Origin of the sequence: Marinobacter sp. M1C (assembly GCF_023314135.1) — a bacterium.
Taxonomy (GTDB): domain Bacteria; phylum Pseudomonadota; class Gammaproteobacteria; order Pseudomonadales; family Oleiphilaceae; genus Marinobacter.
On record NZ_CP092289.1, the window covers coordinates 3,910,839 to 3,967,448 of the forward strand.

Annotated in this window: 56 protein-coding genes and 4 pseudogenes (2 of these 60 running past the window's edge); 22 read left to right on the top strand and 38 right to left on the bottom strand. The window is 54.1% G+C overall.

Going from position 1 to position 56,610, the window contains the following annotated elements:
* On the bottom strand, positions 1 to 141 hold the 5' end (the start) of the coding sequence (locus MIH19_RS18415; protein WP_249006238.1) for an IS66 family insertion sequence element accessory protein TnpB. Its footprint begins 189 nt before the window's first position; only the first 141 of its 330 coding nucleotides appear in the window; the start codon lies at positions 139 to 141; its stop codon lies beyond the left edge, outside the window.
* 36 nt (positions 142 to 177) lie between these two features.
* Between MIH19_RS18415 and MIH19_RS18420 the strand changes: the two genes are divergently transcribed.
* The gene (locus tag MIH19_RS18420) at positions 178 to 525 is read left to right on the top strand and encodes a hypothetical protein (RefSeq protein WP_249018571.1); all 348 of its coding nucleotides are present in this window, start codon (positions 178 to 180) and stop codon (positions 523 to 525) included.
* A 147-nt stretch (positions 526 to 672) separates the two neighbouring features.
* Here MIH19_RS18420 and MIH19_RS18425 read toward each other — a convergent pair whose 3' ends face one another.
* The 14 genes and pseudogenes from MIH19_RS18425 to MIH19_RS18485 all read right to left on the bottom strand — a co-directional run bounded on the left by MIH19_RS18425 (position 673) and on the right by MIH19_RS18485 (position 9,875).
* Positions 673 to 936: a hypothetical protein gene (locus MIH19_RS18425; RefSeq protein ID WP_249006240.1), complete on the bottom strand. Its 264-nt coding sequence runs from the start codon at positions 934 to 936 to the stop codon at positions 673 to 675.
* A 3-nt stretch (positions 937 to 939) separates the two neighbouring features.
* Positions 940 to 1,299, bottom strand: coding sequence for a transposase (locus MIH19_RS18430; protein WP_249006241.1), 360 nt, complete (start codon positions 1,297 to 1,299; stop codon positions 940 to 942).
* Between the two features lie 196 nt (positions 1,300 to 1,495).
* Positions 1,496 to 2,682 (bottom strand): annotated as a pseudogene (locus MIH19_RS18435) (glycerate kinase).
* Positions 2,657 to 3,721 (bottom strand): LacI family DNA-binding transcriptional regulator, encoded by a 1,065-nt coding sequence (locus tag MIH19_RS18440; RefSeq protein WP_249018572.1) that lies wholly within the window; start codon positions 3,719 to 3,721, stop codon positions 2,657 to 2,659. Before MIH19_RS18440 ends, MIH19_RS18435 begins: the two are co-directional and overlap by 26 nt.
* 437 nt (positions 3,722 to 4,158) lie before the next feature.
* Positions 4,159 to 4,320, bottom strand: coding sequence for a hypothetical protein (locus tag MIH19_RS18445; protein WP_249006244.1), 162 nt, complete (start codon positions 4,318 to 4,320; stop codon positions 4,159 to 4,161).
* Between the two features lie 12 nt (positions 4,321 to 4,332).
* A pseudogene (locus MIH19_RS18450) lies at positions 4,333 to 5,266 on the bottom strand (3-keto-5-aminohexanoate cleavage protein).
* A 29-nt stretch (positions 5,267 to 5,295) separates the two neighbouring features.
* Positions 5,296 to 6,231 (bottom strand): 3-hydroxyacyl-CoA dehydrogenase, encoded by a 936-nt coding sequence (locus MIH19_RS18455; protein ID WP_249006246.1) that lies wholly within the window; start codon positions 6,229 to 6,231, stop codon positions 5,296 to 5,298.
* A 19-nt stretch (positions 6,232 to 6,250) separates the two neighbouring features.
* Positions 6,251 to 7,024, bottom strand: coding sequence for an SDR family oxidoreductase (locus MIH19_RS18460; RefSeq protein ID WP_249006247.1), 774 nt, complete (start codon positions 7,022 to 7,024; stop codon positions 6,251 to 6,253).
* 23 nt (positions 7,025 to 7,047) lie between these two features.
* Positions 7,048 to 7,488: a TRAP transporter large permease subunit gene (locus MIH19_RS22490; RefSeq protein ID WP_283164068.1), complete on the bottom strand. Its 441-nt coding sequence runs from the start codon at positions 7,486 to 7,488 to the stop codon at positions 7,048 to 7,050.
* A gap of 46 nt (positions 7,489 to 7,534) precedes the next feature.
* Entirely contained in the window at positions 7,535 to 8,317 is a 783-nt protein-coding gene (locus tag MIH19_RS22495) for a TRAP transporter large permease subunit (RefSeq protein ID WP_283164069.1), read from the bottom strand.
* A gap of 2 nt (positions 8,318 to 8,319) precedes the next feature.
* Positions 8,320 to 8,862 (bottom strand): TRAP transporter small permease, encoded by a 543-nt coding sequence (locus MIH19_RS18470; protein ID WP_249006249.1) that lies wholly within the window; start codon positions 8,860 to 8,862, stop codon positions 8,320 to 8,322.
* 29 nt (positions 8,863 to 8,891) lie between these two features.
* Positions 8,892 to 9,188: a hypothetical protein gene (locus MIH19_RS18475; RefSeq protein ID WP_249006250.1), complete on the bottom strand. Its 297-nt coding sequence runs from the start codon at positions 9,186 to 9,188 to the stop codon at positions 8,892 to 8,894.
* Positions 9,189 to 9,190: 2 nt separating this feature from the next.
* Entirely contained in the window at positions 9,191 to 9,616 is a 426-nt protein-coding gene (gene dctP, locus MIH19_RS18480; RefSeq protein ID WP_249018624.1) for a TRAP transporter substrate-binding protein DctP, read from the bottom strand.
* Positions 9,558 to 9,875, bottom strand: coding sequence for a hypothetical protein (locus MIH19_RS18485; protein WP_249018607.1), 318 nt, complete (start codon positions 9,873 to 9,875; stop codon positions 9,558 to 9,560). The genes dctP and MIH19_RS18485 overlap by 59 nt, the downstream gene beginning before the upstream one ends.
* Before the next feature lie 507 nt (positions 9,876 to 10,382).
* Between MIH19_RS18485 and MIH19_RS18490 the strand changes: the two are divergent.
* Together MIH19_RS18490 and MIH19_RS18495 are read left to right on the top strand one after the other, a co-directional pair.
* Positions 10,383 to 10,919: pseudogene (locus tag MIH19_RS18490) on the top strand (IS5 family transposase); the annotation flags it as partial.
* A 141-nt stretch (positions 10,920 to 11,060) separates the two neighbouring features.
* A pseudogene (locus MIH19_RS18495) lies at positions 11,061 to 13,920 on the top strand (Tn3 family transposase).
* Between the two features lie 396 nt (positions 13,921 to 14,316).
* Here the strand turns inward: MIH19_RS18495 and MIH19_RS18500 are convergent.
* The 9 genes from MIH19_RS18500 to MIH19_RS18540 all read right to left on the bottom strand — a co-directional run bounded on the left by MIH19_RS18500 (position 14,317) and on the right by MIH19_RS18540 (position 21,933).
* Entirely contained in the window at positions 14,317 to 14,778 is a 462-nt protein-coding gene (locus MIH19_RS18500; protein WP_249006253.1) for a GNAT family N-acetyltransferase, read from the bottom strand.
* Between the two features lie 29 nt (positions 14,779 to 14,807).
* The gene (locus MIH19_RS18505) at positions 14,808 to 15,572 is read right to left on the bottom strand and encodes a transporter substrate-binding domain-containing protein (RefSeq protein WP_249006254.1); all 765 of its coding nucleotides are present in this window, start codon (positions 15,570 to 15,572) and stop codon (positions 14,808 to 14,810) included.
* Between the two features lie 149 nt (positions 15,573 to 15,721).
* Positions 15,722 to 16,492: a transporter substrate-binding domain-containing protein gene (locus MIH19_RS18510; protein WP_249006255.1), complete on the bottom strand. Its 771-nt coding sequence runs from the start codon at positions 16,490 to 16,492 to the stop codon at positions 15,722 to 15,724.
* Between the two features lie 65 nt (positions 16,493 to 16,557).
* Positions 16,558 to 17,280, bottom strand: coding sequence for an amino acid ABC transporter ATP-binding protein (locus MIH19_RS18515; protein WP_249006256.1), 723 nt, complete (start codon positions 17,278 to 17,280; stop codon positions 16,558 to 16,560).
* Positions 17,277 to 17,930: an amino acid ABC transporter permease gene (locus MIH19_RS18520; RefSeq protein ID WP_249006257.1), complete on the bottom strand. Its 654-nt coding sequence runs from the start codon at positions 17,928 to 17,930 to the stop codon at positions 17,277 to 17,279. The genes MIH19_RS18515 and MIH19_RS18520 overlap by 4 nt, the downstream gene beginning before the upstream one ends.
* 75 nt (positions 17,931 to 18,005) lie before the next feature.
* On the bottom strand, positions 18,006 to 19,184 hold the full coding sequence (locus MIH19_RS18525; RefSeq protein ID WP_249006258.1) for an acetyl-CoA C-acyltransferase: 1,179 nt from the start codon (positions 19,182 to 19,184) through the stop codon (positions 18,006 to 18,008).
* A 24-nt stretch (positions 19,185 to 19,208) separates the two neighbouring features.
* Positions 19,209 to 19,862 (bottom strand): 3-oxoacid CoA-transferase subunit B, encoded by a 654-nt coding sequence (locus tag MIH19_RS18530; protein ID WP_249006259.1) that lies wholly within the window; start codon positions 19,860 to 19,862, stop codon positions 19,209 to 19,211.
* Positions 19,852 to 20,553: a CoA transferase subunit A gene (locus MIH19_RS18535; RefSeq protein ID WP_249006260.1), complete on the bottom strand. Its 702-nt coding sequence runs from the start codon at positions 20,551 to 20,553 to the stop codon at positions 19,852 to 19,854. Before MIH19_RS18535 ends, MIH19_RS18530 begins: the two co-directional genes overlap by 11 nt.
* 6 nt (positions 20,554 to 20,559) lie before the next feature.
* Positions 20,560 to 21,933, bottom strand: a complete 1,374-nt coding sequence (locus tag MIH19_RS18540; RefSeq protein ID WP_249006261.1) for an aminotransferase class III-fold pyridoxal phosphate-dependent enzyme — start codon at positions 21,931 to 21,933, stop codon at positions 20,560 to 20,562.
* Between the two features lie 104 nt (positions 21,934 to 22,037).
* Here MIH19_RS18540 and MIH19_RS18545 point away from each other — a divergent pair, with 104 nt between their 5' ends.
* The 6 genes from MIH19_RS18545 (at position 22,038) to MIH19_RS18570 (ending at position 27,681) form a co-directional block, all read left to right on the top strand.
* Positions 22,038 to 22,979 carry a LysR family transcriptional regulator gene (locus tag MIH19_RS18545; RefSeq protein WP_249006262.1) on the top strand — a complete coding sequence of 314 codons (942 nt, stop codon included), beginning with the start codon at positions 22,038 to 22,040 and terminating at the stop codon, positions 22,977 to 22,979.
* A 255-nt stretch (positions 22,980 to 23,234) separates the two neighbouring features.
* A complete protein-coding gene (locus MIH19_RS18550) occupies positions 23,235 to 24,323 on the top strand; it encodes an IS630 family transposase (protein WP_249006263.1) in 1,089 nt (362 codons plus the stop codon).
* A gap of 89 nt (positions 24,324 to 24,412) precedes the next feature.
* Positions 24,413 to 25,408 (top strand): IS5 family transposase, encoded by a 996-nt coding sequence (locus tag MIH19_RS18555; RefSeq protein ID WP_249006264.1) that lies wholly within the window; start codon positions 24,413 to 24,415, stop codon positions 25,406 to 25,408.
* A 133-nt stretch (positions 25,409 to 25,541) separates the two neighbouring features.
* A complete protein-coding gene (locus tag MIH19_RS18560) occupies positions 25,542 to 25,976 on the top strand; it encodes a restriction endonuclease subunit S (RefSeq protein WP_249006265.1) in 435 nt (144 codons plus the stop codon).
* A 217-nt stretch (positions 25,977 to 26,193) separates the two neighbouring features.
* Positions 26,194 to 26,478 carry a type II toxin-antitoxin system HigB family toxin gene (locus MIH19_RS18565; protein ID WP_249006266.1) on the top strand — a complete coding sequence of 95 codons (285 nt, stop codon included), beginning with the start codon at positions 26,194 to 26,196 and terminating at the stop codon, positions 26,476 to 26,478.
* Positions 26,479 to 26,490: 12 nt separating this feature from the next.
* Positions 26,491 to 27,681, top strand: a complete 1,191-nt coding sequence (locus MIH19_RS18570) for an ImmA/IrrE family metallo-endopeptidase (RefSeq protein ID WP_249006267.1) — start codon at positions 26,491 to 26,493, stop codon at positions 27,679 to 27,681.
* A 250-nt stretch (positions 27,682 to 27,931) separates the two neighbouring features.
* On the opposite strand, the gene MIH19_RS18575 is transcribed toward MIH19_RS18570, so the two are convergent.
* Positions 27,932 to 28,678, bottom strand: coding sequence for an HIRAN domain-containing protein (locus MIH19_RS18575; RefSeq protein ID WP_249006268.1), 747 nt, complete (start codon positions 28,676 to 28,678; stop codon positions 27,932 to 27,934).
* A 1-nt stretch (position 28,679) separates the two neighbouring features.
* Entirely contained in the window at positions 28,680 to 29,633 is a 954-nt protein-coding gene (locus tag MIH19_RS18580; protein WP_249006269.1) for a hypothetical protein, read from the bottom strand.
* 470 nt (positions 29,634 to 30,103) lie between these two features.
* Between MIH19_RS18580 and MIH19_RS18585 the strand changes: the two genes are divergently transcribed.
* From MIH19_RS18585 to MIH19_RS18605, 5 genes are all read left to right on the top strand, one after another.
* Complete coding sequence (locus MIH19_RS18585; RefSeq protein ID WP_249006270.1) at positions 30,104 to 31,111, top strand: virulence protein RhuM/Fic/DOC family protein; 1,008 nt, start codon at positions 30,104 to 30,106, stop codon at positions 31,109 to 31,111.
* Positions 31,112 to 31,172: 61 nt separating this feature from the next.
* Positions 31,173 to 31,385 (top strand): hypothetical protein, encoded by a 213-nt coding sequence (locus MIH19_RS18590; protein WP_249006271.1) that lies wholly within the window; start codon positions 31,173 to 31,175, stop codon positions 31,383 to 31,385.
* 53 nt (positions 31,386 to 31,438) lie between these two features.
* Positions 31,439 to 32,491, top strand: a complete 1,053-nt coding sequence (locus tag MIH19_RS18595; protein WP_249006272.1) for a Fic family protein — start codon at positions 31,439 to 31,441, stop codon at positions 32,489 to 32,491.
* A 94-nt stretch (positions 32,492 to 32,585) separates the two neighbouring features.
* Complete coding sequence (gene sstT / locus MIH19_RS18600; RefSeq protein ID WP_249006273.1) at positions 32,586 to 33,812, top strand: serine/threonine transporter SstT; 1,227 nt, start codon at positions 32,586 to 32,588, stop codon at positions 33,810 to 33,812.
* Between the two features lie 48 nt (positions 33,813 to 33,860).
* A complete protein-coding gene (locus MIH19_RS18605) occupies positions 33,861 to 34,397 on the top strand; it encodes a shikimate kinase (RefSeq protein ID WP_249006274.1) in 537 nt (178 codons plus the stop codon).
* Between the two features lie 10 nt (positions 34,398 to 34,407).
* Here the strand turns inward: MIH19_RS18605 and MIH19_RS18610 are convergent, their stop codons facing one another.
* The 4 genes from MIH19_RS18610 to MIH19_RS18625 form a co-directional block, all read right to left on the bottom strand.
* Positions 34,408 to 35,043 carry a shikimate kinase gene (locus MIH19_RS18610; protein WP_249006275.1) on the bottom strand — a complete coding sequence of 212 codons (636 nt, stop codon included), beginning with the start codon at positions 35,041 to 35,043 and terminating at the stop codon, positions 34,408 to 34,410.
* 155 nt (positions 35,044 to 35,198) lie between these two features.
* A complete protein-coding gene (locus MIH19_RS18615; RefSeq protein WP_249006276.1) occupies positions 35,199 to 35,627 on the bottom strand; it encodes a PAS domain-containing protein in 429 nt (142 codons plus the stop codon).
* Between the two features lie 89 nt (positions 35,628 to 35,716).
* Entirely contained in the window at positions 35,717 to 36,922 is a 1,206-nt protein-coding gene (gene chrA / locus MIH19_RS18620; protein ID WP_249006277.1) for a chromate efflux transporter, read from the bottom strand.
* A 62-nt stretch (positions 36,923 to 36,984) separates the two neighbouring features.
* Entirely contained in the window at positions 36,985 to 38,520 is a 1,536-nt protein-coding gene (locus tag MIH19_RS18625; RefSeq protein ID WP_249006278.1) for an FAD-binding domain-containing protein, read from the bottom strand.
* A gap of 262 nt (positions 38,521 to 38,782) precedes the next feature.
* Here MIH19_RS18625 and MIH19_RS18630 point away from each other — a divergent pair, with 262 nt between their 5' ends.
* The 3 genes from MIH19_RS18630 (at position 38,783) to MIH19_RS18640 (ending at position 40,417) form a co-directional block, all read left to right on the top strand.
* Positions 38,783 to 39,220 (top strand): aminopeptidase P family N-terminal domain-containing protein, encoded by a 438-nt coding sequence (locus MIH19_RS18630; RefSeq protein WP_249006279.1) that lies wholly within the window; start codon positions 38,783 to 38,785, stop codon positions 39,218 to 39,220.
* Positions 39,221 to 39,234: 14 nt separating this feature from the next.
* Entirely contained in the window at positions 39,235 to 39,942 is a 708-nt protein-coding gene (locus MIH19_RS18635; protein WP_249006280.1) for a Xaa-Pro peptidase family protein, read from the top strand.
* A 217-nt stretch (positions 39,943 to 40,159) separates the two neighbouring features.
* Positions 40,160 to 40,417: a DUF465 domain-containing protein gene (locus MIH19_RS18640; protein WP_249006281.1), complete on the top strand. Its 258-nt coding sequence runs from the start codon at positions 40,160 to 40,162 to the stop codon at positions 40,415 to 40,417.
* Between the two features lie 107 nt (positions 40,418 to 40,524).
* Here the strand turns inward: MIH19_RS18640 and MIH19_RS18645 are convergent, their stop codons facing one another.
* Entirely contained in the window at positions 40,525 to 41,763 is a 1,239-nt protein-coding gene (locus MIH19_RS18645) for a multidrug effflux MFS transporter (RefSeq protein WP_249006282.1), read from the bottom strand.
* Between the two features lie 281 nt (positions 41,764 to 42,044).
* Here MIH19_RS18645 and MIH19_RS18650 point away from each other — a divergent pair, with 281 nt between their 5' ends.
* The 5 genes from MIH19_RS18650 (at position 42,045) to astE (ending at position 46,235) form a co-directional block, all read left to right on the top strand.
* Positions 42,045 to 42,818, top strand: a complete 774-nt coding sequence (locus tag MIH19_RS18650; RefSeq protein WP_249006283.1) for an ATP-binding cassette domain-containing protein — start codon at positions 42,045 to 42,047, stop codon at positions 42,816 to 42,818.
* Between the two features lie 102 nt (positions 42,819 to 42,920).
* Entirely contained in the window at positions 42,921 to 43,670 is a 750-nt protein-coding gene (locus MIH19_RS18655; protein ID WP_249006284.1) for a transporter substrate-binding domain-containing protein, read from the top strand.
* Positions 43,671 to 43,721: 51 nt separating this feature from the next.
* Positions 43,722 to 44,426, top strand: a complete 705-nt coding sequence (locus MIH19_RS18660; RefSeq protein ID WP_249006285.1) for an ABC transporter permease — start codon at positions 43,722 to 43,724, stop codon at positions 44,424 to 44,426.
* 3 nt (positions 44,427 to 44,429) lie between these two features.
* Positions 44,430 to 45,152, top strand: coding sequence for an ABC transporter permease (locus MIH19_RS18665; RefSeq protein WP_249006286.1), 723 nt, complete (start codon positions 44,430 to 44,432; stop codon positions 45,150 to 45,152).
* A 27-nt stretch (positions 45,153 to 45,179) separates the two neighbouring features.
* Positions 45,180 to 46,235: a succinylglutamate desuccinylase gene (gene astE / locus MIH19_RS18670; RefSeq protein ID WP_249006287.1), complete on the top strand. Its 1,056-nt coding sequence runs from the start codon at positions 45,180 to 45,182 to the stop codon at positions 46,233 to 46,235.
* 37 nt (positions 46,236 to 46,272) lie between these two features.
* Here astE and MIH19_RS18675 read toward each other — a convergent pair whose 3' ends face one another.
* The 7 genes from MIH19_RS18675 to MIH19_RS18705 all read right to left on the bottom strand — a co-directional run.
* On the bottom strand, positions 46,273 to 49,260 hold the full coding sequence (locus tag MIH19_RS18675) for an efflux RND transporter permease subunit (protein WP_349292912.1): 2,988 nt from the start codon (positions 49,258 to 49,260) through the stop codon (positions 46,273 to 46,275).
* A gap of 49 nt (positions 49,261 to 49,309) precedes the next feature.
* Positions 49,310 to 50,524, bottom strand: a complete 1,215-nt coding sequence (locus MIH19_RS18680; protein WP_249006289.1) for an efflux RND transporter periplasmic adaptor subunit — start codon at positions 50,522 to 50,524, stop codon at positions 49,310 to 49,312.
* An 8-nt stretch (positions 50,525 to 50,532) separates the two neighbouring features.
* On the bottom strand, positions 50,533 to 51,876 hold the full coding sequence (astB, locus tag MIH19_RS18685) for an N-succinylarginine dihydrolase (RefSeq protein ID WP_249006290.1): 1,344 nt from the start codon (positions 51,874 to 51,876) through the stop codon (positions 50,533 to 50,535).
* 64 nt (positions 51,877 to 51,940) lie between these two features.
* Positions 51,941 to 53,416, bottom strand: coding sequence for a succinylglutamate-semialdehyde dehydrogenase (gene astD / locus MIH19_RS18690; RefSeq protein ID WP_249006291.1), 1,476 nt, complete (start codon positions 53,414 to 53,416; stop codon positions 51,941 to 51,943).
* A 33-nt stretch (positions 53,417 to 53,449) separates the two neighbouring features.
* Positions 53,450 to 54,523, bottom strand: coding sequence for an arginine N-succinyltransferase (gene astA / locus MIH19_RS18695; protein ID WP_249006292.1), 1,074 nt, complete (start codon positions 54,521 to 54,523; stop codon positions 53,450 to 53,452).
* Positions 54,524 to 54,587: 64 nt separating this feature from the next.
* Positions 54,588 to 55,604: an arginine N-succinyltransferase gene (locus MIH19_RS18700; protein ID WP_249006293.1), complete on the bottom strand. Its 1,017-nt coding sequence runs from the start codon at positions 55,602 to 55,604 to the stop codon at positions 54,588 to 54,590.
* A gap of 20 nt (positions 55,605 to 55,624) precedes the next feature.
* Positions 55,625 to 56,610 carry the 3' portion of an aspartate aminotransferase family protein gene (locus tag MIH19_RS18705; RefSeq protein WP_249006294.1) on the bottom strand. 229 nt of this gene lie beyond the right edge of the window, so the window shows 986 of its 1,215 coding nt (coding positions 230–1,215); its start codon lies off the right edge, out of view — the gene reads right to left on this strand; the stop codon is at positions 55,625 to 55,627.

Here is a 56,610-nt window from a genome sequence, read left to right on the forward strand (position 1 = left end):
AGACGTTAGCTTCTGGCGCCAATAAACGAATTGATGATAAATCAGCGACTGTTGCTTGCAGAAAGCATTGCCAGACAAGTCGGTCACTTCCCAATCGTTAATCTGCTGCTGCCAGAAGTGCACTTTTTCGGTTGAGGTCATACTGAATCCTCGTGGAATGAATGAGGCGTTCAGTGTGTGCAATTGACGAGCTGGGGTGTAGGTGCTGATTTATGGGCGCTTACGGAACAACAATGCCTGGAGTGGTTCGCCGAAGATGGCTGGGAAATTGTCCACGGGCCGGATCTGGCACCGGATGGCCCGTTAACAGAGCCAGTCGACTATCGACAGGTATTGTTACTGGCTGATCTTGAAGCCGCCATCCGCCGCATTGTCAGCGCCGGTTTAAAACTGACCCACCCTTGGCGTTTAAGTGTTGGTTACAAGGCGAGGTGGCGAGGTCTCCAGAGGACTTTGTCGTTTTTGGACGGAAAATCCCTAGAACCCCAATATGCGCCTTCATGTCGAATCATAAAAAGTTGGTAACAGAACGCCGCTCTAGCCCGCATCCTTCCGCACTGAAAAAAACAGCGACAAAGAATAAAGTTGGTAACTTTCGGGCTGCAAATCACGTTCACCGAATGAATCAAGGTTAGGCCGTAATCGGCTAAGCAATTGATAAACCTTGTGACCTTATGATTTAAGGTTTGCTGCAAAGCCGGAAGTTACCAACTCTATTATGTTTGTTACCGACTTTATTAAGAGCCCACACTTCATGCCGAAGTACCATTCGTTGCCTTTCCTGGTCTGGTGCATCTCTGGATCTCGCGCCTTCGCTTTATTCTTGGTGGAGGGCTGTGCCGCAATAATAGTGGCATCAACGATCATACCTTCGCGCATTAGCATGCCGCGGTCGGCCAGATGACCGTTGACCTGTTCGAAGATCACTTGAGTCAACGCCTACTTTTCCAGCAGGTGGCGAAACTCCAGCAGGGTCGTGGCGTCCGGGACCGATTCCACACTTAAGCCGATGCCAACAAAGTCACGCAGGGCCTGACTGTCATAGATGGCATCTTCCAGAGCCTCGTCTGCCAGGGCATACCACTGCTGGACAAAATGCATCCGCAGTATGCGCTTCAGGAGAATTGGCGGGCGTCCGCGTTTGCCGCGGGAATCGGGATAATAATAGGGTGAGAGCGCCTTCAGCCGCCGCGACCAGGGCACCACCTGTTCCATCTCGCCTAGAAACCGCTCACGGCGGGTCGTCTTTTTCTTGGCAGCAAACTCTGCCTGGGCGAAACTCGTTTGCTTTATGATCATTCCTAGTCAATGCGGCTATTGGAGGTTTAATTTTTTACCAAAGCATGAACTCAAGCTGAATTAATCAGTGTTTCCTTAGTGCCATTTCAGGGCTGACAGCGCAATTCTCTCCCAGTAGCTCATTCACAGAATGGCGAGAGACCCCCAAGATTTGGCTAGTCCCGTAACAGTCCGGCATGAAGACCTCTCTCAGTATTTAACTTGGATGGGCCGGCTTGCGTTGCATACCATCGCCGTTAGGCAACAACCGTGGTGATACCGAGTAAAATAAACGCACGACGCTCTCTGCACGATCTGATAGCAGTTCTGCACAGCGTAAAAGAGCTTCGTCCAGTGCCAACGGCCCATCGGCCAAAGCTAATGCAGCGGTAACGCCTTCGTTATATGACAACTGCCATCCCTCACCGAGGCTACCCGCTAACACAACTACTGGAACACCCATTTCCTGTGCGCAGCGGGCAATGCCAATTGGGGTTTTCCCTGCCATGCTCTGACCGTCTAGCCTTCCCTCGCCGGTAATGACCAAATCGGCACGCTCAAGTCGTTGTCGAAACCCTAACTGTGCCATCACCAGTTCTATACCTGGACGCAGCTCCGCTCTCAGAAATGTATGTGCCGCGAACCCCATTCCTCCAGCCGCCCCTGAGCCGGGTAATTCACGAAAGTCTTCTCCGAGAGTCTCAGCCACCTTGTCGGCGAAATGTGCGATCGCAGCATCCAATATGATTACATCTTCTTCGCTAGCGCCTTTTTGAGGGCCGAATACAACACTGGCGCCGTGCTCACCGACCAGCGGATTATCTACATCCACTGCGGTCTCAACGATCACCTCAGACAGGCGCGAATCAAGCCCATCAAGCTCCACTTGAGCAAGATTGATCAGAGCCGCCCCACCGGGCGGCAGAGGTCGTTCTTGGTCATCAAGCAATCTTGCCCCTAAAGCCTGCAGCATACCTGCACCCGCGTCGTTGGTCGCACTACCCCCAGCATGAGTATTATGCGCTTGGCACCTGCGTCAAGGGCGGCGATAATCAGTTCACCTACCCCATGGGTGGAGCTATGCAGTGCCGTGCGCTCCAGAGGCGCCAGGTGCTGCAGACCACACGCTTCAGCCAGTTCGATATAAGCTGTGCAATTAATGGGATGCCAGCCCCACACTGCCTGACGAAGTTGCCCCAAAGGTCCCTGGACCATCTGGTATCGCCGCTCTGCTCCCGTAGCGACAATCAAAGCATCCAAAGTACCTTCCCCACCATCGCCCATCGGGCAAGCATCACACTCTGCAGATGGTAAAGCTCTATGAGTACCGTCAGCGATCGCGCCGACGGCCTCGCTAGCCGAGAGAGCATCCTTATAGCTATCTGGCGCTAGGATAATGTACATCGCTCGCCTCCTCTAGGTTCTCCTCAGGATTGCGTGCCGAGCGCCGGGTGCTGTTTCGCAGCATCGGCGTTACCGGGAGCATGATGTGCTCCGTATTAATATCGATCTGATTGATCTGCGCCATCAGTAGCTCAGTGGCCTTAAAGGCCATCAATTCCACCGGCTGTTTCAGGGTCGTCAGGGAATGACTCGGCCAAGCCGCCATCGGTATATCGTCGAAACCGATGACCGAGACGTCATCAGGCACTTCAATGCCCAATTCATGCCGCAAGGTATCAATAGCAGCAAATGCCATCAGGTCGTTAGCACAGAAAAGCGCATCCGGTGGTGTTGGATTAGCAAACAGGCGCCTCGTTGCATGGCAGGCATCTGCGTAACGGTAGTTACCTACCTCCATCGCATGGCAATCCACTCCCACGGCGGCAAGCCCCTCTAGAAAGCCGGCTTGCCGTTGGAGGTCGGTGGAAGAGCCTGGCAATCCTCCCAGATAGGCAATACGACGATGGCCAAGGGAGGAAAGGTAGTGACCTGCCCAATAACCTCCACTGTGGTTGTCACTGCCGACCTGGCTAATACCATCAAAATTGACCGTACGATTGATGACAACGAAGGGAATACCAAAATCCACTACCTCCTCGGCCTGGGCGCTGTCCATGGTTATAGCCAGCATCAGCACACCCTCGACTTGGCTTCTAATTATGTCGTCGATTACCGTGGCGAAACCGCTATATGACGGAGCAAAGAAAAGCAGAAGATGGTACCCCTGTTGCTGAAAATAGCGTGACGCCTTTTCCAAAATGACACTATAGAACGGATTTTCGAGACTGTAAGTCACCACAGCAATGGTACGACTCGATCTGGTGATCAGCGAGCGCGCAATGGAGTTGGGGCGATATCCTAGTTCCCGGGCTGCCGCCATCACCTTTTTACGCGTTTTCTCCGCCACCTTGGCATCAGGCGAAAAGCTGCGACTCACTGCTGACTGGGACACGCCGGCTAACTTCGCCACATCGCGGGAGGTTACGGATTTTCTTTTCATGCATCACGCTCTCAAAGGGCCGTCTAAATCATATACAGCCCGATTCAACAGAACCAAAGGCGGTGAATTACCGTCCTCACTCTCACAGCTTTTCAAGAGATCAATACTGGTCGATCTTTTCACGTAAACCTTGCTGTTATCTAATGCTCCTTGCACTTCACCATCGGTTAGCTCTCTGACAACCTTAGCGGGCACGCCCACAATTAAGGAGCGCGGAGGGAATCGTTTGCCCGAGGTGACCAAAGCACCGGCAACTATGATGCAATGCTCACAAATTTCGAGCCATTAAGTAGCGTAGCGTTCATGCCCACTGGTACGCCGTCGCCGATTTTACATCCATGTAACATGGCCAGGTGCCCTACCGTCATCTGGCGGCCGATGTCGACCGGGTAATCAGGATCGGTATGTACCACACAGCCATCTTGCAGATTGCTGCCCTACCCGACTGTGATAGGTTCATTATCCCCTCGTAGCACTGCGCCAGGCCAGACAGAGACTTCGTGGGCATGGTGAATACGCCGGATCAGCGTAGCTTCTTCCATCATCATGGCGCCTGGCGCTATTTCGGGAACGTTACCTTCGAGTCGATACACTGGCATTAAGTAATCTCCCTAAAAGCCGACTTGGTCGCCACCTTTAAGTTGAAGTATCTCGCGTGCTTCGTCGGGCGTTGCTACTTCAAAGGAAAGGCCTTCGAGAATTTCGCGTACTTTGGTTACTTGTGCTGCGTTGCTTTCGGCTAACTTGCCTGGAGAAAGCCATAGCGAGTCTTCAAGACCGACGCGAACATGACCGCCGATGGCTGCCGCCTGAGCAGCGATGCGCATCTGGCTGCTTCCGGCACCCAGAACTGACCACTCGTAGCTATCTCCGAATAAGCGGTTGGCGGTTCGGCGCATATGCATAACATCCTCAGGGTGGGGGCCGATACCGCCCAGGATGCCGAAACACACTCTGCACGAAGACTTTTCCACTAATAATGCCGCGATCCATCAAATTGCGTAAATTGTAAAGATGGCCAATATCGTAGCATTCACATTCAAAGCGGGTGCCGTTCTCTTCACCAAGTGTCATGGCCTTCTCGATGTCAGCGAAAGTGTTCTTGAACACCAGGTCGCGACTATTCTCAAGGTGGGCACGCTCCCATTCGTGCTTAAAATTCTCATATCGGTTAAGCATGGGAAACAGCCCAAAGTTCATCGACCCCATGTTCATAGAGGCAAGCTCAGGCTTAAACTCCATGGCCGGCCGCATACGTTCCTCAACTGTCATATGCGGCCTGCCGCCAGTGGTAAGGTTGATGACCGCGTCGGTAGCTTTCTTGATACGCGGCAGAAACCGCTCGAAGACAGATGGATCTTGTGTGGGCTTGCCATTATCGGGATCGCGGGCATGGAGGTGAAGTATGGAAGCGCCTGCCTCGGCAGCAGCGATGCCTGCCTCGGCAATTTCTTCAGGTGTCACCGGTAAGTGTGGCGACATGGAAGGCGTATGGATGGCACCGGTTACGGCACAGGTGATAATAACTTTACGTTTGTTAGCCATTAGAAATTTCTCCTAGTTAAGTCGAAAAGTTATTTGGTATCGATATTGCGCTGATGGGCCATCAGCGCCATTAGGCGTCGGTCGCGCCAGGCTTGCCGCTCAGCTAGACCTTCGGAAGGTAGCTGAGCCCGGCGTTCCTGGCCCAAGGCAGCCAGGGTTGCGGTATCCCAGGGATCATCATCGCTGCGCTGACGGTCAACATCGCGGTAAAGTGGTCCATAGCGATGGCCGTAATCGACGACTCCATTAGGAGCATTAAGGTCGATGGTTTCGAACGGCCCCATAAACGACCAACGCAGGCCAAGCCCGTGTTTGACTGTCTTATCCAGATCCTCAGCGGAAACATAGCCATCGCGAAACAGGCGTAGCGCTTCGTTCAACAATGCGCCTTGCAAACGGTTGAGAATGAAGCCTTGGACTTCCTTACGAACCAGTATCGGGATTTGCTGAGCTTGTTCCATCAGTTGCATGGTGCGGTTCACCGCTCCTTCCGAAGTGGCAGGTGATGGAACTATTTCGACTAATGGAATCAAGTAAGGTGGATTGACAGGATGTGCTACTAAGCAGCGCTCAGGGTGTTTCAGGTCGTCGGTGAACCGGGACGCGGCGATGCCGGAGGTAGAACTTGCCAGCACGGTATCTGTGGCCACCACCGACTCAAGGTCTGTATAGATACATCGTTTGGCATCAACGTCTTCTGGCCCACATTCCTGAACGTACTCAACACCCTTCATGGCATGTGCCAGATCGCTTTCTGTCTGGATGAGAGATAGCGGAGCCTCAACATCTTCAACCAGGCCAGCCTGTAGTAGGTCTTGAAGAGATTGACGAATGCCGTCTCGGACTTGGTTGAGAGCGCTAGCATCAACATCATAGAGACATACAGACATCCCGCTTCGAGCAAAAACAATGGCCCAAGCCCGGCCAATCAAGCCTGCACCGATAATTCCTATACGTGCTGTCATGGGGCTACTCCTATATCAGTTACAAAGATTCAACATTGGCGCAGACACTCAGCGCCTGACCTGAAATATTGGTACCACCAGGTGCTGACAGGAACAGGGCCATAGAGGCAATGTCGGAGGGTTCAACCATGCGTCGCATGGATATCTTAGAAAGATTTTCCTGCTCCATTTCGGCATAGCTAATCCCGCGCTTGGCCGCGCGGTCTTCAATGACCTTCTCAATACGCGGTCCACGAACAATGCCAGGTAGAATTGCGTTGACTCTCACTCCTTCCGGGCCGAGCTCGATAGCCAAGCTCTTGGTCAGTCCGACGACAGCCCATTTGCTGGCGGCATAAGGAGTGCGGTAGGCAAAGCCCAGGCGACCTGCGACCGAAGCCAGGTTGATCAGCAGCCCCTGACTTTCCTTCAGTAACGGTGTCGCGCGGCGAGCAACCCGATACTGACCATTGAGATTGATGTCGATGGTGCGGGTCCAAGCGTCATTATCGATCTCTTCGATCCCCGCAGTGGGCCCGGCGATGCCGGCATTATTAACTACGACGTCAAGCCCACCCAGAGAGGCGACATCTTGGAACAGCCGGTCGACGTCCTCTTCTTGGCTGACATCAGCCACAGTGTGTGAGATGCCCTCCGGCAGCGAGGCCAAGGCTTGGGTGTCGATATCACAGACGTGAACTCGTGCGCCCGCCTCCTGGAAGGCCTTAGCAATTGCTAAACCGATACCATTGGCACCAGCGGTAATCAGTACTCTGAGGCCATGGCGTGGCGTTAAACTTTCTACGACGGTCATAAAGTTTCTCTCCTTGGAGGGGTTTACAGCGAAGGCAGCCAAGTAGACAGGAAAGGCAGCAGGCTGATGATCAGAAGATTGATGAGCACGATTCCTACGAAGGGCAGGACGGCCCAGGTGAGGCGAGCGATACTAATATTAGCAATCTGGGATGCCACGAAGAGGTTGAGCCCGACCGGTGGGGTGAACATGCCCATGGCCAGGTTGACCACCATTATGATCCCGAAGTGGACAGGGTCGAATCCGAAGCTGATCGCAATGGGCAACAGGATAGGCACGAAGATCAGGATCGCCGCTGCTGCCTCAATAAACATCCCTGCAAACAACAGCAGGAGATTGGCCAGGATAATGAACAGTAATGGGCTGTCGATGGCCGATATTGCGAATTGAGACACTATGTCAGGCACCCTTAGCCGCTGAAGAATACGCCCATAGAGCCCTGCAGCGCCGATGATGCTTAGCACAATAGCGCTGGTAACAGCCGATTGCTTGGGATATCAACCAGGCTGTTCAGCTTATTTCCCTATAGATGACAAACCCAATTAGGAAAGAGTAAGCCACCGCGATGACTGCGGCTTCAGTCGGCGTGAAGATGCCTCCGTAGATGCCGCCCAAGATGATGACGGGCATGAGGATTGCTAGGATAGCCTTGCGCCCCGCTCTCAGGACGTCCATCCAAGAACTCTTTTCGATACTCCCAGCCAAACCATTGGCCTTGGCGAAGAAGTAGGCAAAGATCAGCAGAGTCAGAGTGACTAGAATGCCTGGCAGAATGCCTGCGATGAACATGTCCCCCACGGACACATTAGCGGCAATAGCGTAGAGAATCAGTGGGATGCTGGGCGGGATAATGACGCCAAGGGCGCCGGAAGCAGCTTGGTTGGCGGCGGTATAACCTCCTGGGTAGCCCTTGGCCAGCATGGCCGGGATCATGATTGCGCCGATGGCTGCGGTAGTGGCTGCGCCTGATCCTGAGATGGCCGCGAAGAACAGCGAGGTGACGATGGCCACCATCGCCAAGCCGCCTGTCATGCTACCGACCAGGGTGTTGGAGAAGTCGACCAGACGCCGGGATATTCCACCGCTTTGCATCAAGGAACCCGCGAGGATGAAGAAGGGTATCGCCATCAACGGGAAGGAATTCACCGACGCGATGAGCTGTTGGGGGACGATCAACAAGGGTGATAAATCCCCATGCCAAATAGTTATGGCAGAGGCCAGTCCGAGCGAGAGGGCAATGGGTACTCCGATGATGAACAGCGAAATCAGCAGCAGGAACAAGAGCAGTGCCATGGTCAGTTCACCTCCTGCTTGGGCTGGTTGGGTATGTTGAGTGCCTCATCGATCAACAGTCCCAGGCTGTTGATCATGATAACCACGCCTCCTGCGGGAATGGCCATATAAGGCCACATCATGGAAACTCGAGTGCTGGGAGCGGTCTGGCTAGCGACACGATCCATAAGGTCGTACCCGTACTTGATCATGATGAAGGCGAAGAGGGCGGAACACAGGATGATGGCAATCCTCAGCATACGAGCCAGTTTTTTTCCGGCGTGTTCCAGTAATATGTCCACGGAGATTAGGGTGCCCTTGCGATAGGCATAACCGGCGCCGAGGAAAGTCAACCAGAGCATGGAGAAGCGGGCTATTTCATCAGAGAAGTACAGCGGGCTGCCCACGACGAAACGGGCAAATACCTGCCAGAAGATGAGCATCGTCATCAGAAGCAACAACCCTGCCAATATCCAGCCGATCAGACGGTTGAACTCATCGATGGCTCTGTGGATCGCCAATAAATAAGTATTCATGGCTGCCTCATGCGTTAAAAAGTTGCCCACAGGAAACAGTTCCTGCGGGCATCGTTGGCTCAGTACTCGAAATTGATGGCAGCGTTGACCAGATCTTCACCTATGGTGGGAGCCCAGTCTTCTAGAACGGGTTTGACCGCTTCGCGGAAAGGGGCGAGGTCGGGATGGGTCACGGTCATGCCCAATTCCTCTAGTTGAACGAGGTAACGCTGTTCCAGCTCTTGACTGGCTTCACGCTGAACCGGTAGGGCGATCTGGGCCGCTTCCATGATGATCGCCTGATCTTCTTCGCTGAAGGAATTGAACAGGTCCAGGCCCATCATCAGTGGCGCTGGCGAATAGACGTGTTGGGTCATGTTCAGGTAGTCCTGAACTTCGTAGAAGTTAACGTCATAGATGGTGGCAAGGGGGTTTCCTGGCTGTCCATAACACCCTGCTGGAGGGCGGTGTAAACCTCGGTCCAGGCCATGGGCGTCGCGTTGGCACCCAGTGCTTGCCAGGTATCGACCTGGACGCGGCTTTCCTGAGTGCGGTGGTTAATGCCTTCGAGATCGCTGGGTTTCTCGATCGGACGTACCGAGTTGGTGTTGTGGCGAAAGCCGTTCTCCATCCACGCCAGGAACTTCACGTTCATTCCTTCCTCGGCCAGCTGGGCGAGCTGCTCGCCATATTCGCTGTCCAGGAAGGCATAAGCATGCTCGTGGTTCTCGAATACGTAGGGCAGGTCAAGAGCATAAATTCGTCGACGAAGCCCCCATTGGACCGGTAGAGGAAATGCCGGCATCGATGATGCCAAAGCCCATGCCTTCGACGACTTCGCGTTCGGCACCCAATGCGTTGTCGTAGTGGGGCTCAATGGTTAGCCGACCGTCTGATAGGCGTTCAAGCTCCTCACCAAATTTAAGAACCCCAATACCCTGCTGTGAGTCAGGGCCGAGCGGTAGACTCACATTGATAACACGCTCCGATTCTGCAAGAGCTTGGGTTGAAATGGCCAAGGCGACGGCAGCGGCCAAAGATGTAAGAAAGAGGTAAAGCTTCATACAGTACTCTAGTCGTAGTCCAGCAATAAAGCTGTGCGTTTTGTCGTTGTATTTGTCACCTACGTAATACGGGCCTCAAAACCGAGATTCTGTACTGCTGTTCGGGCCAAGTAATGTTATAGGGGAGAAAGGTTACGTATGCAAGAGTGTATAAAAAAATTCGTCAAGACTAGACGTATCTATCTATTTAAAAAGAGGAAAAATTTTATTATTAACACTGAATACGTAGTCATAATTTATTTTTAATAGACATTTAGCCCAGTTTCGGGAAAAACTGAGCGAAGTAAGACGTAAGCTTCACCAGATTATTTTTCAAAGATAATAACGAGCTTATGAGCAAAACGATGTTCATTTTGAGGAAAAGCTTGGCCGCTGAGTTCAATACAATGCCCACCACTAACCAAAACAAAACAGTTCGGGTTTACCTAAGGAAACACTGATTTATTCCCCTCGCGTTGCCGGTTTAGTAAAATGGTAGTTCCTCCGCAGGATTAGCCAGAGGCTGTCATGAAGCAAACGAGTTTCGCCCAGGCAGAGTTTGCTGCCAAGAAAAAGACGACCCGCCGTGAGCGATTTTTGGCAGAAATGGAGCAGGCCGTGCCTTGGCCGAGGCTGCTGAACGCACTATCACCGCACTACTATCCTGATTCGCGCGGTAAACGCCCCCCAATACCTTTAAAGCGCATGCTGCGGATGTACTTTGTGCAGCAGTGGTATGCCTTGGCGGACGAAGCGCTGAAAGATGCAATCTATGACAGCCAGGCGCTGCACAATTTTGTTGGGATTGACCTGGTCGTGGCATCCGTCCCGGATGCCACGACGCTGTTGAAGTTCCGCCACTTACTGGAAAAGCAGGCGTTGACTCAAGTGATCTTCGAACAGGTCAACGGTCATCTGGCCGACCGCGGCATGCTAATGCGCGAAGGTATGATCGTTGATGCCACTATTATTGCAACACCGCCTTCGACCAAGAACCGGGCAAAGGCGCGAGATCCAGAGATGCATCAGACCAATAAAGGCAACGAGTGGTATATCAGCATGAAGGGGTTCTAGGGATTTTCCGTCCAAAAACGACAAAGTCCTCTGGAGGCCACGGATGGCCTGTCCTTCAGAGGGGTATTACTTTTTGAGAGGTCCCTATTTCCACTATATTTGAGTAAGATTTAGCCTTTTTGGGTTAAATCTATGGCATTCGAAGAACGCGCTCAGATCTTGTCCGAGGCGGAACAAGATGAGTTTTATGGACCTCCCGCTTTTACGTCCGCCGACCAACGCTTCTTTTTCGCTCTGAACGATAAGGAACGGGCAACCGCCAAAGGCCTCCGTCACCGGGGCCAGCGCTACATGTTGGTTGTACTGCTGGGCTATTTCAAAGCCAAGCCGGTAGTGTTGAATCCTGGTTTCCATCAGATCAAACAAGATCTTAAATACGTTCACCAAAGCGTGTTGCCGGGTCCGGGCTGCAGGCCTTTCAATCTATCTCCGAAAGAAAACGAACGGATATACCAACGGATATTTCAACTTTGTAATTATCAGCGCTGGAACGCCAAAGACCATGAGGTGGCGCTGCGTGCCCATTTAACCCATCAGGCCAGGGCCTGGGCAGCTCCGCGGCATCTTTTCGACGCAGTCATTGAGTATTTGTCTGTGCAGAAGATTGCGATTCCTGCTTACAGCACGCTGCAAAAGATGATCAGCCAGGTGGTGGGTGATGAACAGGAACACATGACAACCCACATTGAGCGTGCAATGTCCCCGGAGCTCAAGCAAGCACTGGCTGATCTTGTGAACGGTGGAGGGTTGTTGCCGTTTCGGCAATTGCGACAATCGGCGCGCAACTTCACCGGAACCGAACTTGAAAAAGAACTGGCCGTGTATCGCCACACTCAGCATTGGATGCCGGAAGTGGATCTACTCATGAGCACGCTATCGTTGTCCCAGAAAAATCAGCAACACCAGGCGGAGAAAGTCGACTATTACGGTGCCAAACTGAAACGACAAACCGCCGGGAATCAAAGACTGTATTTGCTGTGCTACTTGCAGGCGCGATGGCAACAGGCACTGGAACGCATCGCTGATGGCTTTGTACATCATGTCAGACAGACCAAACAGAAGGCAAAGGAGCATGCACAGGAAGCGGTTTATCAGGATTGGCAAAAGGCCGCAAAAAATGTCAGCAAGGCAGCTGAAGTGCTGCATTTGTTCATTGACGACAGCATCGATTTGCAAATACCGTTTGTAACGGTCAGACAAAAAGCACTGAGCCTGCTGGCCAAAAAAGATCTGGAATCCGTCTGTCTCTTCCTGAACGAGCAGCGGCGGTCTGTCGATGAAGCCATGTGGCAGTACTACGGCGGGAAAGACAATCTACGCAAAGGTTTACTGCGAGAGCTGTTCCTGTGTCTGCGCTTCGAAGGCAGCGATGGTACCCAGCATTTAGCGACCGCCCTGGAGAAAGCACAAAGCGAACTCAACGGCCAGGACGCTCAGTTGCAAACTGACACTGCCTGCAATCATTAAATACCGGGCGCTTGATGCCGACCTGATTGACAGTAAAAACTGGCGAAAAAACAAATATACACTGCTAGAGCAGAGCCAGTTGGCAAAATTGGCCAAAGAGCCTAATAAGTTGATCGAGCAGATGGCGATTGAATTGGATACTCGTTTACACGAGGTCAGCGAGTATCTGGAACAAGAAGACAACCGGAATATTATCCTGCGCAATCCGAAGGGCAAACGCTTCTGGCGCTTACCTTCAGCCAGCAAACATCATCTGGTCAACAACCCCTTATTCCAGCAAATACCCACGACGGGTGTCGCGGATGTACTGCGCATGGTGGACCGCGACACAAACTTCATTGACAGCTTCGCGCATGTGCTGGGTTCCCAATCCAGAAGCCGAACACATGAATATGATCTGTTGGCGATTCTGGTTGGCAATGCAACCAATCAGGGCATTTACGGCATGGCGCAGATCTCCGATCGTACCTATAATCAGCTCAGTACCATCCAGGCGAACTATCTTCGATTGGAAGCCTTGAATGCTGCCAACGACAACATCAATAACGCAACGGCCAAGCTACCCATCTTCAGGTACTACAACATCCAGGAGGATATGATCCACGCCAGTGCCGATGGTCAAAAGTTCGAGGCCCGGCGCGAGACCTTCAAAACCCGCTACTCGTCGAAGTACTTTTGCACTCAAAAAGGTGTTTCTGCCATGACCTTGATCGCCAATCATGCCGCGATCAACGCCAGAGTGATCGGTGCCAATGAACATGAATCTCACTACATCTTTGATTTGCTGATGAGCAATACCTCAGAAATCATTCCGGATGTGCTCTCAACCGATACGCATGGTGTTAACCATGTGAACTTCGCGTTACTGGATCTGTTCGGATACCAGTTTGCTCCGCGCTATGCCCAGGTTGGCAAAGTGATCAATGAAATGTTTGATGTCAAGGAAGACGAGGAGAACAGAATTCAGCTGCGCTTGAAAAAGCCCATCAACACCCACAGGATCGCGCAGCACTGGGATACCATCCAACGGATCGCAGTATCGCTCAAACAAAGGAAAACAACACAATCCACATTGGTAAGAAAGCTCTCGGGGTACAAACACAATCACCCGTTACTGGAAGCTCTGACGGAATACAACCGCCTGGTGAAAGCGAACTACTTGCTGTGCTACATCGATGATGCCAGTTTATGCAATTACGTTCAGCGTGCGCTGAACCGTGGAGAGGCCTATCACCAGTTGCGCCGAGCCGTGAGCAACGTTAATGGGGATCAGTTCCGAGGTAGCTCAGATGAAGAAATCCAACTATGGAACGAGTGCGCTCGGTTGGTCACCAATGCCATCATCTATTTCAACTCCAGGATACTCAGCCAGCTGTTGACCAGCTTTGAATATCACGGAGATACCAAGAGAATGGGAATCGTAAAACAGGCCTCCCCGGTGGCTTGGCATAACATTAACCTCAAGGGCACCTACAACTTTGAATTGAGCGAAAGGTTACCCGATCTAGAGTGGACTGGAAGCTAATGTCATACCAGTCATCAGCAAGAGAACCATTTGCATTGTGAAGGTCAGATAAACCCAGAATCCGCTCCCCCAAGAGTTAACTATTTCCATCCCGCTTCCTGGGGTTGTCACCCATGCGGCCAAAAGGACGCCAAGTGTCATTATTACGGCTATTACAAAGGCATCAGGCAGGTATTTGCTTATTAGGCCGGAAAATCCTTCCGAAATCCTGGATAACATTATTATGCTCCTGAAGAGTTTTAAGTTGCCGGGTTCTTTTTCGTGATAGCAAGAGTCGGAATGCAGGGGGCAAAGCTGCTGTCGATCACGCTCAATGCCTTGATGCCGAAGACATTCATCACCGCGAAGACCGGCCGGATGACCAGCGCCAGCCTTCCGGTCGTGGGGGGGCCGCGCTCAATTGAGTGCGATTCTCATAATTTCCACGGGGTGCTCGTTGAGCCTGTAGTCTTCCACTTTCAGCCAACCTATCTTTGCGTAGTAGGATCCCTTGTCTTCGGTGATCAGGTAGAGCGCCTCGTGGCCCTGCTGACGAAGCGCTTCTTTGGCATGGTCGATCAACGCCTTGCCGATTGCCTTTCCGCGCTGGTCGTGTGTTACGTAGATTCTTGAGATCCAAGGAGAATACTGTGGCCGGTCGGGAATATCGTGCGGTGCCAGGCAGATGCCACCGACCAGGGTGTCGCCATCCAGCGCGATAAAAGTGGCGGGTAGGCTCGTGGTTGAACAGTGTTCTTCCAGTCTTGCTTGCCGGGTTGGCTCATCGAGAGACCTGTCCAGGTGCGCCCACTCGGCCTGATGCCATGCGGCAAGCTTAGGAATGTATTGTGGTTCTAAGGGTTGAATCCTGATGCTCATAGACTATCGATGACCTCTGGGTATCGGCGTCAGGGCGCCAGGATGTTGCGACCGAAATATTTTTCGCTGATGTCAGCATAGGTACCGTCTGCGATAATCCCTTCCAGGGCGGTGTTGATCCTTTCCAGTAGCTCATCGTCCCCCTTGTTGACGACGATGCCCATTTTGTCAACATACAACGGCTTTCCTAGCTTGCGAAGGAGCAGTCCACTTTCCTGAATAGCATGCTCGCCCACTAGCTGATCAGTAATGACTGCGTCCAGTCGGCCGGGAACTGTCAGGTCATTTAGCGCCGTGATGTCGCTTGGATAGGTCTGTACATCCTGAGTCATCTCTCGAGCAACTTTCTGGAAAGTGCTTGATACAAGAACACCGATTCGCTTACCTTTGAGCGATTCTATCGACACTCTATCGTCGTCTTTCTTAACAAAAACCTGAGCGCCAGAAGTGTAGTAGGGTTCCGAGAAGGACACCTCTTTCTGCCTTTCCTCAGTAATCGCCATACTTCCGATAATGGCATCGAAACGGTCGGCCTTGAGAGCAGCGATTAGCGTCTGCCAAGGATTGACAGCGGGTTCGGGGTGCATGCCCATTTTTCGGGAAATAGCCTCACCGATATCGACGTCGAAGCCGTAGATACGATCTCCTTGGCGAGTGTTAAATGGCGGGTACTGTCCATCCATGGCGAATATGAATGTTTCCTTAGCGTCGTCTGCCTGAGCGTCTTTGATCAGAAACGGGGAGATAGTTACAGCCAGCGCGAGAATGCATGTCGTGGTCGCTAGCGTCGCCATCAGGCTTTTTATCGGACTCTGTTTTGTTTTGTTTTGTTTTGTTTTGTTTTCTTTTTGTACATTGTTGTTGTTTCCGTTTATTACGGGATGGATGGGTGCTCTGGGTATCAGAGCACCCGATGATACTTTTCAGTCGTTCAGGGCAGGACTTATTCGGCAATGTTGCGACCGAAGTACTTCTCGCTGATGGCTGCGTACTTACCGTTAGCCTTGATGGCTGCCAGAGCCTTGTTGAGCTTCTCAAGCAGTACCTCATTGCCCTTGTTGACGGCAATACCGATGTCATCGACGTAGATCGGGTCACCCAGCGGCTCGACCTCAAGGCCGGCATTCAGGATCGCATTTTCACCAACCAGTTGGTCCGTGATCACTGCCACCACACGTCCGACGGTGACGTCCCGAAGCGCGGTGGCGTCGTCCGTATAAGTATTGATGTCGTCACTGTACTCGCGGGCGGCATCGGCAAAACTGCTGGAAACCAATACGCCGATAGTCTTGCCGCGGATATCCTCAACCTCGTTGAGTTCGCTGCTACCAGCACTCACGAAGACCTGGGCACCGGAGCTGTAGTATGGGTCGGTGAAACCCACCTGCTTTTGCCGTTCCTCGGTTATCGCCATACTGCCAATGATTGCGTCAAAGCGGTCAGACTTGAGCGCCGCGATCAGGGTCTGCCACGGAGTGGCCACGGGGTTTGGCTCCATGCCCATCTCCTCGGCCAGCGCCTTCCCGATTTCCGTGTCAAAGCCTGAAAGTTCGCCGTTTTGACGGAAACTGAACGGCGGGTACAGACCGGTCATCGCGTAGGTGAAGACCTCTTTATCAGCAGCTTGTACGCTGTCGACATGAGCCACGTTGATGGTGGCGGCTATGATCAGAGCACTGCTGGCTCCAATCAGGTTACGGATCATTTTTTTCATTGTTTTCCCCTTTCGTTGAAGAAGATCAATGCAGTGAGATCTTCATTGATTGAAATGCTCATGGGTTACAGTACCCGGCTGAGAAACTGCTGCGCCTGTGGGTGCTGAGGGTTGCTAAAGAAGGTTTCCGGCGGCCCCTGCTCGGCGATCAGCCCCTTGTCCAGGAAGACGACTCGGTCAGCGACTTCCCGGGCAAAGCCCATTTCATGAGTCACCACCACCATGGTCATGCCATCGGCGACCAGGCTCTTGATGACGTCAAGCACTTCACCAACGAGCTCCGGATCCAGCGCGGACGTCGGCTCGTCAAACAGCATCACTGAAGGCTCCATGGCCAGAGCACGAGCAATAGCAACCCTCTGTTTCTGGCCGCCGGACAGTTTCTCCGGATAAACATCACCCTTATCGCTCAAGCCCACCCTTTCCAGCAGGTCCTTGGCGGATTTGATCGCCTCGGCCCGGGGGATCCTCTTGACGTGGACAGGTGCCTCAATAACGTTTTCCAGTACAGTCATGTGCGGGAACAGATTGAAATGCTGAAACACCATGCCAACGTGCTCGCGCACCTTGTTCAGAGGCGTGGTGGTGGGGTCCACCTCCTTGCTGTCAATGAAGATTCGCCCATCGTCCTTCATCTCCAGGAAGTTCAGGCAACGCAGCAGCGTACTTTTACCCGAGCCGCTGGCGCCGATCATGACTACAACCTCCTGGGGTGCCACTTCAAGGTCGATGCCCTTGAGGACATGGAGGCCATCAAAATACTTGTGAAGCTTCTCGACTTTGATCATTTGGCTGTATCCATCCGGTTTTCAACACGGCTCAGAACGAAGGTGACGATGGTCACCATAGCCAGGTAATAGAGTCCTGCGATGGTGTAGAACTCAAGCTGTTTAAAGGTCACTGCGGCGTTGTCCATGGAAAGACTGAAGATTTCCGTAATACCAATAAACGCCACGAGCGAGGAATCTTTGAGGCCGATAATGAACTGGTTGCCCAGAGGCGGAATGGCCCGTTTGAGGGCCTGAGGCAGGATCACCCGACGCATGGCCAGGGCGCGCTTCATCCCGAGGGATTCGGCGGCTTCCATCTGACCCTTTTCCACCGACTGGATACAGCCCCGAAAGATTTCGGCGATGTAGGCGCCACTGTGAATGGCAAGAGCGATGGTGCCGGCCCAAAAGGCCGAGAGGACGACAATCTGGGTGATTCCGAAGTACAGCCACATGATCTGTACGATCAGGGGTGTACCACGGATAATGCCCACGTACCCGTTGTAGAGCAGGCCCAACCAGCGCACACCTGTGACCTTCAACAGCGCGAAAACAAGCCCGATGACAAAGGCCAGAACCAGTGAAACACCAGTTAGGCGCAGAGTCATCCAGGCGGCTTCCATGAAAGCTGGAAAGGTAGAGATCAGATTCTCAAAAAACGACGTCATTATTGAATTCCTATAGGTCGTGATCAAACCATAGTTTTTTTGTTAATGGAATTCGCCCGTTTTGCAAAACGGAAGTCAGCAACGCTCGAGAACCAGCGCGATCCCCTGCCCCCCGCCAACGCAGGTTGTAGCACATCCAAAACGCCCACCCTGGTGCCGCAATATGCGCGCCAATGTGCCCGCCAAACGAATGCCTGTTGCTCCCAGTGGGTGTCCCAGCGCCAGGGCGCCACCGAAGATGTTTACCCGTTCACGATCAATGTCCAGCGAACGGATGGCATACAGCGGCACTGCACTGAACGCTTCATTGATTTCCCAGGCATCGATATCACTGGCACTGAGCCCCGCAGCCTTAAGCACACGTTCTGCCGCCACGGTCGCTCCGGCTCCCATGCACTCCGGTGATACACCGCAGTCGGCGACCGCCACGACCCTGGCGAGTGGCGACAGCCCGTGCAAGTTCAGCGCAATTTCAGACATCAACAGTGCCGCACTGGCGCCGGAGGTCAGCGGTGAGCTGTTGCCTGCCGTCACCTGACCGTCATCGGAGAACGCGGGTTTTAAATCAGCCAGTCGCTCTGCACTGGTACCCGGTCGGATATTCGCATCGCGTTCAACCGATTCACCGGCGGGGTTTCTGAGCGCCAGGCGCTCCCCCGCAAACCAGCCCTCCTGCTCAGCCCTGGCAGCCCTCTGGTGAGAACGGACAGCGAAGGCATCCATTGCTTCACGGGACAAATGGGCCTCCCGTGCCAGATTTTCGGCAGTCAGCCCCATATTCATGGCCACTGTCAGGTCGACGCTACCCGCCTGTTTCAGAGACTCGGGAATGATCAGCACCCCTTCCTCGAACAGGGCGGGGCCCATCGGAACGCGAGACATATTTTCGTATCCACCAGCCATGCCGGTTTCGATCGCGCCGGCCTGAATTTCCCGGGCGGTGGATCGCAACGCGGCCAGACCGGAACCGCACTGCTGGTCGATCTGACGGGAAGGGCACTGTATGCCCAGCCCGGACAACCATTGTGGGTAGCGACCACCAAAGCTCCACTGATCCTTAACCGGTAATGCGCACCCCACGCTGAGATCCTCAATCGTGTTGCCCGGCACTTTCGTGCGATTCAGCAGGGCATCTATCACCTGGCCTAGCAGAGCATCGCCGCGCTGCCCGGACCAGGCGTCAACCTCGGGCTTGCGCGGATGGGCCCGGGTAAAGGCCGAGCGAGCGAAGTCAACAATATAGGCGGCTTTCATAGCACACTCCTCGCAAATTCGATGTCAAAATCTACCGAGCTGGCTTTCATTAATAATAAGCTCGGCTTCTGTAGCGGCCCGCAAGGTCTCCACATCCAGGTTCTCGGCGATATCAATCACTTCCAGTCCTCTCTCCGTCACCGCCATAACTGCCTTCTCGGTCACGATTAGCGAGGCACACCGGGGCGCAGTAAGGGGCAACCTGCATTGTCTGAGAATTTTCGGGTTACCGTGTTTGTCGTTGTGCGAGCACAGCACCACCAGTTTTTCGACTTTCTGAGCCAGCTCCATTGCCCCACCAATACCGGGAGAAAACTTACCCGGTATCTTCCAGTTGGCCAGATTACCCTGCTGATCCACCTCAAACGCGCCCATGAACGTCACGTTCACCCGGCTGCGACGGATCATGGCAAACGACACTGCGCTGTCAAAGACACTGGCTCCAGGCGTCACACCAATATAGGCGCCGCCCGAATCGATCATCTCGTAGTCCGGGACGGCATTCTCCGCAACAGGCTGACAGCCTAGAATTCCGTTTTCGGAGTGCACCAACACTTCCTGATCCTCCGGCATGTAATGGAACAAGCGTTGTGGCAGGCCAATTCCGAGGTTCACAATCTGGCCAGGCAGGATTTCTCTGGCGGCTCGGGCGAGGATTCTTTCCTGATCAGACGGCATGGGCACGAATTCCCTGATTACTGGTGGCAGGATCGACCTGCACCACATGGTTAACGAAAGCACAGGGCGTATGAACCGCTTCAGGCTTCAATTCACCTGGCGCGGCCACCCGGAATGCCTGGGCAATGACCATGTCCGCTGCCATCGCCATCAGGGGGTTGAAGTTAATTGCGGTGCCCCGGTAGACGAGGTTGCCGTAGTGGTCAGCGAGGTCCGCATGAATCAGTGAAAAGTCGGCGTGGATGGCCGGCTCAATCGCACAGGTTTGGCCGTTGACTTCGATCTCGCGGCGGTGCTGGGCGATCTCGGTTTCGAGGCCAATGTCGGTCAGAAAACCAGGATGACCGACGCCGGCACAACGGATCTTCTCTGCCAGCAGACCTTGGGGGTACATTTCAACCACCAGCTGACCCCGATTCATCTCTTCAATCGCTATACGGTTGAGTCCGATGTGTGACGTTATCAGGCGCTGCACCCGGCCAGCCCGGATCAGCCGCCCAATGCCGATATCTGGTTCATTGGCATCATTCTTGATCAGGGTTAATTCCTTCTGGCCCTGCGCGAGCAGCTCATCCAGCAAGGCGAACGGCGTACCCGGCGAACCAAAACCGCCAACCATGATGGAGGCACCATCAGGAATTATTCCAATGGCAGCTTCGATAGATATGTATTTCTGATTTAACGATGTCATTCGGGCTCAGCCTACGGTGCTCTGGGTGTCAGGTTCTGCGATCGATTGAAGCAACGGCGCCACTACCTCGTTTTCCAGACGGTGCAAGGTTCGTGTCAGTCGCTTCAGCAGTAGGGTAGTCTCAGATTCGGAAATGTTCAGTGGAGGAGTGATCAGAAAGTGATCGCCGGCCAGCCCATTCAGAGTCCGGCGGGGGTAGATCAGGAGCCCCTCCTCCTTAGCCAGGGCGGTCACACTGGCAAACAGGTTGGCCTCGGCGGGAAATGGCGACTTCGTTACCGGATCCATAACCAGCTCCATCCCCCAAAGCAATCCGATACCCCGGACATTGCCAACAAAGTCAAAGCGGGCTTTCAGGGCGGTCATGCCCTCGCAGAGTTGCGCGCCACGGGCCACAACGTTATCCAGCAACTTCTCGGTTCTGATCGTTTCTACGACAGCCAGGCCAGTCGCACAGGCCAGCGGATTACCGGCATAGGTGTGGCCATGCTGAAAACCACCATTGGCCATAACAGTGTCAACAATGTTCGCCCGGCTCAGCAGGGCACCCACCGGATAATAGCCGGCTCCCAGACCCTTTGCCGTGGTCAGCAGGTCCGGTGCAATGCCCCAGTTCTGGTAGGCAAACCAGGTGCCGGTGCGGCCAACACCGGACAGGACTTCGTCATAGATCAGCAGACAGCCAATCTCGTCGCACAATTCACGAATCCCTTCCAGATAGGCCCGATTGACCATCCGGGCGCCTGTACTGGCGCCGCCGACCGGTTCAAGAATCACAGCAATGATGTTTTCACCGCCGACGGTATCAATTCGCTTACGGGTTTCCTCAAGCACATTGCGGACATGTGCGTCATCATCGGTCTCTGTGCGACGGTAGAAATCCGGGCCAGGCACCTTGATGGAGGCCCGTGTGATATCTGCAAACGGTGCCTCAAGAGGCTGATATCCTGTCACGCCTAGAGCACCGAGCGTACTGCCATGGTAGGACGGGCGCAGTGAGACAAAATGGCGCCGGTGGGATTCTCCTCGGGCTACAAAATACTGACGGGCCAGCTTGATTGCAGACTCTACTGACTCCGAACCACTGGACACAAAAAAAACCTTTTCAAGATCATGGTCGGTCATCTCGACCAGCTCTTGAGCCAGCGCCATGGCCGGTGCGTTCTCGAACTGGGTCCGGTAAGTGAAGGCCACCCGATCCAGCTGGGCCAGCATGGCATCACGAATACCAGCGTGGTGATGCCCGAGATTGCAGGAAATTGCACCGGAGCAGCCGTCAAGATACTCCTTACCGCCTGTATCCCAGAGAAAAACCCCTCGTCCATGGGAAATCTGAGGAAGCGCAGGGCCAGCCTGATAGAAAAGTGGAGAAGATGACATATTGCAATCCATTATTGTTGCCCTTTGAATGAGTTTCAGTCTAGGCAGACATGTGAGAGTATTTCAAGATATGATCTTTTTACCGGACTCGATGACTTTTGCTCATGGCTGACATCAACATACATTCGCTGAAATCCCTCGCAATTTTCAAGACGCTGCTGGAGGCCGGAAGTGCCTCTCAGGCCGCACGGACGCTGGGAGTCACCCAGTCCGGGGTAAGCAGATCCTTGTCCCGGCTGGAAAGCAATCTCGGGATCCAGCTGTTCCTGCGGGAGAAAAACCGGCTGGTCGCCACACCCGAAGCGTTGGAACTCTACGAGGAGATTCTTCGCCTGATGGGAAATGTCGAGGAGTTACGGCACAGTGTCCTGGCGCTGAAGGAGTTCGGCACTTCGCGCCTGCGTATTGCTGCAATCCCGGGGCTAGCATTCGGATTTGTACCCCGGCTGATTGGAACTCTGCTGGAGGTAAATCGCGGATTCAGCATAAGTTTTGACATGATGTCCAGCCATGACGTACTCCGGGAAGTCGAATCCGGTCACGCGGACATCGGATTCGTCACATTGCCAGTAAGTTCAAGACTGCTCCGGATTGAAGAATGGCTGACTACTCAGGCGCTCTGCCTGGTCCCCAACGGTCATCCCCTGGCAAAAAAGGATGAGATAACGATTGCAGACCTGCAGGATCAACATCTCGTCATCAGCAACCAACCCAACGTAGGCGCAGACCCGCTGCTAAACCTCGCAGCCAGCCACTCGATTTCGATTGCCGGCAAAACCGAATCGAATATTGGCGCCATCGCCGCTCTGGTGGCCAATGGCGTAGGGGTCAGTGTGATAAATCCGATTACAGCAACAGACCAGCTAATGGGCCGGACAGATGTGGTGATGCGCCGCTTTTCCCCCAGAATTTCTTTCAGTTTCGGAATGGTCTACCGGGAAGACTGGAAAAACGTGCAGGCCCTCGATTCCATCCGCCGAACTGGTAATGAACTTCTGAAAACCTATCCGGACTCAAGGCTCCGGCCAAAACGAGGTCAGTCGTGATCGAAAACCGGGACAGGTATATTTGTTGGCCCGTGGCCATGGAAAATAAATCTGGCTTAGGGTAGCGCTGATCAATTCCCCTGTGCTTCCCTTAGCTATTGTTACTACCTATTTAGTCTATTTAGTTCTCATCCGGAAACGTAACGCACTAATATTTAAAGATAAACTGGACTCTCTAGTGTCCCTTAACAAAAATCCGTATAGATAATTTTTCTGTCCTGTATAATCTGACAAACAGACACAGGAGAGGTGCTCATGGCGCGGATAGCTAGACCCCTTGAAGTAAGTGACTCTGAGCGAGAGGAGTTGGAGTCGTGGTTGCGGCGACAACGCATGCCTGCGGCTGAACAGTTGCGAGCGCGCATCATTCTGCTAAGTACTGAAGGCCTTCCAGGCAGGGTGGTCGGTGACCGCGTTGGGGTGACCTCCGAAACGGTGAGTAAGTGGCGAAACCGTTTTAAGGCGCGCCGGGTTGCAGGCCTGACTGATGCGCCCAGAACCGGTCGGCCTCGAACCATAAATGATCAAAAGGTTACTGATTTAATTAATAAAACGCTCAGGGAAAAGCCAAAAAATGCCACCCACTGGTCGACGAAGCTGATGGCAAAAGAGGCCGGATTGAGCGCTATGTCGGTGAGTCGAATCTGGAGGGCTTTTGGTTTGAAGCCGCATCGCCATGATACGTTCAAGCTGTCTACCGATCCCCATTTTGTAGCCAAGGTTCACGATATCGTTGGCTTGTACATGAACCCACCAACGAAGGCGTTGGTGCTGTGTGTCGATGAGAAAAGTCAGATACAAGCTATCAATCGAACTCAGCCAGCGCTGCCCCTGTCCTTCGGGCACACAGAAACCAGAACACATGATTACGTCCGACATGGCACCACGACGCTGTTCGCGGCACTTGATATAGCGACCGGGGAAGTGATCGGCAGACTTCATCGCCGACACCGTGCAACGGAATTCCTGGCCTTTTTAAAAGAGATTGATCGCGCCGTCCCACACGATTTGGACGTTCATCTAGTCATGGACAATTACGGGACGCACAAAACGGCAAAGGTGCGCGCCTGGTTTGCCGCGAGGCCGCGCTATCACGTGCATTTCACGCCGACTTCAGCATCCTGGATCAATCAAGTCGAGCGGTTCTTTGGGCTGATTTCAGAGCGCTGGATTAAACGAAATTCACATCGCAGCACACGTGAGCTTGAGAGCTCGATCAAAGACTATCTGAAGATTTACAATGACGACCCGAAACCCTTTGAATGGCATAAATCTGCCGACCAGATTATTGAGTCAATCGCTAGATTATCAGACAAACTCAATAAACAAACGGACTTCTGTTAAGGGACACTAGGGAAACGCTGATTAATTCAGCTTGAGCTCTGGATTTGTTAAAATCAAATCCCCGACAATCGAACCGACCAGGAACGATCATGAAGCAGACGAGTTTCGCCCAAGCCGAGTTCGCCGCCAAGAAAAAGATAACCCGACGTGAGCGGTTTCTGGCCGAGATGGAACAAGCCGTGCCCTGGTCACGGCTGCTGAAAGCGCTCTCGCCCTATTACTATCCCGAGTCTCGCGGCAAGCGAGGACGCCCGCCCATTCCCCTGAAGCGCATTCTGCGGATGTACTTTGTTCAGCAGTGGTATGCCCTGGCCGACGAAGCACTGGAAGATGCCATTTATGACAGCCAGGCCTTGCGTGACTTTGTCGGTATCGACCTGAGTGTGGAGTCGGTTCCGGACGCCACGACCCTGCTGAAGTTCCGCCACCTGCTGGAAAAGCAGGCCTTAACCCAAGTCATCTTTGAACAGATCAACGACCACCTGGCCGAGCGCGGCATGCTCATGCGCGAAGGCACGATCGTAGACGCCACCATTATTGCGGCGCCGCCATCCACGAAGAACCGGGCCAAGGCGCGGGACCGAATCGTCGGACCACCAGAAATGCACCAGGCCAAAAAAGGCAATGAATGGCACTTTGGTATGAAGGCTCACATCGGTACGGATGCAGACTCCGGCCTGGTTCACAGCCTGACGGGTACGGCTGCCAACGTGGCGGATATCACCGAGTCCGAACACCTGTTGCACGGTGATGAAACCGAAGCCTACGCGGACGCAGGCTATACCGGCGTGGCCAAACGCCCAGAGTTCCAAGGGTTGGATGTGGTCTGGCACGTGGCTGAGAAGCGCGGCAAGCTTAAGAAGATGGAAGAAGGCCCGCGCAAGACTCTGACGGCCCAACGGGAGCGTGTGAAAGCTCAGATCCGTGCCAAGGTTGAGCACCCATTCCCCGTGGTGAAAAACCTGTTCAGGCATCGTAAAGTTCGCTATCGGGGGCTGTTAAAGAACACGGCGCAGCTGTTTACGCTGTTCGGCTTGGCCAATCTTGTACTGGCCCGTAGGCTAAATCCGTCTCCAGGTGCCTAAAGTGCGCCTAAAAGGCGAGATCTAGTCAAAAAAGCGGCTGGGTTATCGCACACCGGCAGAAGTTTTCTGGGGCGAATACTCAGGGGGCTTGGATACGAGCGGTGCTGCACTTAATACTTGAATCTAGGGCTCAATGATTCATAAGCACGACTATGTTGAGAACGGCACCCCACTGATTAACCCGTCTCATATGGTAAATGGCACGATCAAAGAAGACCGCTCGATCAGCGTCACCGAGTCTAAAGCAGATGATCTGGCAAGTTATCGCCTGGCGGAAGGCGACATTGTAATGGCCAGACGAGGCGAGGTTGGCCGATGCGCAATTGTAGCTAACAGAGAAGCCGGCTGGCTGTGCGGAACCGGAAGCTTCGTGCTGCGGTTTAATCCAGACATCAACCGAAGATTCATTCTACTTTTGTTTGCTACAGCCACTGTTCGCAACTACCTATCGGGCAATTCAGTCGGAACGACTATGACCAACCTGAACCACAGCATCTTGAACAAGATGCCCGTGGCATTACCTTCCGCCGATGAACAACACCGCATCGTCCAAAAAATCGATGAATGAACTCATGGCTCTCTCCGATCAACTTAAAGAACGCCTGAACCAGGCCAGCGAAACCCGCTGCCAACTGGCCAATACAGTTGTGGAGGCAGCTCTTGGTTAACTGTTTATACTGCTTAAGAGTAGATACTGGAATAGCTTGCGCTGTCCTTATAACTACTCGGAACTTCCCTTTTTGGAAACAAACTCTATAATTCCCTCAAAGGAAACTTTCTAGCTTATGAAAATTTTAGGAAGAGAAAACATTTACGATTTTATTCGTAAGCACGCTTCATCCAAAAAACCGCTGGAAGCATGGGTTAATGAAGCTGAGGGGGCGGCCTGGCAGACCCCACAAGACATCAAGAACCGCTATCGCAGTGCAGATTTTCTCGCCGGCAATCGGGCCATTTTCAATATCAAAGGCAATGATTACCGACTCGTCGTTAAAATCCGCTATCAGAACGGCATTGTGGTGGTGGAGTGGGTGGGCACTCACGCTGAATACGATAAAAAGCGATTTTAAGGAATAGACATCATGGATCACATCAAAATTATCAAAACTCCGGAGGAACATGAGCAGGCTATGGCCCGTGTCATGGGTCTCATGGATGCTGATCCTCAGCCGGGCAGTCAAGACGCTGATGAGCTGGATTTGCTGGCACTGTTAATAGAACGCTATGAGCGTAAGCAATTCCCGGTTGATGTGCCGGGCCCTCTGGACGCCATCCGTTTCCGTATGGATCAGCAGGGCCTCAAGAAGAAAGATCTGATTCCTTACATTGGCTCCGCATCCAAGGTCACCGAGGTACTGAACGGCACACGCAACCTGAGCCTCAACATGATTCGTCGACTCACTGACGGCCTTGGAATCCCAGCCGACGTACTCATTCGGGATATGTCACAGGAAACCGCAAACAGCCAGGATATCGACTGGCAGGCATTCCCTCTGAGCGTGATGCGAAAAAGAGGGTATTTCGAGGGGTTCAACGGCTCGCTCCAGGAATTGAGCGAGTATGCCTCCGAGTGGGTAAGCAAGTTATTGAAGGGTATTCCGGGCGGCTTTGAGCTCAAACCAGCGATGCTCCGTACCACCGCGCATTTGCGTTCTAACGACAAAGTAACAGACCCATACGCACTGTGGGCCTGGCAGGCTCGTGTACTGCACAAAGCTCAGGAGCAGAGATTACCCATCGCCTACAAAAAAGGGACTGTTAACCTGGCATGGCTGAAAACTCTTGCTCAACTGTCCTGGTCGGAAAAAGGATCGCAGCTTGCAATTGAATACTTGAACAAAACGGGCATTCATCTTGTTATAGAACCTCACCTGCCAAAAACCTATCTTGACGGGGCGGTATGTATTGCAGCGAACGGCAATCCAGTAATTGCCATGACGCTCAGACACGACAGGCTCGACAATTTCTGGTTCACGCTCATGCACGAACTTTCACATGTTGCTCTACATCTGGATGGAACAGAGACTTGGTTTATAGATGACCTCAAAGCGAGGAGTAACGACGAAAAGGAAGACGAAGCTGACGCACTGGCTCAGAGTGCACTAATGCCTTCCCAAATATGGGAAAGCCAAAAGCCAACAGACCCGGGCAGCATTCGAACTCTTGCCCGAGACCTCAACATCTCGCCTTGCATTATTGCAGGCAGATTGCGTCATGAATCCGGCAACCACATGCTTTTTGGGACGCTATTCAGAGAAAAAATCAGCTTCTGATATGAGCTCTTCGTAGGCTGGCTACTAGGCGGGTGAAGTCGATTTCCCGCAATACCCAATGGCAGCGCCGGCTTGAAAAACAGCTGGAACTATTTCCAGTTCAGCATTGATCGAAGAAGTTGGTACTAAGCGGTATGGGAATTAGAGAAGATTGAAAAGATTGGTGTAGGCAGGAAATAAAAACCCCAGCGTAGATTGCGATTGTCAGCAACCAAGAGGCCAGGGTCGTATTAAGGATTATATGAACAACTCAGGCTTGCAGCCTCAGGGGACTACTCGGCATCATCAACCCATTATGGTGAATGATTTGTGTCAGTACATAAACAAGTGGTCGGGCGGGCGTGCCGTTGGAGCGGAACACTTCTCCGGTTAAACCAGCACCGCCTGAAAGCATACGATTTAACATAGTGAGATGGCCCCTGGGCACATATCCCAGCTTACATCCCTTGCTTTCCATCCGAATTGCACTCGAGTCCACCGGGTTATTCGGCTCAGGAACGAATTGAACTTCATCGCCAGCTTGCAGCTCCGAAACTTCAAGTTCGGCCTCATGTCGGAATCCCGCGACTTCAATCAACACCTCAAAAGCCGCCGGTGGCTCATCGAAGGGGTGCACAAGCTCAAAATCGTCGTCCGGCAACTTGGCGCCACTATAGCCCAACAAAGCAAATTCACTAATGTCCGCGTCAGCCGGAATGGCCCGAAGCTCAAGATAACGGCTAAAATCTCGCCTGGTGCGCGGCGGCAGGCGGCGCGTGAACGCTTCCATCACTTGATGACGGTGCTCTACCTGCTTCAGCGGAAAGGCCGGATAACCTTGGAATCCTACCTCTTTGGCGCGAGCCATCTCAGTTCCAACACTGTACTGGAGCACCACATGGCCACCCTGCTTTACCAATTGCCCCACACGATACCGGGAGCGCTTTTGGCTCTCTCGTGCCTGCCAAAAAAGCAGCAGTCGTTGTGGTTCAACCAGATGTTCAATCAAGCGGGTCATGTCAGTTCTCCAGGGCCTGCAGTAGGCGCTCTCTCCTTCGCAGTGTAAGAAAAGCAACGAACTCAGCGCGCTGCTGAGTAAATGGATGAGGAAGGTCAAAGCACGTTAAGTTATGCAGCATTGCCACCAACTCATCCTCGCACACTCCCACGAGCCGTTCTATTAGTATTGCCCTAATCTCAGGGAAATGCTCACAATACCGAACAATTCCTTGAATTGACGGTAAGCGCCGTTCGTCACCCAACGACCAGCGCATCTGATGCTCCCCTCTTCGTAGATAGGCGTTAAACTCGTTCGGATCACGCACCATGCGTTGCATTTTCTCGGGTTGCAACTCATGGCCGAGACTGGTTCCGTTGTCAAAATATGGTGCAAACCTCGCGGTAGGGCTGTCTTCTGTCCAAATCAGACCCCAGTTCTCTTGATGCCTGTCGGTATTACCAATTAAGGCGTCAAAACAAAGACCTAGCCCCCAGTAAAGTCGCCAATCATGAGAGAGCCATCCGCCTCGCTCCAGTACACGGCTTAACGTAATGATAGTGGATAGATTGTGTCGCTTGCCTTTCTCCCGATCGTAGTCAGGAATGCGGCGTTGCATGTAGTCTCCGCCTGGGAAAAAACGCTCATCGTTTTCGTCGTTGTATCCTAAAAACCATTCGTTTACGGTTCCCGGCTCATCACTGAGCGAATCAATTGCCACAAAAACAGGAGGTAAAGTCAGACCCATCAATCGACCAACACGAAAAGCGATGACCTCGGCCCAATACTGATCAGGATGTCTCGGTTGATTTGGATTCTTGGCGCTTTTTATCGCCTCTTTGAAGAGGTAACGATGCCCGGCCAGGCAGAAGTCGAATGGGGCAGGGCCTGGAGAAACGCGCAACGACTTGTCGCGAGCACCAACCGGAAAAACTTCATAGTCCTGGTGGATATCCCAGCCCGCAATATCAATCACCTGCCCGGGCTCTTGCCAAACTTCCCTTCTATCAATCATCTTTATCTGGCCCGCACAAAACAAAAAACCCCGCACCAGCTTTACCGCAGTGCGGATCCACCGATTGAGGCCGTATTACATTAACATTAACTGTGAGCGCAAGCTTTCTCAATAATCTTTGGCGCCCACAAAGCAATACCCCCCCCGCGTAAGCTCCAATCGGGACCAAGAGGCAGAGGTCGTGTTAGCGGCAAGATAATGGACTGAGCGCCCAACAATCAAGCGCCAACACTAAGCAATGGCTGGTGGAGCATATGATACGACTGGAGCAGGCCCTTAGCGGCCCGCTGGAGAAGATTAAGCAGGAGTTGAAAACCACAGACCTGAGCAAAGAGCCGGTTCAGGATGCTGAATAAAGCCGGAATCTCTGGTAGCTTTGGATTTCGCGAGCAATATGCGCCGCCAAAAGGAACTCTAGACAAGGAAATGTCATGACTGAACAACAAATACGGATTTTTACATCGAACGATGGCCAGGCCCAGCTTGAAGTGGCGCTGCAACAGGAGACTGTTTGGCTTTACCAAAGCCAGATGGCTGCATTGTTCGACACCTCAACGGATAACGTCGGTTTGCACCTGAAGAATATCTATCAAGAGGGTGAACTGAAGGAAAATCCAACTACCAAGGATTTCTCGGTAGTTCGGCAGGAAGGCAAAAGACAGGTTCGCCGAAGCATCACGCATTACAACCTGGATGCCATTATATCCGTTGGCTACAGAGTCAGCTCACAGCGCGCAACCCAGTTTCGCCAATGGGCCACCCAAGTCCTCAAAGACCACCTGGTTCAAGGCTACACCCTCAACCAGCGCCGGCTCACGGAACGCGGCATAGAGTTCGAGCAGGCCGTTAATCTACTGAGCCGCACCCTGACTCATCAAGGATTAATTTCCACCGAAGGCGAAGCCGTTGCCCGAGTCATCAGTGACTACGCCCGTTCGTGGAGCCTGTTGCAGGGCTACGACGAACAGCGGTTGGCCGAAGTGGGTATCAAGCAACTTGATATGCAGCCATTGGAGCTGGACGAAGCACTGACGGCCATTGGCCAGCTGAAGCGAACCTTGATTGCCAAGGGCGAAGCCACCGAACTGTTCGGCCAGCTCCGCGGGAATGGCCTTACATCAGCCCTTGCTACGATAGAACAGGGCTTCGGTGATGAGCTGTTCTACCCGAACATCGCCACACGCGCCGCTCACTTGCTCTACTTTGTAATAAAAAATCACCCGCTGGCCGACGGCAACAAGCGCTGCGGCTCTTTTTTGTTTTTGTGGTACCTGCGCCGCAACGCGTCCTTGCTGGCAAAGCCGGTAGAACAACTTATCAATGACAATACCCTAGTGGCATTGGCCCTTCTGGTCGCTGAGAGCCTGCCGGATCAGAAAACCCTGATGATCCGGCTGATTGAGCATTTCATAATGCTGAAGGAGCCCCCTAGGGAATAGGACTGAGAAATGCCTGAAGGTCAGCTGGAACAACAATGTCTGGCACGATCAGGCGCTTCTGGTGGACTTCGTTAAACAGGAACCCGTGCAGGCAGACGACCGGGACACATTGCGCCAGCTGCTGGCTGAACGTGAATTCGCTGGAATCATCTTCACCACAGCACAGAAGTTCGCCTTACTGAATAACGAAAACTTCATAATAAACCGGCCAATCATCCGGCCAAAATCACTTCGCATCATGCCAAGAAAAAATAATAAAAATGATCTAAAATAAACAGATAGCAGTGCTTATCTTATAAAGACAGTGGTTACAAAACCGGCCAAACCATGACATCGAAACTTGCCATCACTCCCTTTTTCCCCCAAGAATCCGCGCTTCAACAGCATGGGATTTTTGACCTGGTGACTCAATTGAATCGCCAAGCAGCAAAGCTGACGGGGATGATACCGACCCAAAGTGCCGATACAATCCGTTGCCACATGGCAGTCATCAACTTCTATTATTCCAACCTTATCGAAGGAAAACGAACACTTCACCATGAAATTCGGGAGGCTCAGTGCGGGCACTACAGCGACGATCCAGTTAAACGTGATCATCAAATAGAGTCGGTCGCGCACATTAGGGTTCAGAAATGGATTGAAGGCCAGGAACTGACACTGAAAACAGTTTGTTCTACGGCGTTTATTCTCACACTTCACCGTCGGTTTTATGAGGGGCTTCCAGAGTCCTTGCGACAGCTACGCGATGAAAACGAAATCGTTGCAATGGTTGAGCCTGGACAATGGCGGCAACAGAATGTGAAAGTCGGGCGGCATGTTCCTCCTGATGCCAAAGGTCTGGCGAGTTTGATGGAGGGGTTTTGTGATGAATACCGATCTGCCCGCTATCCAGGCTACAGCCGGCTGATCGGCCTTGCTTGTGCTCACCATCGATTTTTATGGATTCATCCGTTTATGGACGGGAATGGTCGAGTCGTTCGGTTATGGACCGACGCCCTCTTTCGGGCGGAAGGTTTGGAGAGCTACGGCATCTGGTCCCTCAGCCGAGGGCTGGCTCGCCAGTCTTCAGATTACAAAGCAGCTCTGGCACAAGCAGACTATCCAATGCAGGGCACGAATGATGGTCGCGTTCCTGGAATGACCCGGAAGTACAGACCGATTACAGTTCTATTGCTTTACAATGCGTTCCTAGCAGGATCTCTGGAACGGGCTGATGCCATCGATCTAACGGGGATGCCGAAACGTAGTGCTATACGATTACTTGCGCAATTAAAAAAGGAAGGCCTGCTCAGCGAAACCAGCAGTCGATCACCTCTAAAATGGGATATCCCGGAGTATGCAGAGCCGTTTTATTTCCCGCAGCTTGCACCAGGTGCCTAGCATTCGCCACGCTTACTGAGGAACACTGCATAATCAAGCGCCAACACTGAGCACGCGATTGTCTATTTTTTAAAAACTACACTTTGAGGTTTTCATGTTTTCTGGATTGAGCTCTGTTTTCCGACCAGTGATGCGCCTGAGTCTTGTTTCTCAAATTGCCATCGGCATTGTTGCCGGTGTGCTGCTGGTTATTATATCGCCAGAGGCTGCCGGCTCTGTTGCGCTTCTTGGTCAGTTGTTCGTCTCGGCATTAAAAGCCGTGGCGCCGGTGTTGGTTTTTGTGCTGGTGGCTGCAGCCATTTCAGGACACAAACAGGGCCAGCCCACCCATATCCGCGGGGTGTTGATTCTTTATATAACAGGAACGCTTGCAGCAGCCGTGGTAGCAGTGGTGGCCAGTTTTCTGATGCCCACAGAGTTGACGCTGGACCTAACGGGCGTAACTGGAAATCCGCCTTCGGGTGTTGGCGAAATTCTGACAAATTTATTACTAAGCGCTGTCGCCAATCCTGTCACAGCATTGATGGAGGCCAACTTCATCGCCATTCTGGCATGGGCGATTGGCCTTGGCTTTATGTTGCGTAACGCCAGCGAGGCAACGCGCCAAGGTCTTAACGACCTTTCTGACGCTGTCTCCGGAATCGTTCGTGGCGTTATCCGCTTTGCGCCTCTGGGCATTTTTGGGCTTGTTGCCACTACGCTGGCGGATGCAGGTCTGGCTGCTTTGTTGGAGTATGGCCAGCTGCTTGGGGTTATTGTCGGCTGCATGGTGTTTGTGGCGCTGGTGACGAATCCGTTACTGGTGTTCTGGCAGATTCGCAGCAACCCTTACCCACTGGTGTTCGAGTGCTTGCGTGGCAGCGCCATCACCGCTTTTTTTACTCGCAGCTCGGCAGCCAACATACCTGTTAATCTTGCGCTGTGTGAGCGCATGAAACTGGATGAAGACACTTATTCGATTTCTATCCCGCTGGGCGCAACCATCAACATGGCCGGTGCCGCCATCACCATTTCGGTGATCACTCTGGCGACGGCGAACACGCTTGGCATCCCCGTTGATTTTCCCACCGCGCTGATTCTTTGCGTCGTCTCAGCCCTGGCGGCTTGCGGTGTTTCCGGAGTCGCCGGCGGCTCGTTGCTTTTAATTCCTCTGGCAACCAGTCTTTTTGGAGTGCCCATTGAAGTTGCCATGCAGGTGGTCGCTATTGGCTTCGTAATCAGCGTGGTGCAAGATTCCACCGAAACAGCCCTTAACTCTTCTACTGACGTGCTATTCACCGCGGCAGCCTGTCGACGGGCGGAAGCCCGGCAAGAAGGGTGAGATTTGAATATTGAAGGTTGGGCGGCATAGCAAATCAGGATGCACGACATGCTAGCAGAGTCTAATAACCTCATTTTTGTGGGTATGCCCGGCAGCGGTAAAAGCACGGTGGGTGTGCTGGTTGCCAAAAAACTCGGACTGGGTTTTATTGACACCGATTTGTTGATACAGCAAGAAACCGGACGTACGCTTCAGCAGATCGTTGACCAGGATGGATACGTTGCCTTGCGAAAGGTAGAGGAGCAGGTGCTATTGAACTTGAATGTGCAACAGCACGTCATCAGCACCGGTGGCAGCGCCGTCTATAGTGACGCAGCCATGAGGCACCTCAAGGTGACAAGCACTGTTATCTTCCTCGATATTTCTCTGGATACGGTTTTCGCGCGGATTGGTGACTACAGTTTGCGGGGTATTTCAAAAAGGCCTGATCAATCGCTTTTGGAGCTTTTTGAGGAGCGATCCGCCTTGTATTCCCGCTATGCCGACCTGACGATTCGGGGCGACGCCCTAAGTCACGATCAGGTTTGCGACGCTTTGATAGACGGCCTGGGCAGTATCAAAAACGAGGCGCGCCCATGCAGCTAAGTTACTGGTGTCACGGCACCATGTCATCTGGATCAACTAACCCAAGTTCGAGCCCGACGGTGTAAAAACTGGTGACCGAAAATTCACTGATTTCGCTGGACGTGTGGGCAACCGTAATACCTCTACACAGGTGCGAGCACGCGGCCTTAGTCACTTCCTGCAACAACGCAAAATCACGGAAGTAGTCTTTTAGCGGGTTTTCACCCAGAGCTTTACGTTTTTGACTCTTCCTCTCGATGCGATCATCGATTGCCCTTTCCAGACGTTCCATTATTCCTGGCCGGCTATGGTTTAATACATCGACTAGCTGGGAATATTTAAGCTCCAGAATCACATTGTCTCGGTCAGCATTGGGCGAATGGTACTCAGCAATCCTCTCGTCCAGACAAACAAGACCGCGGGACAGGCCAAATCTGGCAGCAACCAGAGGCGTAATGGCGGAAATACCCCGCCCTTCCAGCGAGTCACCTTGTGTGATGAGGAACTTTGGCTTTTGTATCTGCTTTTGGCCCCAGTACGACATGATTCGTTCTGAGACCTCAGCTGCGACAACAACAGGATCCCGTGGGTCGTAGCCACCCATTCCCTCGACCACGACCACGACAGGATGATAGTGGCCGAGTGATAACAATAAGTGTTGTGTCAACGTTCTTCCTCCCGGGTGCAAGTCTGAAACTGATCAGAGCTTGATCATGCGCAGATAAAGCCGAAGTTCAACTCAACCGTTCAGAAACATACCTTTTGCTTTTTCATTAGATATAGACGGCGGAATAATAACGTCGCCGCCAAACCAAGACAGGATTATTTTTCAGCCCGCTCCACCATCACAAGAATGCGCCTGACCATGCCTTTATTGATTCTTACCGGCAGATAACGCGCTTTCAGCCAAACACCCTGCCCGCTTGCATCAAGATTCAGAAAGCGCCCATTCTGTGCAACGCCAATAACCAGACTTCGCCAGAACACAATGTATTCTTCGCTACCGGTATAGGCACTCTCGCAAAGCACACGGTGATGCTTCCCGGTTAACTCTTCAGCCTTGTATCCCAGCAGCGCAAGGAATGCGTCACTTACCCGTTCAATCAGGCCATCCGGGGTAAGCACCAGAACGGCCGAGGATGCTTCAATGGCCTGGAAATCCGCCTCCAGCTCGATAATCCGCTTTTCGGCCGCCTCAAGTTTGTCGAGAGCAGCCTGCAGTTCTCGTTTTTTCTTACCAAAAAATGCCATCAGATAGCCTCTTCGTGCAAAAGGAGAGCTTTGGAAAACCGGCGCAGCTGGCGATGTGCGTTAAGCAAAGTGTGTTAGAAAATGTGTCATCAAATGGTGATAAGAACGCCGCCGCTTGCCAGGATAACCACCACCGCCCAAGCCGGTAATTTCCATACGCTTAAAAGAAGAAAGCCGGTCAGTGCCAACGCAAATTCGTAGGGGCCCAGAATGGCGCTGGTCCACACCGGCTGATAAAGCGCTGCGCCCAAAATGCCCACCACAGCCGCATTGGCACCGCTCATCAATGCTCGCGCGCGACCCCAGCGGCGAAACCGGTTCCAGTGCGGCAACACCGCCACCAACAGCAGCATTCCGGGCAAAAAGATCATAAAGAGCGCCAGGGCAGCTCCGAAAAGGCTACCGCCCAGCGGCGTCATCACGGTCCCCAGGTAGGAGGCAAACGTAAACAACGGTCCGGGCACGGCCTGAGCGGCACCATAACCCGCCAGAAATTCGTTCGCCCCGACCCAGCCGGATTGCACCACCTCGGCTTCCAGCAACGGCAGCACTACGTGACCACCGCCAAACACCAGGGCGCCAGCGCGATAAAAGGCATCCATCACCGCCAAAGTGGCGGAAGGGGTAACCCAGGTCAGTAGCGGCAGGCCCAACAGCAAAACAACGAAGAGAAGCCCCGCCAAAAAGCCGGCCCGGGCAGAAACAGTTAGCAGCAACTCGGGTGCGTCGTTGTCAGCCTGAACCCGGCACAGCACCATGCCCGCTAAGGCGCCAATGACGATGGCCGTGACTTGGCCCAAGGAGCCGTCGAACAACACCACAGTGAACACCGCTGCCAGAGCGATGCCGGCGCGCTGGCGGTCAGGGCATAAATTGCGCGCCATTCCCCATACCGCATGAGCGACTATCGCCACCGCTGTCACTTTCAAGCCGTGAATGATGCCTTGGCTTACGGGGTCATCAAGCATCCCGGCACCCAAAGCGAACAGCACCAATACAATGGCTGAAGGCAGCGTGAAAGCAGCCCAGGCTGCAGCTGCACCCCAAGGGCCGGCTCGCATCAGGCCCAAGGCGAAACCTACCTGACTGCTGGCCGGTCCGGGTAAAAACTGACACAAGGCGACAAGGTCGGCGTAAGCCTGCTCGGAAAGCCAGCGACGGCGTTCCACAAACTCCGTACGAAAGTAGCCAAGATGGGCAATAGGACCGCCAAAGGACGTCAGGCCCAATAGTAGAAATGCGCTAAAAACCTCTCTAATGCGCTCTCTACTATATCGGGGCAGGTTTGTTTTCATAAATCCCTCTCAGTTACGGCCAGCCGGCCACTTTCTCCCTATTCAGAACAGTCACTGCTGATTCAAAATAGTGACTGCTGAAAATCCTGCTTGTGTTCGCTCGACGTCTCCGCGGACACACTGTGGCGGTCTGAATCGCTTCGCCGCAAATCGCTTGCCCTGTCTTTGGCTTTTTTTGCCGTTGTCCGATGATCCACAACGGCTTCCGGGTAAGGCATATAACCGAGAATTTCGGCGTGTTTTGACAGCCTGAACGCCGTCTTAGACAAGTCATGAAGTTCACTGCCGGGCACATCCGCAAGTTCCGGAACCCACTTGTGGATAAAATGCCCGTCAAGATCATGGTCCCTGCCCTGTTTTACCGGGTCATAAACCATAAGCTCGTTGAACTCTGTGGTGCCCGCTATAATCTGATGAATAACATGATGAATGCCTGGCTCGTAATCCAGAAACTCGGTGGCCAGATATTCCGCCACTTTGGTGGTGGGTATCCACAGATTCATAGTAGCGAATGAGACCAGGGTTGCCCGCAGACGCATATTGATCCAGCCGGTCTGGTGGAGGAACCTCATCGCTGCATCAATATATGGAAACCCGGTTAGCCCCTGTTTCCAGGCTGTGAAGTGTTTTTCAGACTGTCTTGACGAATGCGCTAAAGAGAAATCGGCCTCACGAACCCCGTTAAACTGCGCAAGCATGCACTCAAATTCCAGCTCGGGGCGGGTTTCAAATGTTTGCATATACTGCCGGCGCCAGCTCAACCTATCTAGATAGAAACGCGCGTTTTCCTGAAACTTACCGAACTGGTCAGCGTTCATCCGGCTGTGTGCGTCGGTTACTACTCGATCCACAGCCTGGAATATCTCTCTGTCTGAGACAATACCGTAAGCCAGATACGTTGATATCCGCGAACAGCCCTGCCAAGCCGTATTCGGGCTGGATATCTGAAACGGGTATTGCTTTAAATACGGAACGGTGAAGAATCGATTTAAATTTTTAATGGCTTGTGACCGCCCGCCCTTCTGCCTCAGCGGTTTGTCTGTTCCAGCGGCTTTTGGTATTCCCTTCGGATCACAAGACGGAAACGGCAGGGGCGCGAATCGCTGGGCTAGGTCGGTGCCAATAGGGTCACGAAGTTTGGATGACACAGAGCCGGCAAAATAAGGCGGGAATAACTCGGGCTTTTGCGACCCTCTGGCAATCCCGTTTTGCGCGAGCTCCAGCAGTTCAACGCCATGGTCGGCACACCAGGCAGCAACCGCTTTATCTCGCTGGAACTGGCTGTTTTGAGTGGTTTCTTGATGGGTCCATATCTTGGTTAGAGGCTGCACGCGGTGGATGCGATCAAGAACATCCACCGTTTCGCCAACAGCCTGAAGGAGCTTGCCTCCGATCGACTGAAAATCACGATCAAGCTCTTCAAGAGTTTCCTGAATGAATAACTGGTGCTGCCTTGAAACGTCTGGCTGCTGAATCAGCTCAGGCTCGTGACAGTAGAGGGGAAGCACTTTCCCCTTCTTGCGGAAGGCTCGCATGCTTTCAAAAAAAGGCTCTGAGTCCTGAAGCCTCAGGTTGCGTTTAAGCCAGAATATCTGCACCCATCAATTCCCGTAAGGCGTTGCACTGTTGTCAAAAGTTAGATTAGAAGGTAAATCTGTTCCGCATCTGATACTTCAGGCTTTTGGTTTAACGGTCTAATCATAACATCCTCCGGTGGTTGCACTGCACACGGGTTACTAAGACGAACCAGTTGCTGAGTGACGTTAATCGCCATGGCAATCCGAACCTTTTTTCCTTGCAAACGGGGAGTGAATGAACCACTAATGAGGGCCTGCTTCCGCAACGGCGAGCGATCATTTTATGGATTACCTTACCTACCGCGAAAAACTGCAAAGCCACTTCCCCGAGCCCATACTGGCGTTCAAACCGGACGAATACGAGGCAAGGCTCGCCTCTGTTCGTCAGAGAATGGCCGAAGCCGAACTTGACCTGTTACTACTGACCGAAGCCAGCGAACTGTGTTATCTGACCGGATACACGACCTTCGAGGTCTCGGTCCAGTGCGTGCTGCTAGTCGCGTTTGATAGAACCGTGCTGTTCGTGCCGGCCATTGAGATGGGCCCCGCCGTGTATCTGAGCCGGGTGGACGATGTTATCGGCTATCCGTGGCAGGCGCCCGAAACAGTGGCAAGCGATCTGGCTGCTCAAGTGCGCCGCACGGCGGGCCGTGCGGCGCCGCGAATTGGCTTCAACCCTTGGGCGGGCTCTTTTCGGCCCGGACTGCTTTCGGCGCGCTGATCGATCGTGTTCGCTTGGTTAAATCGTCTGCCGAACTGGCGTATCTTGCCGAAAGCGCCGCCATTACCAGCGCCGGCATGGACGCAGCAGCGGCCGTGATACGAGCGGGCGTGGTCGACCATGAAATTGCCCGGGCCGGTGCCAGCTCCATGCTGGGGGCGGGCAGCGAATTCATGAGTATGCAACCGATTGTGACGACTGGCGCGCGCAGCGGCATCATTCACACCAATCATGCGGGTTATGAGGTTGCACGCGGAGATGTGGTGTTCACCGAATTCGGTGCGGTTCGCAAACGCTACACCGCGCCTATGATGCGTACCGCCGTCGTTGGCGAAGCTTCCGCCGAAATTCGTGAATTTCATGCGGTCTGTCTTGAAGTTCTGGCAGCAGTGATGTCGGCCGCGCGCGCCGGTGCAAGCTTCGCCTCGGCAGCCCGCGCAGGCGAACTCGCGCTAGCGCCAATCGTCAACCGTGCATTTTTCTCCGGCGTATTTGGCTACCCGGTCGGTGCGTCGTTTCCGCCATCCTGGGTCGCCGGTTCCATGTTTATAACCACAGACAACCCGGCAATTCTGGAGCAAGACATGGTCTTTCATCTGCCAATCTGCCTGCGCAAGCCGGGCGAGTTTGGCGTCGGTTTCAGCGAAACGGTCCGCATTACAGCCACCGGGGCCGAACGCATCACTACAAACACGCTCTCTCTCAGGGAAATCTTCCTATAGAGGCAGCAAATGCATATTTTCGGCGCCGCTAGCAAGCAGGCAAAGGGTTAAACAGCTAGGATAGGAGGTTGCCGCAGCGCGCAAGGCAACACCCAGCTCCGGTTTCTGCCGTCGTGGCCGTACCTTGCAGTGTCTTTGACCGGCATCAATCAACGCATTCCCAAAGGGCCTACACTGGACCTGAGGAAGCGATTCAACACATCACAGGAGTCTCTCAATGCCCATTGAAAAACATGACCTGATCCATGAATTTCCGGAAGCCAAAGATACGATCCACAAGCTAAAAATGTCTGACCAGCACTTCGCCAAGTTGTTTGAGGAGTACCACGATTTACAGCACGAAGTGCATCGTATTGAAACTGAAGTAGAAACAACATCCGATGACTACCTGGAAACTCAGAAGAAAAAAAGATTAAACCTTAAGGACCAACTCTCCGCAATCATCAAGGATTATGAAGCCTCTTCCGCAAGCTAACCCTCACGCGACTTGATATCGACTGAGTATGTCTGCCGTTGCCGCCGGTATTATCGTTCTGCTGATCAGGCATGCCCGTTCGGCGGCAATGGTGTTTCAACCCGCCGTTAGCTCGGGTTTGCAGGCTCGGGCAACACAGCGGCATCGGCAGCAGCTTCGATTTTTGCAACCTCGCGGCGAACCGCCCGCGGCGCACCAAATGCCAGTATGGCCGCCAGCATTGAACACACCGCCATCACAATCACCACGTTCAACAAAGACTCTTCCACTACCGTGGTAGAAAATGCGCTGATGGCGCCAGCCAGAGTGAACTGCGTAGCGCCCAGCATCGCCGCAGCCGTGCCACCCAAGTGCGGAAAAAACTCCAGAGCGTTCGCCATGTTGTTGGGAATAATGGAACCCATAAAACCCACGGCCGTCACAATACAACCGGCAATGACCCACCACGGAGCTCCAACCCAGGCCAGCGCCACTAACACCAACAACGCAAGAAACTGCAACAATACCGATACTCGCAAAATCGACACCGCCTCGAAGTGCTTCAGCAAATAGCGGTTAGATATGTTCAGACTGGCCATTAACACAATGTTGGCGGCAAAAAGTGCAGAAAAAAGGGTGTTAGAAAGGGCAAACCATTCCTGATAGATAAAAGATGCGTGGGTGATAAACACCAACATAGCGCTGAAGCACAACGCTTGTATGCCAACAAAACGCATGGTCACCGAATGCCGCAGCACTAGGCTGTAGTTTGTAACCAGAGTGGATACCGGCGTTTTTATTCGCTCTTTAGCCGGCAGATGGCGAAACAGACGCAGTTTCAGCACAACGGCCAAAAACACCGCGTAGCCTGTCAACATCATGAATATCGCCGGCCAGTCGGCCACTGCCAACAAAATTACCCCCATAGACGGCGCCGCTGCCGGAGCTATAAACATAACAAGGCCAATCAGACCAAACAGCCGGGCTGCGTCTTTGCCGTGAAACTGATCGCGTACAATAGCCGGCACAGACACCGCACAAAAGGCGCCGCCCATGCCCTGCGCCAGTCGCCAGCCCAGCATTTCGTTCAGGCTGCTCGCTTGTGCAACCATGGCCGCAGCAACAGCGAACACAAACAGGCCTCCCAGCAAAACAATCTGCCGACCGTAGCGGTCAGACAGCGGCCCACCCACCAGTTGCGAAAGGCCCAAGGCTCCTACATAAACGCTCAGGGTGAGCCCGACATCAGTGTGGTCAACGTTCAAATCCGTGGCAATCTGCGGGAACGCAGGCAGGTAAGCATCTAGGGCCAGGGGCCCGAGCGCCACTGTCATTCCCAATAAAATTGCCAATTGTAATTGTGACACGCGCATTTGCCTTTTCAGTAGTGCCAGCCCTCACGCGGACTGGTCGGTATTTTCGGTAACAAACTCGCTCTGGACACAGTGCCAGTTTGGCAAACTATCGAGCAGTCAAAGGGCACGCAACCATAAATTGTAGCATGCTCACGGAAATGCGTTATTGCGAAACCAGAGTGTGTCCTTAAAGTGTTTGCATTAGGGCAGGCCAGACCGTATAAAAAGTATTGATTTACACTGCCACAGTCCGTAAAACAGAAGCCTTTGATTTATAGCCTCAGGAGCCACCAATGGCGGACCAATCGCCCTTGATCTGTAAGGATATTTGCAAAACCTTCGACAAACTTGAGGTGCTAAAAGGCATTTCGCTGGAAACTCAAAAAGGCGATGTTGTATCGCTGATTGGCAGTTCAGGGTCCGGCAAAAGCACTTTTCTGCGCTGTATTAATCTGTTGGAGACGCCGACGTCCGGCGAAATTGTTGTGCACGGCGACCCCATCCGTTTTGCGCAGAACCGCAAAGGCGAACGCATCCCCGCCGACAACCATCAAGTTGAGTTAATACGCGCCAAACTGTCGATGGTGTTCCAGGGTTTTAATCTTTGGTCACACATGACCGTGCTCGAGAACATCATTGAAGCGCCCATACACGTGCTGAAGGTGCCAAAGAAAGAGGCCATTGAGCGCGCCGAAAGCTATCTGCACAAGGTGGGCATTTACGAGCGCAAGGATTATTACCCAGCGCAGATGTCGGGTGGCCAGCAACAACGGGCGGCCATTGCGCGGGCTCTAGCGATGGAGCCAGAAGTCATGCTGTTTGACGAGCCTACCTCGGCGCTGGATCCGGAATTGGTGGGCGAGGTCCTTCGGGTTATGCAGAATCTGGCCGAAGAAGGCCGCACGATGATTGTAGTAACTCACGAAATGGCCTTCGCCAAAGACGTTTCAACCCAAGTGCTATTCTTGCATCAGGGCGTCATTGAGGAACAAGGTTCACCAACGAAGGTATTCGACAACCCGGAATCTGAGCGGATGCAGCAATTTCTGGCTCCCAAGTTCGGATAACCGGTGTTATCGTGCTTTTTGTACCGTAGTATCCATAATACGCACCGTGTGCGACCTACTGATAAAAAAAGCCATTAAAGGCAAACAACCGGAGAGTTCCCCATGAAAAAAATTCTGATTGCTGCCAGCTGCGCGCTGGCCATGCTGACCGGCTCGGTACAGGCCGAAGACAGCATCCGCATTGCTTTCGACGTGCCCTACGAGCCGTTCGAATACAAAGATGAAAACGGCGAACTGACGGGCTTTGAGGTTGAGTTGGCTAAAGCCATGTGCGAAAAAATGAACGCTAAATGCGAGTTTGTCATTCAAGCCTGGGATGGCATGATTCCCGGCCTGCTGGCGCGCAAGTTTGACGCCATCATGTCTTCCATGTCGATCACCCCGGAACGTGCCGAACAAGTGCTCTTCTCTAAGCCTTACTACAACACGCCAGGCGGCTGGTTTGCGGCTGAAGGATTTGATGTCGACGTAACCGACATGAGCGCCATGAAAGACAAATCCGTAGGTGTACAGCGCGGTACCACCATGGACACCTTTGTCACTGAAAACATGACCGGTATTGTAAACATCAAACGTTATAACACCGCCGACGATATGGTTCTGGATCTTGAAGGCCAGCGCCTGGACGCCGTATTTGTAGACTACCCGGTGGGCGAACAAACTATCAAAAATAAAGACGGTTTTATTGAAATTGGCAAGCCCGTAAAACTGGGTGAAGGCGTAGGCGTTGCCATGCGCAAGCGCGACACAGAACTGGCCGAGCGTGTAGACAAGGCGCTGGACACTCTTAAGGAAAACGGTACTTACGATGCCATCATGAAGAAATACTTCGCTTACGACGTCAAGGCTTAATCATGCCTTCGAGGTGGCCACTCTGGCCACCTCGGATTATCGGAAGATCTCATGCTTGATCTGAAAGGCTACGGCCCGGACCTGTTAAGTGGCGCTATTGTGACCATGGAACTGGCGTTCCTGTCGCTGGCCCTTGCCCTAATTCTGGGCCTGCTTGGGGCCTCAGCAAAGCTGTCGGGCAATCGCCCGCTACGCGCTATTGCCACCATTTACACCACGTGTATTCGCGGTGTACCCGACATCGTTATGATGCTGTTGTTTTATTACGGCGGCCAGCTAGTGGTAAACAGCCTGTCCGACATGTTGTGGGAAGCGTACAAAATTGACTTCTTTTTTCAGTTCGACCCGTTTATCTCCGGCGTAGTCGCAATCGGCCTTATTTTTGGTGCCTATATGACCGAAACCTTCCGCGGCGCTTTTCTGGCGGTAGACACCGGCCAGATAGAGGCCGCCCAAGCTTACGGGTTTTCACGCTGGCATACCTTTCGCCGTATCATCTTTCCACAAATGCTGCGCCATGCGCTGCCTGGCATTGGCAACAACTGGCAGGTATTGCTGAAAACCACCGCGTTGGTATCTATTATCGGACTGACCGACATGGTGCGGGTGGCCGAAGAAGCCGCGAAAGCCGAGCGCATGCCGTTCCACTTTTTTATACCCGTGGCCTTTGTTTATCTGGCGCTGACAGCGGTTTCCGAGCTGTTTATCAAGTGGCTGGACGTACGCGCCAATGTTGGCGTGGTGCAAGGGAGCTGATTGATGCCAGATTTTATCAGCCAGTGGCTGAACCAGAACGATATTTTTACTGCCATGGCCATCCTGGAATACTGGAATGGTCTGGTAACCACCGTACAGCTGGTGTTTCTGTCGCTGCTGATCGGCCTGGTAATCGCCTTACCACTGGCCATTCTGCGCACCGTGCGCAACCCGTTTGTGTCTGGACCGATCTGGGTGTACACCTATCTGTTTCGCGGCACGCCGCTGCTGATTCAGCTGTACATTATTTATTACGGCATTGCCCAGATTCCCGGTATTCAGGAAACCTTCTGGTGGCTCATTTTTCGCGAGCCTTTCTACCCGGCCCTGCTGGCGTTTACCCTCAACACAGCCGCCTACACCACCGAAATTATCCGCGGTGCCATTATCGCCACGCCCATGGGTGAAATTGAAGCGGCCAAAGCCTACGGTATGAGCTGGATGCTGCGTATGCGCCGCATTATTCTGCCCAACGCGGCGCGCCGTGCGGTTCAGGCCTACTCGAACGAAGTGATTTTCATGCTGCACGCCAGCGCTATTGCCAGCGTGGTTACCATGGTCGATTTGACCGGTGCCGCGCGCAATATTTACGCACGCACCTATGCACCCTTTGACGCATTCATATTCGTCGCGCTGATTTACCTGATGCTCACGTTTATACTGGTGTTTGTGTTCCGCAAACTGGAAAACCATCTGCTACGCCATCAGCGCCCGGCGAAATCCTGACGACGAATTCCTGATAAAGAGAAATCGATGACCGCCAGCAGCGCATTTTTTAATAGCAAGCAAGACTGGCTGAGCCATACTCTGGAACACGCCGGCGAAGCCCTTCCCCAATGCCGCCATGGGTTGCCGGGCGGGGGAGAGTTGGTGCAACTGGGCACCGGCATTTTACAGGTTAACCCGCCAGCAAACCGCCAAAACACCCATCAAGACGCGATGATTCTTTCGGCCGGTGTTCACGGCAATGAAACCGCGCCTATCGAAGTGCTAAATCAGCTGGTGAACCAGCTAATTAGTGGCGCCCTACAACCTACCTGCCCCGCCCTGCTGATACTGGGCAATCCGCAGGCCATGGTAACGGGCAAACGATTTATTGACGCCAACCTGAACCGACTGTTCAACGGCGCACACCGGCGTGACGAAGTCTGTGAAACGCCGGAGGCCGAGCGGGCCCAGCAGCTGGAACAGCTGTGCCAAACCTTCGCCGAGCAGGCACAGACACAGGGCCTGGCGTTGAGCCACTACGACCTGCACACAGCCATACGTTCATCCCAGCGGGAGAAGTTCGCACTCTATGCGTTTGTGACCGGCCGCCAGGTACCTGCTGAGCAGTGCGCCTTTTTACTGGAAGCAGGTGTGCATACCCTGCTACTGCAACACAAGGCCGGTACAACCTTTGCCTCGTTTTCGTCATCCGCTCTGAAAGCTCAAAGCTTCACGGTAGAGCTGGGCCAGGTGAAACCTTTCGGCCAGAACGATCTGAGCCGTTTTCACGGTATTCATGACGCAATAAAACGACGCCTAACCGGATTACCAACGCCAGCTTCCGCGGCTACAGCAGGCAAATCATCAGAAATGGCGGTATTTCAGGTGGTTCACGAAATTCTGAACAGCGGTGAGGGTTTTCAGTTTCACGTGCCAGATGACGTGGCCAATTTCACCGAATATGAGCCGGGCACCGTAATTTGGGAAGACGGTCATCAACGCTACCGCGTGGGAGAGAAGCCCGAAGCGATTGTGTTTCCAAACCGCGATGTGCCCGTTGGCCAGCGTGTGGGATTACTGGTATCCCGGCTGGTTGTTTGAACGTTTCATAAGTTCAAACAACCAGCCGGAAAACGGGTCAGGCCGGTGAGTTGTCCGGTTCGGCTACCGGCACTTTGATCAGCAGCGAGCAGACCGCAGGAATCAGCAGCAGGGTCAGCACGGTAGACGCCAGCAAGCCGGAAATAATGGCCCAGGCCATTGGAGGCCAGAGCGTAGAGCTGCTGAACGCCAGCGGCAGCAAACCCGCCACCGTGGTACCAGTGGTCAACAGAATGGGCCGGGTGCGTTGTTCGACGGCCTTGCGCACGGCGTTGAAAATGTCGTGCCCGTTATCCAGCTCCCTATCCATCACATCCAGCAGCACAATGGCGTTGTTCACCACAATACCCACCAGCGCGACCACTCCCAACAACGATTGAAAACCGAAAGGCGAGCCGCTCAACACCAGCCCGGGGAATATGCCCACGGTGGCCAGCGGCAAGGTCAGCAGAATAATGCCCACCCGGCGGAAGGAATTAAACTGCAACAGCAGGAAGAACAACAGCAGCAAAATACCGATGGGCGCAGCCTTTAGCAGGGCGCCGTTGGCGTCCCCCGAACCTTTGGCATCGCCGCCCAACTCCAACCGTGTACCCGGCGGCAAAGGGTCGGATTCCAGCACACGATTCATGCCATCCAAAGCCTGGCTAAAGCTGAACCCGGTGACCAGGTTCGCCGCTACCGTATTGATTGGCACACCATTGCGGGAATACATCACCGCCGCTTCCCAACGGGTGTCTACAGAGGCCAGCGCCGCCAGCGGTATGGCGTCGCCCTGGCTGTTGTAAATGTTCACCGACAGCAGCCGCTCGAGGGAAATCGCGGTGCCCTCGCGGGAGCGCAACACCAGCGGAATCGGGTCGTCTTCTTGGCGATAAGTTTCCGCCACTATGCCAAAACTCTGGCCGTAAAGACTGTTTGCAACGTCGGCACGGGTCAGACCAAAGCGCGCAGCGGTGGCGTCATCCACGTTAATTGCAACGCCCGGAACGCCAATATCCAAATCATGACGCAGGTCCACCGTGCCAACGGTCGCCCGTAAGGCGCGGAATACCTGTTCGGTAGCACGGGCGCGATCGTCTGCGTTGGCGTTGTATACCCGCACTTCTACCGGCGCGGCCCGCGGCGGCCCCTGCGCCAGAGTGCCTACCACCACCTCCAGCTCGGGCAGATTTTCAGCCACATAAGTGCGCACCCAGCGAATCATGTCGGTGGTATCGGCCAGGGTGGGCGTACGAATCACCAGTCGGCCACGGTTGGGCGCCTGAGGTGATCGTTGAAGGTTGTAGTAAAAACTGGGGCCGGCAAAACCGACAAAACGCTGTATGTCCAACGCTGCCGGCTGGCTGCGAATCGCGTGTTCCAGCTGGGCTGCCACCGCCGATGTCTGGGCCTGATCGGTACCCTCAGGCAGATACATTTCCACTATTACCCGTGGCCGGTCGGCGTTCGGAAAAAACTGCTGAGCCATAAACGGCGTCATACCCAGGCTGGCAACAACCAATAACGAGCCCGCCAGCACCAAGCGCTTGGGATGGTAGAACACCAGCCCGCCCAGAAAACGCGCAAATCCAATCAACCGGTCTTCCTTCACACCGCGGCGGGCCTTCAGAAACCGCGCCGCCAGTAATGGCACCACAGATATAGCCAGCAGGTAGCTAACAGACAACGTCAGCATGATCATGATCGGCACGCCGCGTGTGAAGTCGGCGGCACCGCCTTTCGACAACAACATGGGTGTAAACGCGGCGATGGTGGTGCCGGTTGACGCACCTAAAGGCCCTGCCAGCTCACCCACCGCTTTGCGCAAGGCATCCAGCCGGCGCATACCTTCATCCAGATGGCCCTGTATGTTCTCCACAATCACAATGGCGTTATCAATCAGAATGCCCAGCGAAATCACCATGCCAATAATGGCTACCTGATGAAGCACGCCTCCACCCAGGTCATAAAGGCCAATACTGATCAACGCTACCATCGGCAGAATGGACGCCACCAAAAGCCCCATGCGTATACCCATGCCGGTGAACACCACCGCTACAATAATCAGAACCGACAGCACCAAGCTCCACGCCAGACCTATCAAGCGCTCCTGCACCTTGTCTGGCTGAAAGAACATCTCGTGAATTTGATAAGGCGCAAAATCACCCTCAATCTGTTGCAATCGCTCCCGCACCTGCTGGCCAAAGCGAATGGCATCGGTGGTGTCTTCTTCCATTATCAGCGACAGCGTTACCACCCGCTCGCCGTCATACCAGGTTTCTGGCTGGCGCGGCTCCACTGGCCCACGCCACACCTCCACCGCGGCCGCCAGCGGCACCTGGGAGCCATCTGGCAGCTCAATGGGCGTGGCACGTATGGCTTCAATATCGGTAAATTCGCTGTTCGGCAGTATCGACAGGCGGCGGCCGTTTACCACCACAAAGCCGCCCGGCGTGGTCTGGTTGCGCTGCGCCAGGGTGTCCAACACTTGGGCTGGAGAAATCCCAAGGCGGAAAAGTGCAGCGTCGTCCAGCGCCAGGGTTATCTGTTCATCGCTGTCGCCGTCCAGCTCAACCCGGGACAAGCCGCTGATATCGCCCAGGTTCTGCTTTAACCTCTCGGCCACCGCCGTCAGCTCTGTCACAGAGGGCGACCCCGCCACCGCCAGCACAATCGCCGGAATATCAATCACGCGGTCGTCTAACGTCATCAATCCAACATCGTCAGGAAAATCACGGCGTGCCCGGTCCATCGCCCGGCGCACCCGGTCCCACGCCGGATCGGTTTCATAAATCGTGTCTTTCAGGCGCAAAGTCAGCAGCGCCACACCGGTGCGAGCAATGCCCTGGCTGAAATCCAGCTCCTCCACTTGCCGCAGTTCGTCAGTCAGCGGCTGCATCACCAGGCGCTCTACATCCGCGGCGCTGGCGCCGGGATAAACCACCGACACCAAGCCCGCACGATAGGGGAACGATGGGTCCTCCTGGCGCGGCATGGTGCTGTAAGCAGCAATGCCCAACAGGCACAGCATGGTGACAACCATGCCCAGCAAGCGTTGAAAATTCAGCAGGCGGCGGGTGGTCAAGGCGTTGCTATCCTTCTACGGGTTGAGTGCGCACAGCGTGCGCCGCTTCAATCACGGTGTCGCCGTCTGCCAGCTTGGTCATACCGGCGTACACCACCTGATCACCCGCCACCAGGCCTTCGGCGGAAATAGCCACGCGCTCACCCAATATCCGCAATACCGTGACCGGAGTGCGCCGGGCAACACCATCACGCACGAGGAACACACTGGTGCTCGAGCTGGCACTGGAGCTGGGGCTGGCCAAGGGTATGGAATTAGAGCTCGAGCTAGACAGAGGATTGAAAGCGGAACTGGCAGTGGCGTTGACGTCACGTATCACCGCCAGCAACGGCACGGTTAAGGCCGCGATGGTTTGCGGGGTAATGCCCACTTCTACCGGCACACCTGCATTAAGAGAGTTAGCCGGAAGGTTCACCAGCAGCGGTTGCAACTCGCCACGAATGGCACCGGCCTGGGCGATTTCAACCACGCTGCCCTGCACCGGCGCCTGGCTGCGGTCTTGCACCGACCACACCGGCAAGCTTGCGCCCAGGCTAACGTGGTCCAGCAGGTACACCGGCACTCTTACTTCCACTTCCCGCCCTTGGGGTGAAGATATGCGCATCACCGGCTGACCGGCGGCAACAAATTCATCTTGCTCGACCAACAAGGCTTCAACCCGGCCTGAAAATGGCGCCTTCAGAGTATTTTCCTCCAGCATTTTGCTGGCTTCGGCTAACAATGCCCGGGCGGTGGCAACGCTGGCCTTGAGCCCGTCGCGGCGGGCGGCGATCTGTTCCAGCGCCTGTTCCGACACCACACCGCGCTCGCGTAGGCTACTAGCGCGCTGCCATTCGCGTTGTGACTGCTGATAGTTGGTGGTCAATTCATCTAAGCGAGCGCTGGCAGAATCCCGCGCAGGCTCCAGTGCGGGGCTGTAAATACGCGCTAGCACATCGCCGGCCTTTACAGTTTGGCCCAATTCCACTTTGCGCTCGGTAAGGGTTCCGCTGAGCTGAAAGGTCAGCGTTGCGCGCTGGCTGGCACGCACTATGCCGGCAAAGCGCAGCGATACTGCGCGAGCATCGCCGCCTTCAACCGCCGCTGTGCGCACATACACAACCGCCGGGCCTGCTGCTGTTGCAGACGCAGCAGCGCCGCTATCTTCTGTCGATTTTGAACACGCCACAGTCGTTAAAGCCGCAACCACCAGCAACGCCATGCGCAAATAAGGTCGCACCATGGGTGTTTTTATCCCCGTTGAAAATCGTAAATCGACCCCAGGCCCAGAATGCCGGTGAGTTCGTCCAGCGCTTTTTTTACTTCCTGCAGCAACATGGGATCGGCCAGATCCTGTTGGCTAAGTCTGTCACGATAATGGGCTTCTACCCAGTGAGTCAAACGATCGTATAAAACATCTGTTAGAAGTACGCCCGGATGCATGGCTGCCCGCTCATCGTCATTCAATACTACCCGCAAGCGCAGGCAAGCCGGCCCGCCGCCGTTGCGCATAGACTGCTTTACATCAAACACTTCTACCGCGGTAATGGGCCCGCCGCTGGCCACCAGTTTGTCCAGGTACTGGCTCACGCTGGCCACTTCCCGGCACTCGCCCGGCACGGCTAACAACATGCCGCTGTCGGTGTTAAGGAGTTGGCTGTTAAACAGGTAAGACGCGACCGCATCGGCCAGGGGTACTTCACTGCTGCTTACCCGCAACGCTTGCAGCTCACATCCGGTTAGGCGCTCGCGAATTTCGTTGAGCGTCGAGTTTTCATTCAGAAACGCCATCTCGTGATAAAACAGGGTGTTGCCATTACCGACCGCAATCACATCGTTGTGGAACACGCCAGCGTCAATCGCTTCCGGATTCTGCTGAGCAAACACAACGCCTTCATCGCGCAGATTGTGCAGCCGTGCAATGGCGTGTGACGCCTCAAAGGTCTGCCGCGCAGGAAAGCGCTTGGGTGCCTTCGCTTTATCGTTTAACGCACGCTGGCCATACACGAACAACTCTACTCCGGGAGCGCCGTAATCACTGCACAGACGGGTGTGGTTGGCCGCACCTTCGTCACCAAAATGGCTCACCGCGGGCAGTGCCGGGTGGTGGGAAAAATGGCTTTCGTCGCTGAATATGGACTTTAAAGCACGGCCGGTGACCACGTGCTCGATGGAGCGGTGAAACTTGGCGCCCAGGTTGGCCGGGGTAAAATGCACCCGCCGGTCGCGGGTGTCGGCGCTGGGCGAAACCGTAGCCGCATTCGCTGTCCACATAGCCGCAGCGGAAGACACCGCCGCCAGCACGTCTGGTGATTTCTTTAGCACCTGCGCCAGCACGTCGGCATCAGTGCCGCTAAAACCCAAGGCCCGCAAGGTCGGCAAGTGCGGGCGCTCGTGAGGCGGTAACACGCCTTGCACATAGCCGCGGTCAGCCAGCTGTTTCATTTTCGCTAGCCCCTGCAGGGCAGCCTCCTTGGGATTAGACACCGCACTAACGTTGGATTTCGATGCCACGTTGCCCCAGGACAACCCGGCATAGTTGTGGGTAGGCCCCACCAGCCCGTCAAAGTTGGCTTCTACGGCATGATTTGCCATTTTCAGGATTCCATAGCAGAGGGCCCTGAACGGGCCTTGGATAAACGTGGATGTGCTACCCGGATCAGTCGAAGTTAAGTCCCGGCGCCAGAGTGCCTGGCAGCTCACTAGCGTTGGCTTCCAGCGACGCCATGGGCCAGGCGCAGTAATCCGCTGCGTAATAAGCGCTGGCACGATGGTTGCCACTGGCTCCGATGCCGCCAAAGGGCGCTGCACTGCTGGCACCGGTTAACGGCTTATTCCAATTCACAATACCGGCTCGAGTTTCTTCCAACAGGCGCTGGTACAGTTTTTTGTCGTCCGTCAAAATACCCGCCGCCAAGCCAAAGCGGGTGTTATTGGCAAGCTCCAGAGCGCTGTCAAAGCTATCGTAACGATATACGGTCAGTAACGGCCCAAAGTGCTCGCCGTCCGCCAATTCCAGGCCGGTGGCGTCTATTATGCCCGGCGATAACAGGCCGGAATTGGCTTTAAGCTGCTTCATTTCCAGCAGACTTTTTGCGCCCTGCTCCACCATCTGCGCCTGAGCTGACAGCAATTTCTCTGCCGCCGCGGGCGAGATGACAGCACCCATAAAGGGCTGGGGCTCGGCGTCAAATTCAGCCACCGACAGCCGGCCGCTGACGTCCACCAAACGCTCAAGGAACAGATCGCCTTTGCTGCCTTTTGGCACCAGCAGTCGGCGGGCGCAGGTGCAACGCTGGCCGGCGGATATAAACGCCGAGTGAATAGTGTGGTGCACGGCGGCGTCCACGTCGCTCACGTTTTGCACAATCAACGGGTTGTTACCGCCCATTTCCAGCGCCAGAATTTTCTCCGGCTGACCGCCATGCTGTTCGTGCAAGCGATGGCCCACAGCGGAACTGCCGGTAAAGAACAGGCCATCCAGCCCCGGGTGCGCGGCCAATACTTTTCCAGTCGCGGCGGCGCCTTGCACCAGGTTAATCACGCCGTCTGGCAGGCCGGCTTTTTGCCACAGGCGTACCGTGAATTCGGCCACCGCCGGGGTCAGTTCGCTGGGTTTGAAAATCACCGTATTACCCGCCAGCAAGGCTGGCACAATGTGGCCGTTGGGCAGGTGCCCGGGGAAATTGTAAGGGCCAAATACCGCCACCACTCCGTGGGGCCTGTGGCGCAGCACCGCATGGCCAGCGGCCACCTCAGATTCACGGGTGCCTGTGCGCTCGTTGTAGGCCTGTTCTGAAATACCGATTTTGCCGATCATCGCCGCAACTTCGGTGCGTGATTCCCACAGCGGCTTGCCGGTTTCCCTGCCTATTAATGTGGCCAGGGCCTCTTTGTTGGCTTCGAGCAATTGCCCAAATGCTTTCACAATGCCAAGGCGCTCATCAAAACGGGTATTGCGCCAGGTACGGAAGCTTTTGCGGGCGGCGCGCACGGCTGCGTCTACATCTTCTATACCAGCGGCGCTGCCGTTCCAGATCGTTTCGTCCGCTACCGGGTGCAAAGATTCAAATTCATCGCCGTGGCCGACTAGCCAAAGGCCATCAATGAACAGTTCACCTGTCAGGTTGATCATGGTGTTGCACCTCACTTAAACAATGTGTGTTAGCTATTGGGGGGCTTTGAATGAATTTATCGGCAGCGGGCCGCTGTCTTTCAGAGGCGCCAGGTGCACTGTGTCGCCGGCCTGAACCTGAAGTGCCGCAGCAACGTCTTGCGGCAACGCAATCGTGTCGGCGTTTACGCAGGTAAGCGGCAGTGTGGTTGCACGGAAATGTCGCATCGAACGGTTAGCCACAATAACGCGTTCGGTAACGGGCACATCGGTGGCCACCGGCTTGTCAGTAATGGTGACCGTGCGCTCAACCGCTTCGCGTACCGTGCGGATATTGTCGATAAACGTTTCTACCACCGGGCCGCCGTCAAAAATATCCACTAACCCGTTGAAATTAAAACCCTCCGCCTGAAGCATATTCAACGCCGGCGCCGTATTGGCGTGCACGCAGCCAATAACCGAGCGGGCGGCGCTTGGCAGCATCGACAGGTAAATCGGGTATTTCGGCATCAGCTCGGCAATAAACGATTTATTGCCCATGCCCGACAGGCGGTCGGCTTCGCTGAACGCCATATCAAAAAACTTGGCCCCAAGAGCGTCCCACAGCGGGTTATTGCCCTCGGCATCACTCACACCCCGCATTTCCGCGAAAATCTTCTCAGAGAACTGTTTACGGAAGTCGTCCAGAAATAAAAATCGGCAACGGGACAGCAGCAAGCCGTTGCCGCCACCTTTGTAGGTATCCGCCAACAGCAGCGAGCAAATTTCGCTTACGTCGGTCATGTCATTAGACAGTTGCAGCGTTGGCGTTCGCACGTGTACACCCAGCTCCCGCGAGGCATTCACGGTCACGCTCAGGCGATAGTTGTAAAACACCTCATCACGGCCAACTCTGGCCTGTATGCCGCTTATTCCAACCGCTTGGCCTGTTGTGGTGTCTTCAAGAGCAAACAGATACAGCGCCGCTTCGGGGGCGCAACGCTGGTTAAAACTGTCTCCCGCCAAATCGATTTTCTTCTGTAACAGGCCACGATCTGCCGGCAGCGAGGTCAGGCCCTTGCCCGCCTTTTCCGCCATGGCGTACAGGGCATCAAGGTCGCGGTCAGCCAATGGGCGTATCAGCAGCATGGTCGCAGCTCTCCATTACCAAGGGCACTCATGACGGTACTCATAATGGCGTTCATAAAGATGCTCATAATGGCACTCCGCGCACGCTGTCACCGGTGTCGCTACCCAAGCGGTGCCAGGTGTTTACCGGAACTTTCAAGGCGGCGTCCAGCGTTTCCCCAACCGGGGTCAACGTGCAACGAAAGCTCTGGCCTTCGCCTGCCGCCAATAACCATAACGGGCCGTCGGCATCGGCGCTGCCGCGAAGGATTTTGCGGCGGCTTGCCGCAATACTGTGCAGGCTGTCGGTGCGCGCTTCCAGCACCGGGCCACCGTCAAAAATGTCCACGTAGTGGCCGGCACCAAAGCCTTCTCTTTGTAACAGCTCCAGATTGCCGACCGTTGCCGGATGGGCTTCGCCCAGAGCCTGCTGCGCGGCTTTGCTGAGCAGAGTTACATAGATAGGGTTGGGCGGCATCAGCTCGGCAATAAACGTTTTGCTCAGCTGTGCGGAGTGCCGATCGGCGGTGGCAAAATCCATATTAAAAAAGTGCCGGCCCAGGCTGTCCCAGAATGGCACACTGCCGTCGCTGTGTTGTATGCCTTGCAGCTCTACCACGGTGCGCGCCGCAAACCACTCTCTATGGCCCGCTATAAACAGCAAACGCGCGCGGGAAAGCAGTTCGAATGCCTGGGTGGCGCGGAGTTCCTCGGCGATCACCAGAGAACACAGCAGGGTGCAGTCGGTCAGGGAATGGGATGGGTAGAGCGCTTCCACCCGCCGGGATATACCCAGTTCGTGGGAGGCGTGAATCAGCTCGTCGCGGCGGTAATTGTAGAAAGGCTGGCCATTGCCGGCACGGGCATCAATGCCGGCAATCCCTTTTATTTCATGACTGTCGACGTGTTCCAACACAAACAGAAAACGCGCCAGATGCTTTCCACCGTGTTCACCCGCAAACGCTGCGCAAGATTCCTTTATCCGGCCCGCCAGCGCCTCGCGCTCATGGGGCAGCGTAGAGGGCAGCGCCCGCGTATGCGTCTCGGCGAAAATCAGTATGGCCTCGATGTCTTCCGCTATTACCGGGCGCACCAACCACATAGGGTCTCCGCATTGTTTGATTAGGCGGTGAGTTTCTGCACGGCAGCTTCAAAGCGTTTCAAAGCTTCGTCTATATCGGCTTCCGGAATAATCAGCGACGGCGCCAGGCGTATCACGTTGGCTCCGGCTATTAATACCATTACACCTTCGTCCAGACCGGCATTAAGAAAGTCTTTGGCCCTGCCCTGCCATTTTTCGGTTAATACGCAACCCAGCAACAAACCGGCGCCGCGCACTTCACTGAACACGCCATAACGCTCGCCGATGTCCATCATGCCTTTGCGCAGGTGATCGGACCGTAATTTCACGCCTTTCAGAATTTCTGGCTGGGTAATGGTGTCCATGACTTTTTGCGCCACGGCACAAGCCAGCGCGTTACCACCATACGTACTGCCGTGTGTGCCAACTGACAAACTGGCCGCAACCTTTGCGGTGGTCAGCATGGCAGCGACCGGGAAGCCGCCACCCAAACCTTTGGCGCTGGTCAGAATGTCTGGCACCACATCGTACATTTCGTAAGCGAAGACGTAACCGGTGCGCCCTACTCCGCTTTGCACTTCGTCAAACACCAGCAGCGCGTCGTTCTCGTCACACAACAGCCGCAGGCCTTGCAAAAACTCTTTTGTGGCCGGCATTACACCGCCCTCACCCTGAATGGGCTCAACCACAATCGCGCAGGTTTTTTCTTTGGAGATCAGTTTTTTTACCGATTCCAGATCGTTAAATTCGGCGTGGTGAATGCCGCCGGGCGCGGGCTCGAACCCTTCTAGATACTTGGGCTGGCCACCTACGCTAACAGTAAACAGGGTGCGGCCATGAAACGCATTTTTGAACGCAATGATTTCATGTTTTTCAGCACCCGTATGCTCCCAGGCGTAACGCCGCACCAGCTTAAAGGCGGCTTCGTTGGCTTCGGCGCCGGAGTTGGCAAAAAATACGCGCTCGGCGAAGGTGTGGTCACATAAGGTTTTTGCCAGCCGCAACGCAGGCTCGTTGGTCATCACAT

Bases quoted from the DNA above. Each gene is read 5' to 3' on its own strand.
- MIH19_RS18430 (WP_249006241.1), bottom strand. From the start codon at position 1,299: ATGATCATAAAGCAAACGAGTTTCGCCCAGGCAGAGTTTGCTGCCAAG.
- MIH19_RS18440 (WP_249018572.1), bottom strand. From the start codon at position 3,721: ATGAAAAGAAAATCCGTAACCTCCCGCGATGTGGCGAAGTTAGCCGGC.
- MIH19_RS18445 (WP_249006244.1), bottom strand. From the start codon at position 4,320: ATGCCAGTGTATCGACTCGAAGGTAACGTTCCCGAAATAGCGCCAGGC.
- MIH19_RS18455 (WP_249006246.1), bottom strand. From the start codon at position 6,231: ATGACAGCACGTATAGGAATTATCGGTGCAGGCTTGATTGGCCGGGCT.
- MIH19_RS18460 (WP_249006247.1), bottom strand. From the start codon at position 7,024: ATGACCGTCGTAGAAAGTTTAACGCCACGCCATGGCCTCAGAGTACTG.
- MIH19_RS22495 (WP_283164069.1), bottom strand. From the start codon at position 8,317: ATGGCACTGCTCTTGTTCCTGCTGCTGATTTCGCTGTTCATCATCGGA.
- MIH19_RS18475 (WP_249006250.1), bottom strand. From the start codon at position 9,188: ATGACCCAACACGTCTATTCGCCAGCGCCACTGATGATGGGCCTGGAC.
- dctP (WP_249018624.1), bottom strand. From the start codon at position 9,616: ATGCCGGCATTTCCTCTACCGGTCCAATGGGGGCTTCGTCGACGAATT.
- MIH19_RS18485 (WP_249018607.1), bottom strand. From the start codon at position 9,875: ATGAAGCTTTACCTCTTTCTTACATCTTTGGCCGCTGCCGTCGCCTTG.
- MIH19_RS18500 (WP_249006253.1), bottom strand. From the start codon at position 14,778: ATGAGCATCAGGATTCAACCCTTAGAACCACAATACATTCCTAAGCTT.
- MIH19_RS18505 (WP_249006254.1), bottom strand. From the start codon at position 15,572: ATGGCGACGCTAGCGACCACGACATGCATTCTCGCGCTGGCTGTAACT.
- MIH19_RS18510 (WP_249006255.1), bottom strand. From the start codon at position 16,492: ATGAAAAAAATGATCCGTAACCTGATTGGAGCCAGCAGTGCTCTGATC.
- MIH19_RS18515 (WP_249006256.1), bottom strand. From the start codon at position 17,280: ATGATCAAAGTCGAGAAGCTTCACAAGTATTTTGATGGCCTCCATGTC.
- MIH19_RS18520 (WP_249006257.1), bottom strand. From the start codon at position 17,930: ATGACGTCGTTTTTTGAGAATCTGATCTCTACCTTTCCAGCTTTCATG.
- MIH19_RS18525 (WP_249006258.1), bottom strand. From the start codon at position 19,184: ATGAAAGCCGCCTATATTGTTGACTTCGCTCGCTCGGCCTTTACCCGG.
- MIH19_RS18530 (WP_249006259.1), bottom strand. From the start codon at position 19,862: ATGCCGTCTGATCAGGAAAGAATCCTCGCCCGAGCCGCCAGAGAAATC.
- MIH19_RS18535 (WP_249006260.1), bottom strand. From the start codon at position 20,553: ATGACATCGTTAAATCAGAAATACATATCTATCGAAGCTGCCATTGGA.
- MIH19_RS18540 (WP_249006261.1), bottom strand. From the start codon at position 21,933: ATGTCATCTTCTCCACTTTTCTATCAGGCTGGCCCTGCGCTTCCTCAG.
- MIH19_RS18545 (WP_249006262.1), top strand. From the start codon at position 22,038: ATGGCTGACATCAACATACATTCGCTGAAATCCCTCGCAATTTTCAAG.
- MIH19_RS18550 (WP_249006263.1), top strand. From the start codon at position 23,235: ATGGCGCGGATAGCTAGACCCCTTGAAGTAAGTGACTCTGAGCGAGAG.
- MIH19_RS18555 (WP_249006264.1), top strand. From the start codon at position 24,413: ATGAAGCAGACGAGTTTCGCCCAAGCCGAGTTCGCCGCCAAGAAAAAG.
- MIH19_RS18560 (WP_249006265.1), top strand. From the start codon at position 25,542: ATGATTCATAAGCACGACTATGTTGAGAACGGCACCCCACTGATTAAC.
- MIH19_RS18565 (WP_249006266.1), top strand. From the start codon at position 26,194: ATGAAAATTTTAGGAAGAGAAAACATTTACGATTTTATTCGTAAGCAC.
- MIH19_RS18570 (WP_249006267.1), top strand. From the start codon at position 26,491: ATGGATCACATCAAAATTATCAAAACTCCGGAGGAACATGAGCAGGCT.
- MIH19_RS18575 (WP_249006268.1), bottom strand. From the start codon at position 28,678: ATGACCCGCTTGATTGAACATCTGGTTGAACCACAACGACTGCTGCTT.
- MIH19_RS18585 (WP_249006270.1), top strand. From the start codon at position 30,104: ATGACTGAACAACAAATACGGATTTTTACATCGAACGATGGCCAGGCC.
- MIH19_RS18595 (WP_249006272.1), top strand. From the start codon at position 31,439: ATGACATCGAAACTTGCCATCACTCCCTTTTTCCCCCAAGAATCCGCG.
- sstT (WP_249006273.1), top strand. From the start codon at position 32,586: ATGTTTTCTGGATTGAGCTCTGTTTTCCGACCAGTGATGCGCCTGAGT.
- MIH19_RS18605 (WP_249006274.1), top strand. From the start codon at position 33,861: ATGCTAGCAGAGTCTAATAACCTCATTTTTGTGGGTATGCCCGGCAGC.
- MIH19_RS18615 (WP_249006276.1), bottom strand. From the start codon at position 35,627: ATGGCATTTTTTGGTAAGAAAAAACGAGAACTGCAGGCTGCTCTCGAC.
- chrA (WP_249006277.1), bottom strand. From the start codon at position 36,922: ATGAAAACAAACCTGCCCCGATATAGTAGAGAGCGCATTAGAGAGGTT.
- MIH19_RS18630 (WP_249006279.1), top strand. From the start codon at position 38,783: ATGGATTACCTTACCTACCGCGAAAAACTGCAAAGCCACTTCCCCGAG.
- MIH19_RS18640 (WP_249006281.1), top strand. From the start codon at position 40,160: ATGCCCATTGAAAAACATGACCTGATCCATGAATTTCCGGAAGCCAAA.
- MIH19_RS18650 (WP_249006283.1), top strand. From the start codon at position 42,045: ATGGCGGACCAATCGCCCTTGATCTGTAAGGATATTTGCAAAACCTTC.
- MIH19_RS18655 (WP_249006284.1), top strand. From the start codon at position 42,921: ATGAAAAAAATTCTGATTGCTGCCAGCTGCGCGCTGGCCATGCTGACC.
- MIH19_RS18660 (WP_249006285.1), top strand. From the start codon at position 43,722: ATGCTTGATCTGAAAGGCTACGGCCCGGACCTGTTAAGTGGCGCTATT.
- MIH19_RS18665 (WP_249006286.1), top strand. From the start codon at position 44,430: ATGCCAGATTTTATCAGCCAGTGGCTGAACCAGAACGATATTTTTACT.
- astE (WP_249006287.1), top strand. From the start codon at position 45,180: ATGACCGCCAGCAGCGCATTTTTTAATAGCAAGCAAGACTGGCTGAGC.
- MIH19_RS18675 (WP_349292912.1), bottom strand. From the start codon at position 49,260: ATGGTTGTCACCATGCTGTGCCTGTTGGGCATTGCTGCTTACAGCACC.
- MIH19_RS18680 (WP_249006289.1), bottom strand. From the start codon at position 50,524: ATGGTGCGACCTTATTTGCGCATGGCGTTGCTGGTGGTTGCGGCTTTA.
- astB (WP_249006290.1), bottom strand. From the start codon at position 51,876: ATGGCAAATCATGCCGTAGAAGCCAACTTTGACGGGCTGGTGGGGCCT.
- astD (WP_249006291.1), bottom strand. From the start codon at position 53,416: ATGATCAACCTGACAGGTGAACTGTTCATTGATGGCCTTTGGCTAGTC.
- astA (WP_249006292.1), bottom strand. From the start codon at position 54,523: ATGCTGCTGATACGCCCATTGGCTGACCGCGACCTTGATGCCCTGTAC.
- MIH19_RS18700 (WP_249006293.1), bottom strand. From the start codon at position 55,604: ATGTGGTTGGTGCGCCCGGTAATAGCGGAAGACATCGAGGCCATACTG.